The following is a 57,279-nucleotide window of genomic DNA, read 5'->3' as shown; positions in this document are numbered from 1 at the left end:
TCATCGGCCCCAATGGCGCTGGCAAGACCTCCATGCTGAACTGCATCTCGGGTCGCTACACGCCGAGCGAGGGGCGAGTGGTCTTCGACGGCGCCGACGTGACGAAACTGAAGCCCAACCGCCGGGCAGAGATCGGCATCGGCCGCACCTTCCAGAATCTCGCGCTGTTCAGCCACATGAGCGTTCTGGACAACATCATGGTGGGCCGCCACCACCTCTTGAAGAACAACTTCTTCACCGGCGCGCTCTACTGGATCGGCGGTGCGCAGAAGGAAGAGCTGGAGCATCGTCGCAAGGTGGAGGAAGTTATCGACTTCCTTGACATCCAGCATGTGCGCAAGGCCACCGCCGGCACCCTCTCCTACGGCCTGCGCAAGCGCGTGGAACTTGCCCGCGCGGTGGCGCTGGAGCCCAAGCTCATCCTTCTCGACGAGCCCATGGCGGGCATGAACCTCGAGGAGAAGGAGGACATGGCCCGCTACATCGTCGATCTCAACGAGGAATGGGGCATGACGATCATCATGATCGAGCATGACATGGGCGTGGTGATGGACATTTCCCACAGGGTGATGGTGCTCGACTTCGGTCGCAAGCTGGTGGAAGGCGAGCCCTCCGCCGTGCTGGCCGATCCGCACGTTCGCAAGGCCTACCTCGGCGAGGAGGATCTTGAGATCGAAGAGGCGGCGCCCGCCGCCGTGTCCGCATGATGCGGCAAGGCTGAGGCGCACCATGGCTCCCGTTCCCGCCTATCCGGACGTTACGGTCCACGACACCCTGCCGAAGCTGCTGCGGCTCCACGCGAAGGCGCATGCCGACGAGACGTGGCTGCGCGAGAAGGACCTCGGCATCTGGATTTCCTACACCTGGGGCGAGGTCGCGACCCGCGTGCGCGACATGACCCTGGGCCTCGGCACGCTCGGTGTTGCCCGTGGCGACGTGGTCGGCCTCATCGGCGACAATCGCCCGGAATGGCTGATGGGCGAGATCGCAGCCCACGCGGTGGGCGGCCTCTCCCTCGGCATCTATCGCGACGCGCTCGCCGACGAGGTGGCCTATCTCGTCACCTATGCAGACGTTGCGGTGATCTTCGCCGAGGACGAGGAGCAGGTCGACAAGCTGCTCTCGCTGGAAGAGAAAATTCCCACCGTCCGGCACATCGTCTATTCCGACCCGCGCGGTATCCGGAAATACGACGACCCGCGCCTGATCTCGCTGAAGGAGCTTGAGGCGCGGGGTGCCGAAGTGGCCGCCCGCGATCCCGGCGCCTATGACCGCCTCGTGGACGCCGGCGAGGGCGAGGATGTCGCCATCCTCTGCACCACGTCGGGCACCACCTCCCACCCCAAGCTCGCCATGCTCACGGGCGGCGCGCTGCTGAGGCACTGCCGCGCCTATCTTGAGATGGACCCAAGGCTCGCCACGGACGAATACGTCAGTGTTCTGCAGATGCCGTGGATCATGGAGCAGATCTACGCCTTCGGTCAGGCGCTCATCTCCCGCATGAAGGTAAACTTCGTGGAGGAGCAGGAAACCCTGATGGCCGACATGCGGGAGATCGGCCCCTCCTTCGTGCTGTTCGCCCCCCGCGTGTGGGAGCAGATCGCTGCCGACGTACGCTCGCGCATGATGGATTCCTCCGCTTTGAAGCGGGCCATGTTCGACCTTGGCATGAAGCTCGGCCTCAAGGCGCTGGACGAGGGCCGCCGCTCCCCGCTCGCCGACTTCATCCTGTTCCGCGCGTTGCGCGACCGCCTCGGCTTCTCGCACCTGAAATCCGCCTGCACCGGTGGCGCCGCGCTCGGACCCGACACCTTCCGCTTCTTCCTCGCGCTGGGCGTGCCCATGCGCCAGCTCTACGGCCAGACCGAGCTGCTCGGCGCCTATACGCTGCACACGGAGAAGGACGTCGATTTCGATACAGTGGGCGTGCCGTTCGAGGGCGTCGAAATCCGCATCGACGACCCCGATCCCAACGGCCTCGGCGAGGTGGTCACCCGCCACGGCAACATGTTCACCGGCTATTTCCGCAACGACGAAGAGACCAAGAAGTCCTTCGCCGAAGAGGGCTGGATGCGCACGGGCGATGCCGGCTATTTCAACAAGAAGGGCCATCTCGTCGTCATCGACCGCATTCGTGACATGGCGAAGACCTCGCACAACGATCGCTTCTCGCCGCAATACATCGAGAACAAGCTGAAGTTCTCGCCCTACGTGGCCGAGGCCGTGGTGCTGGGCGACGGGCGCGACAGCCTCGCCGCGCTCATCTGCATCCGCTTCTCCATCGTCTCGAAATGGGCGGAGAAGAACCGCATCGCCTTCACCACCTATACCGATCTTTCCGCCAAGCCCGAAGTCATCGCGCTTCTGAGGAAGGAAGTGGAGGCGGTGAACCGCACGCTGGCGGAGAAGCAGCGCATCGGCCGTTTCCTCCTGCTTTACAAGGAACTGGACGCCGACGACGGCGAGCTGACCCGCACCCGCAAGGTGCGCCGCGGCGTCATCAACGAGCGCTACGGCACGATCATCGACGCCATGTACGAGGGCCAGAAGGTGATCGACGTGGATACCACCATCACCTTCCAGGACGGCACCCGCCAGCGCATCAAGACCAAGATCGACGTCATCGACCTCGGCGCCCCGCCGCCGGTGAAGGACGACGGCAAAAGGAGGGCCGCGTGATGGCTCGACGGCACGACAGCCGGCCTGCCCCCTCTCCCCTCGCGGGAGAGGGATGGGGTGAGGGGGTGTTGGCGCTAAGTGCGCCGACTGTTCTCTTCCCGGCAGCCTCACCCCTCACCCCCGACCCCTCCCCCGCAAGGGGAGAGGGGAGGCGTCCTGCACCCGTCATGGGGAGCCTCTGATGCAATCCCAGCTCCTGCTTCAACTCATCATCAACGGGCTCATCATCGGCACGCTCTATGGCGTGGTCGGCATGTGCTTCGTGCTCATCTACAAGGCCTCGCAGGTGGTGAACTTCGCCCAGGGCGAGTTCCTGCTCATCGGCGCCTGGACCTGCTGGTGGCTGCTCACGGCGTGGAACATCCCTTTCTTCTGGGGCTTCCTCATCGCGGTCTGCTTCATGATGGTGTTCGGCATCGCCGTGCAGATGGTGGTGCTGCGGCCACTCATTGGCGAGCCCATCATCTCCGTCATCATGGTGACGATCGGCCTCTCCATCTTCTTCCAGGCGCTGATGAAGTGGATGTTCGGCACTTTTGCCCAGCCGTTCCCGCCCATCTTCCCGGTGGCGCAGGTGAACATCCTGGGTCTGCAGGTACAGACGGCCTATCTCATGTCCACCGCCGTCAGCCTCGCGATCATGGCCGGCTTCGCCTGGTTCTTTAAGTATTCGCGCCTCGGCCTCGCCATGCGGGCGACCGCCTTCTCCCAGCAGGTGGCGCAGTCGCTCGGCATCTCGGTGCGCCAGGTGTTCGCCCTGTCCTGGGGCATCTCGGCGGCGGTCTCGGCGGTGGCGGGCGTTGTGGTGGGCATCGTCAACGGCGTGTCGTCGGCCCTCTCCTACTTCGGCATCAAGGTGTTCCCGGCGGTGATCCTCGGCGGCCTCGACAGCGTGTTCGGCGCGGTGGTGGGCGGCCTGATCGTTGGGCTTCTTGAAAACCTCGGCCAGTACGTGGACAGCCAGTATCTGAAGTGGGGCAATCTCTACGAGATCATCCCCTTCTACGCCCTGATCATCATCCTGATGATCAAGCCCTACGGGCTGTTCGGCACCCGCGACATCGAGAGGGTCTGAGGCCATGGCGCTCACCACCATGCGGCCGTGCGGCGACTACCGCACCAGCTACCGGGCCGACCAGACCATCTTCCAGACGCGGCTGACGCTGATCTTCGTCATCCTCGCCATCGTGGCCCTGTGCTGCGCGCCGCTGTTCGCCTCGCGCTACGCGCTCTCCCTGATGATCCAGATCGGCTATCTCGGCATCGCCGCTTTGGGGTTGAACATCCTGGTCGGCTTCTCCGGCCAGATCTCCATCGGCCATGCCGTGTTCTTCGGCTTCGGCGGCTTCGCCTCGGCCTTTCTCGCCGACAAGGGCGTGCCGGTGCCGCTCGCCATCGTGCTGGCCGGGCTGTGGACCACGGTGGTGGGCCTCATCTTCGGCCTGCCGGCGGCGCGGGTGAAAGGGCTCTACCTCGCCATCGCGACGCTCGCCGCCCAGTTCATCCTGCAGGACTTCTTCGTGCGCGCCGAGTGGTTCACCGGCGGCACCCACGGCGCCATGGCCGCGCCCTTCACCCTGTTCGGCTTCGACCTGTCCGGCGATGACAAGTATTTCTACGTGGTGCTGTTCTTCGTGGTCATCGGCTACGTGGGCGCGACCAATCTCATGCGCTCGCGCGACGGACGGGCGCTGATTGCGGTGCGCGACCATTATCTCTCCGCCGAGATGATGGGCGTGAACCTCACCAAGTACCGCACCATGGCGTTCGGCATCTCGTCCTTCTATGCCGGCATCGGCGGGGCGCTCTACGCGCACTATGTGGGCTTCATGTCGGTGGAGGGGCTCGACATCCTGTTCTCCATCCAGTTCCTCGGCATGATCATCATCGGCGGGCTTGGTTCCATCATGGGCACGCTCATGGGCACCGTGTTCATGGTGCTGCTGCCGGAGGCCACCGGCTGGCTCGCCTCCGCCCTGTCGGGCAGCGTCATCGACCAGGTGCTGCACCTCAAGGACGGCATCACCTACATGCGCGAGATGCTGATCGGCGCCACCATCATCCTGTTCCTGATCTTCGAGCCGGACGGGCTCGCCCACCGCTGGCGCCTTATCAAGGCCTATTGGAAGCTCTACCCCTTCTCCTACTGACGCGTTGCAGTCCCCGACGAAACCCGAGCCGAGGCGGCGCAGACCGTCCGGTGCAAGAGGCAACCCAAGGAGCCACAGATGAAGCGATTGACCCTTTCCCTCGTCTCGGCGCTGGCGCTCGCCGCCGCGACGCCTGCGCTCGCGCAGTCGATCAACATCGGCCATCTCGCCGATTATTCCGGCGGCACCTCCGACGTGGGACAGCCCTACGGACAGGGCATCCAGGACACCATCGCCTGGATCAACGCCAACGGCGGCGTCAACGGCAAGAAGATCAATTCCGACTTCAACGAATATGGCTACCAGGTGCCGCGCGCTCTGGCCGCCTTCAAGAAGTGGGTGGGCTCCGACAAGGTGGTCGCCATCCAGGGCTGGGGCACCGCCGACACCGAGGCCCTCGTGGGCATGGTGACCAAGGAGGAGATTCCCTATTATTCGGGCTCCTACTCGGCGTCCCTGACCGATCCCAAGGGCAAGGTGAACGCCAAGAGCGAGCGCGCCGCCCCGTTCAACTTCTTCTACGGCCCGTCCTATTCGGACGCCGCCCGCGCCATGGTGCAGTGGGCCGCCGACGACTGGAAGAAGAAGGGCAAGACCGGCAAGCCCAAGTGGGTGCACATGGGCGCCAACCATCCCTATCCCAACTCGCCCAAGGAAGCGGCGGCCGAATACGCCAAGGAACTGGGCTTCGAGGTGCTCGATCCCATCACCTTCGCCCTGACCCCGGGTGACTACACGCCCCAGTGCCTGACGCTGAAGCAGTCCGGCGCCAACTACGCCTATCTCGGCAACACCGCCGGCTCCAACATCTCGGTGCTGAAGGCGTGCAAGACCGCGGGCGTGGACGTGCAGTTCCTCGGCAACGTGTGGGGCATGGACGAGAACGCCATGAAGGCGGCGGGCGAGGCGGCCAACGGCGTCGTCTTCCCGGTCCGCACCGCGGTGACCTGGAGCGGCTCGGCGCCCGGCCTCGCCACCGCCAAGGAAATTTCCAAGATGTCGGATGCCTCGGGCGCGGCCTACCGCCCGGTGCACTATCTCGCCGCCATGTGCACCGCGCTCTACATGAAGGAGGCCATGGAGTGGGCGGACAAGAACGGCGGCGTGACCGGCGTGAAGATCCGCGACGGCATGTACCAGAAGAAGGACTGGGTGCCGAAGGGCATGGACGGCGTGTGCAATCCCTCCACCTGGACCACCAGCGACCACCGTCCCACCACCCGCGTGGACCTCTACCGCTCGGTGGTGAGCGGCCCGACCGATGCGTCCGTCTCGGATCTCGTGAAGTCGGGCACCATCAAGCTGGAAAAGGTCGCCACCATCGACCTGCCCCGCAAGACCGAGCTGCAGGGCTGGTGAGGTCACGGAGGCAGGTTCGCCTGCCTCCCGTTTGATCGACGTCATGCCCCGGCTTGTCCGGGGCATCCACTCATCCGCCGCAGCGGTGATCGTCCTTCGGGGACGGCCCTGCCACAGAGGTGGATCCCCCGGACAAGCCGGGGGATGACGGTCTGGCAAGAAACCGGAGACCGCCATGGCCGAGGCCGCACTGAAGTTCGAACCCGCCGCCGAGACCGCGCCGCCGCTGCTGTCGGTGGACAATATCGAGGTGGTGTACAACGACGTCATCCTCGTCCTGCGCGGCCTGTCGCTGAAGGTTCCGAAGGGCCAGATCGTCGCCTTGCTGGGCTCCAACGGCGCCGGCAAGTCCACCACGCTGAAGGCGATCTCCGGCCTGCTCAAGACCGAGGACGGCGAGATCACCCGCGGCGACGTCACCTTCATGGGCGAGCGCATCAACGGCATCGAGCCGGACCGGATCGTCCGCCGCGGCATCTTCCAGGTGATGGAGGGGCGCCGCATCATCGCCGACATGACCTGCCTCGAAAACCTCCGCCTCGGCGCCTACACCCGGCGCGACAACGAGGTGAAGAGCGACATCGAGCGCGTCTACGACTATTTCCCCCGCCTCAGGGAGCGCACCGGCCTTGCCGGCTATCTCTCCGGCGGCGAGCAGCAGATGCTGGCCATCGGCCGCGCCATCATGTCCCGCCCGAAGCTCATCCTCATGGACGAGCCCTCCATGGGCCTGTCGCCGCTTCTGGTGAAGGAGGTGTTCTCCATCATCAAGAAGCTCAACCAGGACCTCGGGGTCACCATTCTGCTGGTGGAGCAGAACGCCCGCGTGGCGCTCTCGGTGGCCGACTACGGCTACATCATGGAGCAGGGCAAGATCGTCCTCGATGGCAGCGCCGAAATGCTCGCGACCAACGAGGACGTGAAGGAATTCTACCTCGGCCAGGGCGGCGGCGAGGAGCGCAAGAGCTTCAAGAACCTGAAGAGCTTCAAGCGCCGCAAGAGATGGCTGTAGCGCACGCTAGCGAACACTGGCTGGGAGCTGTCGGGTCAGTGGAACACTGTTGTCTCGCAGCATTCTCGTGCCGCTGTCATCGCCCGGCTCGTCCGGGCGATCCACTCTGCGGCCAGGCTGGCGCTTAGCTTCGAAGAGCGCCGACACCGATGAGTGGATGCCCCGGACGAGCCGGGGCATGACGGCCCATGGAACATCATCTTTGCTCCCCGGCCAGCTTCTGACATGAGCCCGACCATGACCGATCCGAACCGCCACTACGACGCCAGCGAGACCCGCGATCCTCAGGCGCGCGAGCAGGCGCTGCTGCAGGCGCTGTCCGCCCAGGTGGCCCACGCCAAGGCGAAGGCGCCCTATTTCGCCGCGCTGTTCAAGGACGTGGACCCGGCCGCCATCACCACGCGGGCGGCACTGGCGCAGCTGCCGGTCACCCGCAAGTCGGACCTTCTGGAAATCCAGCCGAAGAGCTACCCCTTCGGCGGCCTCAACGCGACGCCGCCGGGCAAGCTCGCACGCATCTTCATGTCGCCCGGCCCCATCTACGACGTGGAGGGCCACGGCCCCGATTTCTGGCGCTTCGCGCGCGGGCTGTTCGCCGCCGGCTTCCGCGCCGGGGACATCGTGCACAATTCCTTCTCCTATCACCTGACCCCCGCGGGTTCGATGGTCGAGAGCGGCGCCCACGCGCTGGGCTGCGCCGTGGTCCCGGCCGGCGTCGGCCAGACCGACCTGCAATTGCGCGCCATCGCCGACATCCGTCCGCAGGGTTATGGCGGCACGCCCTCCTTCCTGAAAATCCTCGTGGACAAGGCGCGCGAGACCGGCACCGACATCTCCTCCCTCACCAAGGCATTGGTGTCGGGCGAGGCGTTCCTGCCGGCCCACCGGGCCGAGCTGAAGGCCGCCGGCATCATCGCCCGCCAGTGCTACGGCACGGCCGATCTCGGCCTCGTCGCCTATGAGAGCGAGGCCGAGGATGGGATGATCGTGGACGAGGGTTGCCTTGTCGAAATTCTCCGCCCCGGCACCGGCGATCCGGTGGAGGCTGTGGGCGAGGTCGGCGAGGTGGTCGTCACCCTGTTCGAGCCGGACTATCCCCTCGTGCGCTTCGCCACCGGCGACCTTTCGGCCGTCATGCCGGGAACGAGCCCCTGCGGGCGCACCAATATCCGCCTCAAGGGCTGGATGGGCCGCGCCGACCAGACCACGAAGATCCGCGGCATGTTCGTGCATCCCGTGCAGGTGCAGGCGGCGGTGCGGAAGCATCCGGCCGTCGCGAAGGCCCGCCTCGTGGTGGATCGCGCGGGCGACCAGGACGACATGGCGCTGGAGATCGAGGTGGCCGACGCCGCCGCGCTCTCGCAGGATGCCCTGCTGGAAGACATCCGCTCCGCCACCAAGCTGCGCGGCCGGCTCGTGATGCTCTCGCCCGGCACGCTGCCCCCCGACGCCAAGACCATCGAGGACCGCCGGCCGGTGTGAAGCTCAGAGCGAAACGCACTCACCCCGACTCCCGTCATGGCCCGGCTTGTCCGGGCCATCCACCCGTCCGCCCCACCGGTTCACGGCCTCCGGGCACTCGCCTCGCGGTGCGGTGGAGCCCCCGGACGAGCCGGTGGATGACAGCCTGACAAGACCTTGAGACGGCGCAAGCCCACCACATATTTGGGAAGATTGCCCCCTCTGCCTTCTTAAATTCCTCTCAGAAAAGCCGTTTCTTTTCATATCGTTATGGACACTTCTTCCCGGCGCGGCCACAGTGGCGCGCATCGGGCGGGGTCGCGGGCGCGGCGCCGGCCGGAGGATTTCGGGAGGAAGGCCATGCTCACGCGCCGCCGCCTGCTGGCGCTCTCGGGCGCCGCGCTCTCCGGCGCTGCCGTCGCGGGTATCGGGTGGCACTCTCCCGTAAGTGCGGCCTCGCCGCCCATCCGTCTCGGCATTCTGCAGTTCGGCTCGGCCGCCTGGGAAATCGCTGCCATGGGTGCGCTGGGGCTCGATGCCGCCAACGGCATCACGCTCGATGTCACCCGCTATGCCAACAACGATGCCGGGCGCGTCGCCTTCATGGCGGGCGCGGCGGACGCCATCCTCAGCGACCTGCTCTGGGCGGCGCGGGTGAAGGCGGACGGCCGCGATCTCGTCTACATCCCGTTCTCCTCCTCCGAAGGGGCGGTGATGGTGCCGAACGGCTCCCCCATCCGCTCCGTCGCCGACCTCGCCGGCAAGAGGCTGGGCGTCGCCGGCGGCCCGTTGGACAAGAGCTGGCTGATGCTGAAGGCGACCGCGCAGGAAAAGGCGGGGCTGGACCTGCAGACCGCCGCGCAGCCGGTGTTCGCCGCCCCGCCCCTGCTCGCCGCCGAGCTGGAGGGCGGCAAGCTCGATGCCGCGCTGATCTACTGGACCTTCGCCGCCCGCCTCGAACCCAAGGGCTTCCGGCAGATGCTGACCGTCGAGGCCATGGTGAAGGGCTTCGGCCTCGCCCATGAGCCGACGCTGGTGGGCTACGTGTTCGACGGCGCCTTCGCCCGCGCGAACCCGGGCACGGTCGCCGCCTTCACCGCCGCCTCGCGCGCCACCAAGACGGCGCTGGCTGACCCCGATCCCGCCCGCTCCGGGCCCGGCTGGGCGGCGGCGCGGGCGCAGATGCAGGCGGGCGACGAAGCGACATTCGAGGCGCTCCGGCGCGGCTTCCTCGCGGGCATTCCGCGCCTGTCGCTTGCGGAAGAGCAAACGCTCGCCGCGCAGCTTTATGCGGTGCTGGTCAAGCTCGGCGGCGCGAAGCTGGTGGGCAGCGCCACGCGCCTGCCGGCGAACCTCTATTTCCAGGCGCCGGCGGCGCGATGAAGCTGCTGTCCTCGGGCACCGCGGCGCGGGCAGCCTCGCTCGTCCTGCTGCTGCTGGCCTGGGAGATCGCGGCGACGGCCGCACACAGCCGTTCCCTGCCGGCACCGCACGCGGTGTTCGCCTTTATCGCGCGGGAGGCGAGCGGGGGCGATCTCGTCTCCAACATCGCCATCACGCTGGCGCGGGTCGTCGTTTCCTTCCTCGTGGCCATGGCGCTCGGCTGCGCCATCGGCGTCGCGCTGGGCCGTTCGCGCAAGCTGGACACCGCCTTCGATACCTGGGTGATCGTGCTCCTCAACACGCCTGCCCTCGTCATCACCGTGCTCTGCTACATCTGGCTGGGGCTGACCGAGGCCGCTGCCGTGCTCGCCGTGGCGCTCAACAAGATCCCGACCGTTGCCGTGCTGATGCGCGAGGGGGCGCGTGCGCTGTCGCCGGAGCTCGACGAGATGGCGAGCGCCTTCCGCCTGTCATCCCTCGACCGGCTGCGCCATGTGGTGATCCCCCAGCTTCAGCCGCACATCGCTGGAGCGGCCCGCTCGGGTCTCGCGCTGGTGTGGAAGATCGTGCTGGTGGTGGAGCTGCTCGGTCGCCCCAACGGCGTCGGCTACGCCATTTCCGTCTATTTCCAGCTGTTCGACGTGACCGCCGTGCTCGGCTATTCGCTGGCCTTCATGGCGGTCATGCTGGCCATCGAATACGGCATGCTGCAGCCCTATGAAGCCTATGTCCGACGCTGGCGCCTCACCGCTCATTGAGGCGGTCATCCGCGCCAAGACCTATCGACGGCCGGACGGCGCCGCGATGGAGGCCGTGCGCGGCGTCACGCTCGCTGTGAGGCGCGGCGAATTCGTCTGCCTGATTGGCCCCTCGGGCTGCGGGAAGACGACGACATTACGGATTCTCGCCGGGCTCGACCGCGTCTTCGAGGGTGAGGTGACGCCAGACCCTGCGACACTCTCTATCGGCGTCGCTTTCCAGGAGCCCCGGCTTCTGCCGTGGCGCACGGTGGAGGAGAACATCCGCCTCGTGCTGCCGAAAGCGCGCCGGACCATGGACCTCGCTTCGCTGATCGACCGATTCGGCCTTACGGCCCATGCGGCGCGCTATCCCGGGGAGCTGTCGCTGGGCCTCGCGCGGCGCGTCTCGCTGGCCCGTGCCATGGCGCTGGAGCCGGACCTCCTCGTGCTCGACGAGCCCTTCGTCTCCCTGGACACCCAAGCGGCGGCCGACCTGCGCCGCTACGTGGCGCTGGCGGCGGATGGCGGCACCAGCGTGCTCATGGTCACCCACAATGTGCGCGAGGCGCTGGAGCTGGCCGATCGCGTGGTAATGCTGGCGCCGCGGCCGACCCACGTCATCGAGGAGGTGTGTCTCGCGGTGCCCCGCGCGATGCGCGATGGTCCGTGGATCGAGGCCGAGCGCGCGGCGCTGGCGGCGCGTTTTCCCCTGTTGCGGGAGGGTTGAGATGCAACGTCCCGGAGCCAGCCGCTGGCAAGGGCTCGTCCTTTTTGCGCTGGCATGCGTCGCCACGCCTGCTGCAGCGCAACCTCAACCGGAACCACTCGCGGTGCGCGAGATCGCCCCCGGTGTGTTTGTCCATCAGGCACCCTATGCCCTTGCTTTGCCGAAGAATTTCGGCTTCGTCGGCAATGCCGGCTTCGTCGTGGGCAGGGATGCGGTGGCGGTGATCGACACCGGCGGCAGCAAGGCGGCGGGGGAGGCGCTGAAGGCGGCCATCGGCGCGCGCACGGCGCTGCCGGTCCGCTACGTCATCAACACCCACATGCACCCCGACCATGTGCTCGGCGATGCCGCGTTCGTGGGACCGGGCGTGACCTTCATCGGCCATCACAACCTGCCGGAGGCGCTCTCGGCGCGCGCCGCCTCCTACCTGTCCGCCACCGTGCGGCTGCTCGGGCCAGAGGCGGCCGAGGGCACGCGGGTGATTCTGCCCGACGAGACCGTGGACACCGTGCGCACCATCGATCTCGGAGCCCGGCCGCTGCGCCTGGAGGCATGGCGCACGGCCCACACGGCCACCGACCTGACGGTGTTCGACGAGACGACCGGCACCTGGTTTCTCGGAGACCTCCTGTTCCTGGGGCATGTCCCCGCCCTCGACGGAAAGGCGCTCGGCTGGATCGCGATCCTGGAGGAGATGAAGCGCCGCCCGGCGGCCCGCGTGGTGCCGGGCCACGGTCCCGCCTCCGCCCCCTGGCCCGAGGCGGCGGCGCCCACCGAGCGCTATCTCAACCGCCTTGTCGCCGACGTGCGGGCCAGCGTGAAGGCCGGCGGCACCATGGCGGAGGCGGCCCGCACGGCCGGTCGTGAGGAAGCGCCGCATTGGCAGCTGTTCGACGATTTCAACGCGCGGAACGCGACGTCCGCCTATCACGAGCTGGAGTGGGAATAGCGCCGCCGGCGTGCAGAACGCCAATATTGCTGCATCGCAATATTACCTTCCGCAACTTCGCGCATGCAGTATAAATCGCGGCGTCAACGGGACATTTGGCGTATTGCCTTGGGCGAAAACATTGCTTACGTTCCTCACAGCTTCGGCTTCAACAACTCCGTGCGGGGAACGCGGGGTTGGTTCGCAGGCCTGCGGGACGCTCTTGTCACCGCAAGGCTTCAGGGCATCACGCCGGTCGTGACACGCTGCCGAAGTAGATGGAGTCCCCCAAGGCGAAAAACAAACGCTCAGTGCGTTGACGCTCCACATGCGCGTGGACGCGGACCCGCATCCATCGGAGGAAGCCCGGATGAGACGTCTTTTGGTTTTGACCGCCACGGCGGCGGCAACCGCATTTTTCGGCGCGCCCGCCAGCGCGAATGACAGCGTTATGAAGCTGACCCAGGACCCCAATCAGTGGGTTCTGCAGACCGGCGACTACGCCAACACCCGCCATTCCAAGCTCAAGCAGATCACTGCCGACAACGTGAACAAGCTCCAGGTCGCCTGGACCTTCTCCACCGGCGTGCTGCGCGGCCATGAGGGCTCCCCGCTGGTCGTGGGCGACGTCATGTACGTCCACACGCCCTTCCCGAACATCGTCTATGCCCTCGACCTCAACAACGACGGCAAGATCATCTGGAAGTACGAGCCGAAGCAGGATCCCGCCGTTATCCCGGTGATGTGCTGCGATACGGTGAACCGCGGCCTCGCCTATGCCGACGGCAAGGTGTTCCTGCATCAGGCCGACACCAAGGTCGTGGCGCTCGACGCCAAGACCGGCAAGGTGGCCTGGTCCGTGGTGAACGGCGATCCCAAGAAGGGCGAGACCAACACCGCCACCGTGATGCCGGTGAAGGACAAGGTTCTCGTGGGCATCTCCGGCGGCGAGTTCGGCGTGCAGTGCCACGTCACCGCCTACGACATAGCCACCGGCAAGCAGGCGTGGCGCGCCTACTCCGTCGGCCCGGACAGCCAGCTTCTCTTCGACGAGAAGACCACCGCGCTCGGCAAGCCCGTGGGCAAGGATTCGTCCCTCGCCTCCTGGCAGGGCGACCAGTGGAAGACCGGCGGCGGCTGCACCTGGGGCTGGTATTCCTACGACCCGCAGCTGAACCTGATCTATTACGGATCGGGCAACCCCTCGACCTGGAACCCCAAGCAGCGCCCGGGCGACAACAAGTGGTCCATGACCATTTTCGCCCGTGACGCCGACACCGGCGTCGCCAAGTGGGTCTATCAGATGACGCCCCACGACGAGTGGGACTTCGACGGCATCAACGAGATGATCCTCGCCGACCAGCAGATCGGCGGCCAGAACCGCCAGACGCTGGTGCATTTCGACCGCAACGGCTTCGGCTACACGCTGGACCGCAAGACCGGCGAACTGCTCGTGGCCGAGAAGTTCGACCCGGCGGTCAACTGGGCTTCCAAAGTGGACATGGACAAGAACAGCCCGACCTATGGTCGTCCGCTGGTCGTGGCCAAGTATTCCACCGAGCAGAACGGCGAGGATGTGAACTCCACGGGCATCTGCCCGGCGGCCCTCGGCACCAAGGACCAGCAGCCCGCCGCCTACTCGCCTGACACCGGCCTGTTCTACGTGCCCACCAACCACGTGTGCATGGACTACGAGCCGTTCAAGGTCAGCTACACCCCCGGCCAGCCCTATGTGGGTGCCACGCTCTCCATGTTCCCGGCTCCTGGCAGCCATGGCGGCATGGGCAACTTCATCGCGTGGGATGCCAAGAAGGGCAAGATCGTGTGGTCCAACCCGGAGCAGTTCTCCGTGTGGTCCGGCGCGCTCTCCACCGCCGGCGGCGTGGTGTTCTACGGCACCCTCGAAGGCTACCTGAAGGCGGTCGATGCCAAGACGGGCAAGGAACTCTACAAGTTCAAGACCCCGTCCGGCATCATCGGCAACGTCATGACCTACACCCACAAGGGCAAGCAGTATGTGGCTGTGCTCTCGGGTGTCGGCGGCTGGGCCGGCATCGGCCTCGCGGCGGGCCTCAACGACCCGAACGCCGGCCTCGGCGCGGTGGGCGGCTACGCGGCCCTCAGCAACTACACCGCCCTCGGCGGTCAGCTGACGGTCTTCGCCATCCCGCAATGATCGGGCGGCGTTAAGGCCAGGCGCATCCCGCATGCGCATTCGGGCCGGCCTGGGGAGACCCCCGCCGGCCCGATCCTTTTCCAAGGGGCAGGAGCGCTTTGCCGGTCAACGCCGGAACGCGGACCTGTGCCCGAATCCCGGGGAGCGGAGCCGATCGGAAGGCCGTTCACCCGGGACCATTCCCTTCGGCACCGGCCGTGTCCGCGCAACGGGCCGCCGGCTCAAGGCTCTACTCGCGAAACCGTAGACGGGCCGGTTGCCATGGCAGCGCCGTCTTCGCCCTTCGTCCGTCGTTTTGGAGAGATCGTGTGGTTTCTTTCGTCCCCCCGACCCGCGCCGGCGCCTGCTTCCTGGCCGCGTTCTCGTTCGCCCTTGCCAGCACCGCCTCGCTCGCCGAGACCACCAAGCCTGCGGATCCGAAACCCGTGAAGGAGGAAGGTGGCCGCTATTTCGACGTCGCCGGCGCGCCCACCTACAACATCAAGCCCGACGGGCAGGTGGACTGGCTGACCTATTCCGGCTACCGCCGCTACCACGCCGAATGCCACGTCTGTCATGGCCCCGACGGCATGGGCTCCACCTATGCGCCTTCGCTGGTGGATTCGCTCAAGACCATGAACTTCGACCAGTTCAGCGAAGTGGTCGTGGGCGGTCGCCAGAATCTCGGCGGCGGCAATGACCGGGTGATGCCCTCGTTCGGCCTGAACAAGAACGTCATGTGCTACCTGGACGACCTCTACGTCTATCTGCGCGCCCGCTCCGACGACGCGATCGGCCGTGTCCGACCCGCCAAGCGTGACGAGAAGTCGAAGGAGATCACCGATGCCGAGAAGGCCTGCCTCGGCGAGTAGGGAACGGTTCGCGCCCTTGCTGGCGTCGCTCGCGACGGCAGCTCTCGCCGCCATCCTGCTGCTGAGCCCCTCCGGGGCCGGCGGACAGCAGATCCCCGATCAGGTTTCGGCGGACGCCCTCCGGGTGTGCGCCGATCCCGCCAACATGCCGTTCTCGAACGCGGCGGGCGAGGGCTTCGAAAACAAGATCGCGGCCATCGTCGCGGACGAGCTCAAGGTGCCCGTGCGCAATTACCTGATGCCGCAGGGTCCCGGCTTCGTGCGCAACACGCTCGGCCGCCGCCTGTGCGACGTCATCATCGGCTACGTCGCCGGTGCCGATCTCGTGCTGCACACCAATCCCTACTACGAATCGGTGTTCGTGCTGGTGGTGAAGGCCGGGGGCCCGCTCGACGGCGTGACCCAGCTGTCAGATCCGAAGCTGAAGAACGCGAAGCTCGGCGTCATCGCCGCGACCCCGCCCGCCGACCACCTCCTGGAACTCGGGCTCATCGGCAACGCCCACACCTATTCGCTGCTCGTGGACCGGCGCTATGCCTCTCCGGCCGAGGAGATGCTGGCGAGCCTTGATGCCGGCGAGATCGACGGCGGCCTGCTCTGGGGTCCGACCGCCGGCTATTTCGCCGCGCGGTCCGCTACGCCGCTCAAGGTGATTCCGCTGGTGAAGGAGGCTGCGCGGCCGGCGCTGGCCTACCGGATCACCATGGGCGTGCGCCCCACGGACCACATCTGGAAACAGACGCTCAACACCATCCTGCGCAAGCGCGCCGACGACATCCAGAAGGTGCTCGTCGCCTATCATGTCCCGCTGCTGGACGAGGACGGACAGCCGATCCCGCCGCCCGCTGGGACGCCGGGCCAATGAGCCGGAGCACGCAGAACGTGGGCGGGAGCTGCCGTTTGGCTCTTGCGATCCTCGGCGCGCTCGCGCTGATCACGCCGCCCGCCCTTGCCCAGCCCGCTGCGGCACCCGCCGCATCTCCTGCCTCGGCCGCTGCTGCACCCGCCGAACCCGAGGGCTACCGGCTGGAAGCCTATCGTGCGCCGGTGCCGGCGACGCTCAGCGGCGCCCGCGTGCTTGATGCCGTCGCTGCGGCGGCGCTGTGGCGCAAGGGCGGGGTCGCCTTCGTAGACGTGCTGCCACGCCCACCAAAACCTGCCGGCCTCCCGGCGGGAACCGTGTGGCGCGACCAGCCCCATTCCACCATTCCCGGTGCCGTCTGGCTGCCCAATGTCGGCTTCGGCGCGCTCAACGCGGAAACCGACGGCTATTTCCGCGCCGGCCTTTCCGCCGTCACGCGCGGCGATGTGAATGCGCCGCTGGTGATTTTCTGCCAGCGTGATTGCTGGATGTCGTGGAACGCCGCCAAGCGCGCCCTCGCCTACGGCTACACGGACGTTTTCTGGTTTCCGACCGGCGTGGACGGCTGGGGCGACGCCGGACTGCCGCTGGAAGCGGTGGAGCCACGCCCCTAGGGCCTTTTCGAGCGAAGCGGATACCGGTTCGCGAGACGAAAATGCGCTTCAGGGCGAACCGGGTGAGCCCGCGCCGCCGACACGCGTGGCACGGACGAGAAGGCCGAAACGGCCATGATGGACTTTTGGGAGGCAACGCCATGAAGCGCTCAAACCTGCGCTCTTCCGCCCACACCGCGGGCGCTGTGCTCGCAGCCCTGCTCGCGGCAACGCCGCTCGCCGGGATGCTGGCCAGCCCCGCCGCCGCCCAGTCGGCGCAGGCCGACCCCGACAGGCCGGAGGCGACCTGGGCGGCCATTCGCGGCGACATCTTCCCTTCGGCCAAGATCGCCGACGCCGGCAATGCGGTGCGGATCGACGCACCGGGCCGGGCGGAGGACGCCGCCCTCGTGCCGCTCACCCTCGCCCTCGAGCTGCCCAAGGACGATCCACGCACGCTGAAGGCGGTGACGCTCATCATCGACGAGAACCCCGCCCCCGTGGCCGGCCGATTCGCCTTCGGCGACGGCATCCGCAATTTCTCCCTCTCCGTGCGGGTGCGTGTGAATTCCTACAGCTGGGTGCGCGCGGTGGCCGAAACCAGCGACGGCGCCCTGATCATGACGAAGGCCTATGTGAAGGCGGCGGGCGGCTGCTCCGCCCCGGCCACCAAGGACACGGCGGAGAGCATCGCCAGGCTCGGCGAGATCCGCTTCCGCTCCTTCGCCGAGGCCGGACGGCCGGAGGCGCAGGTGCAGATCCGCCATCCCAATTTCTCCGGCCTGCAGATGGACGAGGCGACGCGCGGCTACACGCCGGCCTGGTTCGTGCGGGAGGTTCAGGTGAAGCAGGGGGCCAAGCTCATCTTCGCCATGGAGGGCGGCATCTCCATCAGCGAGGACCCGACCTTCCGCTTCAGCTTCACCCCCTCCGCCGCGCCGGTCTCGGTCCGCGCCGAGGATACGGAAGGGAAGGTCTTCGCCCGCACCTTCCCGGGCAACGGGAGCTGATTCGCACGCGCCGCCTTGCCGACGCCGCATCCCTGCTCTAGCTCCGCCGGAACGGATGCGGAGGATCAGGTGGCTTACGGTCTCATCGGCGGGGCGGGCATGGGTTTTGCGCTGGGGGGGCCGCTCGGCGCCCTGCTCGGGGCCTTGGCGGGGCATGTGCTCGACCGCGTGCTGCTGGCCCCCGCGCCCAAGCCGGCCGCCTTCTCCATCGCCCTCATCGCGCTGTCCGCCAAGATGGCAAAGGCCGACGGCGTGGTGGTGCCGGCGGAGGTGGAGGCCTTCCGCGAGGTGTTCGACATCCCGCCCGAGGATCTCGATGCGGTGGCGCGCCTCTACAATCTCGCCAAGCAGGACACGGCCGGCTTCGAGGCTTACGCGCGTCAGGTCGCGGACATGTTCGCCGACGCGCCGGACACGCGGGAAGACCTGCTCGACGCCCTCTTCCACGTCGCCAAGGCGGACCACGCGCTGCACGAGAAGGAGCTCGTCTTCCTCGCCGAGGTGGGCCGCATCCTCGGCTTCGAGGGTCCGGCCTATGACCGCATCGAGGCGCGTCATGTGCGCCGGCCGGGCGATCCCTACGCCGTGCTCGATCTCGATCCGGACGCCGGAGACGACGAGGTGAAGGCCCATTGGCGCGCGCTCGTGTCCGCCCACCACCCCGACCGTCTCGCCGGCCGCGGCCTGCCGCCCGCCGCCATCAAGCTCGCCAACGACCGCGTGGCGGCGCTCAATGCGGCCTATTCGGCCATCGCGCGGCAGAGGGGGCTGTGATGGACGCGCCAGCCCTTCTCGCGTCCGATACCGCGCTGGTGGACGCTCTCGTCCCCTCCCCCAATTTCGGCGTGCGCAAGGCCGCCGTGGACATGCTGGTGCTGCACTACACCGGCATGGAGAGCGCCGATGCCGCCATCGAGCTGCTGCGCACGCCGGCGGCGGAGGTCTCCTGCCATTATGTGGTGCGCGAGGACGGCAGCATCGTGCAGATGGTGGCGGAAGGCGCGCGCGCGTGGCACGCGGGCCTGTCGTCCTGGGAAGGCATCACCGATACCAATTCACGCTCCATCGGCATCGAGATCGTCAACGGCGGCCACGATTTCGGCCTGCCGCCCTTTCCGGAGGCGCAGATCACGCGGGTGATCGCCCTCTCGCGGGACATCATCGCCCGCCATGGCATCCGCGCTGATCGGGTGGTCGCCCATTCGGACATCGCCCCGGCGCGCAAGCGCGATCCGGGCGAGCGCTTTCCGTGGGCTGCGCTCCATGCCGCCGGGGTCGGCCATCTGGTGCCGGAAGCGCACATCACCGGTGGGCGCTTCTTCATGCTGGGGGATTCAGGAGAGCCGGTGGCCGCGCTCAAGGCGATGCTGGCCTATTACGGCTACGGCATCGGCCTCGAGGATACCTATGATGCGGTTACGGCCGAGGTGGTGGCCGCCTTCCAGCGCCATTTTCGCCCCTCGCAGGTGGACGGTGTGGCGGATGCCTCCACCCTGCTCACCCTGCGCAACCTGATCGCGACCCGGCCGGAAAGCGCGATCCCGGTCGCCTGAGGCGACGCGGGATATGCCTCCGCTCACGTGCCGCGCGGGCTTGAGCGGGCGCACGGCGCCAGCTGGTCAGGCGATGCCGGTGAGCAGCAGATCGTGGATGTGCAGCACGCCAACCGGCGCCCTGTCCTCCACCACCAGAAGCGCGGTGATCTTGCGCGCGTTGAGAATGTTGAGCGCCTCGGAGGCGAGCTGATCCGGCCGCACCGTCTTAGGCGCGGGGGTCATAATCTCGTCCACCGTGCGGGCGGCGAGGTCGTTGGCCATGTGACGCCGCAGGTCGCCATCGGTGACGATGCCGGCGAGGGCTCCGTCCTCGCCCACCACGCCGACGCAGCCAAGGCCCTTGGCGCTCATCTCCACCAGCGCCGCGCCCATCTGCGTCCCGCTGCGCACCAGCGGCACGGCCTCGCCCGCACGCATCACGTCGCGCACGAACTTCAGGCTGGCGCCGAGCTTGCCGCCCGGATGCAGCTGGCGGAAATCGAGCGCGGTGAAGCCGCGGCTCTGCAGCAGCGCCACCGCCAGCGCATCGCCCAGCGCCAGCTGCATCAGGGTGGAGGTGGTGGGGGCGAGCCCGTGCGGGCAGGCCTCCGGCGCCACCGGCAGGGTCAGGACCACGCTCGCCGAGGAAGCGAGCGCGCTGGTCGCATTGGAGGTAAAGGCGATGAGCGGCACGTCGAAGCGGCGCGAATACTCCACGAGGTCGCGCAGCTCCACCGTCTCGCCGGACCACGACAAAGCGACGATGACGTCGTCGGTGGTGATCATGCCAAGGTCGCCGTGGCTCGCCTCGGCGGGGTGGACATAATGGGCCGGCGTGCCTGTTGAGGCGAGCGTCGCGGCGATCTTGCGCGCGACGTGCCCGCTCTTGCCCATGCCGGTGATGATGACCCGGCCGTGGGAATTCTGGATGGTCGCCACCGCCACGTCGAAGGCGGCGCCGAGCGGCCCGGCCATGGCCTTGGACAGGGCTTCGAGCCCGGCCTTCTCGGCATCGAGGGTCGCGAGCGCGGAGACCACGGACGCGGGATGGACATGGGGGACGGGCGCCATCTCGCCAGAGCCGTCGGGAGCGCTGTCGGAAGGAGCCTTGTTCGCGGGAGAACGCATCATCGTCGATGATTAGCACCGTTCCGCGCCGAAGGGGAGCGGCCGGGCGCGGGCGGTATTTCGCTGGCTGACGACCGGCCCTCAGCCCTCGTACTTCTCGAGAAACGCCTCGATGGGCAGGTTGCGGAAGTCCGGCAAAGCGGCGCGGAGCTGCGCGTGGGTCCAGTCCCACCAGCCGAGCGCCTGCAGGCGGGCGGCGATCTCCTCCGGGAACCGCCATTTCACGATGCGCGCGGGCACGCCGGCGACGATGGCGTAGGCCGGCACATCCTTTGACACCACCGCACCCGCCGCCACCACCGCCCCGGTGCCGATGCTGCGGCCGGCCAGCACCACCGCGCCATGGCCGATCCAGACGTCGTGGCCCATGGTCAGCTGCTGGTCGCGCCGCCACTGGAAGAAATCCGTCTCGTCCTCCTCGCCCGGGAAATAGGCGGAGGCGCGATAGAGGAAGTGGGATTGGGACGCCCGCCAGGTGGGGTGATTGCCCGGATTAAGCCGGGTCATTGCGGCGATCGAGCAGAACTTGCCGATGCGCGCATAGGCGATGTCGGAATCGTTCACCACGTAGGAGTAATCGCCCATCTCCACTTCGAGCAGCTTGGTGCGCGGGCCGACCTCGGTGTAGCGGCCGAGGGTGGAGGCGCGCACCTGTGCGGTGGGATCGATGAGCGGCGTCTCGCCGAGCTGCTTCACTGGGTGGCCCCCAGCGGGAAGCGGCGCAGCAGCCGGAATCGGGGCGCGCCCGGCTCCTGCACATAGAGCGCGAGATCGGTGACGAGGGCCGGAACGTCCGCCCCGCTGGCGGCGAAGGCGGCGGCCAGTGCGTTGAGTGCGTGTCCCCGCTCCAGCTCCGGAAGCGGGCCGGTGAGCGTCATGTGGAAGCGGAATTCGTCGAGGACATAAGGATAGCCATAGGCTTCCAGATAGCCGATCTGGCGGGCCGAGAGCCGTTCGGGCCGGCGCCGGGCGATCTCGGCGGCGGAGAGCGGCGCGCGCAGACCGTCCAGCTCCAGCACGGCCGAGCGGGCGAGATCCTCCAGCTTCGGTGCCGGCACCGCCGGCACCAGCGCCACGAAAGGTCCGATGGCGCGGACCTCCAGCGGCGGCATCTCGAACGCATGATGGCCGGCGGCGCACCGAGCCATGAGCTGTGCCAGATCGTCTTCGGCCACGCCGTCCGCGAGCCGGAATGGCGCCTTCAGCGTGCCGTGGAAGCCATAGCGGCGTGGCTCGGCCGTCGCCTGTTGCCAGGCCTCCGCGTCGAATCCAGCGATGTCGGGAGCGGCCGGCGCGTCGCCGGTCTCCGCATCATAGCCCAGCACCGCCGAGCCGAACCGCCACAGGGCACCGTCGGACGGCGGCGCGACATAGACGGCGTAGCGGCGCTGAGCGGTCACGGGCGGGCTCCTGAGGATCAGCGCAGGAAGGGATTGTGGGCTTTTTCGTCGCCGATGCTCGTGACAGGACCATGACCGGGCAGGCAGACCATGGTGTCGCCGAGCGGCAGCAGCTTTTCCCTGATGCCCTTGATGAGCAGGTCGGGATCGCCATAGGGGAAGTCGGTCCGCCCCACCGAGCCGCGGAACAGGGTGTCGCCGACGATGGCGAGACCCACCGGGCGATGCACGAACACCATGTGGCCCGGCGTATGCCCCGGCACGTGCAGCACCTCGAGCGACACGTCTCCGACGGTCACCGTGTCGCCCTCGTTCAGATAGAGGTCCGGCGTCACCGACCGGGCGCCCTCGATGCCGTACTTCTGGGCCATGCGGGGAATGTCGTCGATGATGAACTGGTCCTCGGCGCCCGGGCCCTCCACCTTCACGCCGAGGCTCTCGGCCAGTTCGGCGGCGCCGGCGGCGTGGTCTACGTGGCCGTGGGTGAGCAGGATCTTCTCAATCGTCGCGCCGGTCTCGGTGATGGCGGCGCGGATGCGGTCGAGATCGCCGCCGGGGTCGATCACCGCGCCCTTCATGGTCTTGGTGCACCACAGGATGGAGCAGTTCTGCTCGAACGGCGTCACCGGCACGACGGCAATCTGGATGGGCTGCATGAAAGGTCCGTTCTGAGGTGTCGTCCGCCGGTCACTGGGAGATGGCGCGGGCCATCTCCACCAGCCGGCGCACCATGTGCGAGGTGGGATCGGCGAGCGCGTCCACCACGGTGAAGTGGTTGGCGCCCGGCACGTCGAAGGCCTGCGCGGCCACGCCCCCGGCACGCCAGCTGGCGGCGAGGTCATGGGCCTGACGCAGGAATTCCGCGCTCTCCGCGCCGCCGACGAAGGCATCGAAGCTGCGTCCCGCAGGCACCGGCCAGAACGCCGGGGAGAGGCGGCGGGCCTCTTCCGCGTCGAGGCGCAGCGCCTTGTTGATGGAGGTGGGTATCAGCGGCTCCAGCTCATAGACGCCCGAGATACCGAGCCCCGACGGGATAAGATCGTCAGGCGTGTCCACGTCGATTTCGCGCCAGGAGGTGGCGGTGAGTGCCGCCGCGAGATGGCCACCGGCGGAGTGGCCGCACACCACCAGCGGACGCCCGACGAGGCGGTAGAGGGTGATGGCCGCCGCCCGCGCCTGGGCGAGGATGGTGCCCACCGGCACCAGCGGCGCGAGGTCGTAGCCGGCGAACGCCATGGCCACCCCGTGGGCGAGGCAGCCGGCAGCGGCAAAGGTGAAATCGCGCGGGTGCAGGGACTGGAAGTAACCGCCGTGGATGAACAGCACCACCGGCGCCTGCCGGTCGGTGCCGGGCCAGATGATGTCGAGGATCTGCCGCGGCCCCGAGCCATAGGGCGCGCCGAGGTCGGCCGCCACGGCCGCGCCGCGCATGACGGCCGAGCTGTGCGCCCAGCGCTCGAAGATGGCGGGATGGTCCGGCACGCGGGCGCGGTTGTTGTATTCGACCTCGTGGTCCATCGGCCCTCCCCTGACCCTTTCAATCCCCGTGGCTCAATCCTCGTCGCCGTGTGCGCTGCGGATGCGCCGCACCACGGACCAGACACCCAGCAGCGCCAGCGGCACCGCGGCGGCCGTCACCAGCCCGACGTCGAGGTGGATGCCCAGCGTCTTCACGTCGACACCGCTCTCGTGGATGCCTTCGGCGAGATGGTGCACGAGGCTGACGACATAATAGGAAATCGCCGCGACGGACAGGCCCTCGACCGTGCGCTGAAGGCGCAGCTGAAGGCGGGTGCGCTCGTTCATCGAGGTCAGCAGGTCGCGATTCTGCTGCTCCAGCTCCACGTCCACGCGGGTGCGCAGCAGGTCGGCGGCATTGGCGAGCTTCTGGGCGATCTTCTCCTGCCGCTCCTCCAGCGTGAAGCAGGTGCGCATGGCCGGCGCCATGCGGCGGTCGAGGAATTGCTGCCAGGTGGGAAAGCCCGGCACCGACATCTCGCGGATGGTGGCGAGGCGCAGGCGCACGATCTCCATGTAGGCGCGGCTGGCGCCGAACCGAAACAGCGAGGCGGTGGCCCCCGCCTCAAGCTCGGCCGCGAGCGCCACCAGCTCATCCAGCAGGCGGTTGTTGTCGCTGAGGCCCTTGGCAGACATCATCTCGGTGGCGGAGCCGGCCAGTCGCTGCTCGATCCGCGCCACCTCGGGGGCGAGGCGCTGCGCCTCCGGCAGGCCGAGAAGGGCGAGCGTGCGGTAGGTCTCGATCTCCAGCACCCGCTGCACCAATGCGCCGCACGCATCGGCGCCGAGGCCACGGTCGCGCACCAGGATGCGGACGAACCCGGACGGATCGGCCACGAAGTCGGTGGCGATCTCGGCGAAGCCGTCGTTCACGTCGGACCGTGCGAGGCTCGATCGGTCGAATACTTTCTCGAGGAAGAAGTCCTCGGCGGTGTCGCGCAGGAGGTGGAGGTCCACGGCCACCAGCAGCGGGCCGGGCTGCGCCAGCTCGCCAAAGGGGCTGGCCAGCGTCACCGCTGGCGGCTGGAACGGCAGCGCACCGGGCTGAAGGTCAACGGATGGCAGGTCCCAGGTGTAGGTGCAGAATTCGGCATGGCTCTCCCAGCGCAGCTCGGCGCCGCCGAAGGAGACATGGTGATACTTCGCCCCCGGTGCCGGGGCCGGAAGTCCGCGCGCGACGCACAGGGCGGCGAGCGCGGCGCGATCGGCCTGGGCGCCCGCGGCATCCAGCAGGAAGGCCGCATGCAGCATGCGGCGCGGCGCCGAGACCGGCACGAAGGGCCGCGCATGCAGCTCCCTGAGGACAGCCGCGCGCAGCGGGTGGGCGCTCAGCGCCCGCCCTTCGCCGATGACGAGATCCGCCTCGCCTTTTGTCATGATGGCGCCCCCTGCCGTTTTCTCCGTGCTTGCACGGCAGAGCCGCCCGATCAAGCGTGCGGCGCCCGTCCTGTGGTCGCAGCGGACCGGCAGAGGCGCACCTGCTCCTGCGTCAGCGAGGGGCTGGCCTCACCGGCAGACGCGCACCGGACCCCACGGGCCGGGGCGCCACCAGCAGTAGCGCGGCCCCCAATAGGGGCGCCAATAGTTGGGGCGGCAGCCGCCCCAGGGGCCGCGATGCCAGCCGATGCCGCATCCGCCGGCGACCGTCTGGACTGTCCCGAGCCGGTCGAGGGGCTGCGGCGCCGGGAAGGCGGCGGCCGCACCCATGCCGAGCCCGAGGAAGCCGGCGGCGGCAGCGGCGATCAGGATCTGTTTGCGCATGAAGACTCTCCAAATGCCGAGAGCGGGGCGGCGCAAGACGCCGCCGTTTCCTGACGCGAGAGGCAGGACGGCGGACCGGCCGCCGTCCGGAAAATGCTTCAGCGGCGCTTCAGTTGCAAACGCGCACAGCGCCGTAGGGCCCCGCCCGCCACCAGCAGCGCGGCACGGGCGCCACCACCACCGGAGCCGGCGCGACCACGACCGGACGCGGCGCCACGACAACCGCGCCCGGGGCCACATAGACGGCGCCGTTGGGACGGCAGCCGCCCCACGGACCACGATGGAAGCCGATGCCGCAGCCGCCGGCGACGGTCTGCACGGTCGCGACATCAAGGGCCCGCGGCGCCGGGAAGGCGGCGGCAGGCGCGGCCAGCGCGCCGAGCGCCGGCGCGACAAGGGCGAGAAGGGTCAGCGCGCGCATCATTCCTCCTCCTCGAAGATCCACAGCTCGGAGGTGTTGGGCTGCTGGCCGTTGTCATGCACCCCGAGGAAGGTGGGGATGCGGTTGCGCTGGGCGGGGGTCAGCGAGGCCACGAAGGGCTTGGCCGCCTCGACAAAGCTCGCCAGCGCCTTGCCGCGCGCCTGCTCGGCGGCGGCCACGTTGGCGAGCACGTCGAGCACGGTGGCCGGAGGCGGCGCGGAGAGGCGCTTTTCGCGGCGCTCGATGGCGCCCTTCACCGCGTCGCGGATGGAGGCTTCCACCGGCGGCCAGAGCTTCTCCTGGTCGGGGGTCAGACGCAGCACGGTCTTCAGCGCGGCCAAGCGGGCGTCCAGCACGGCCGCCGCGTCTTCGGCGGTGTAGGGCGCGGCGTCGGGGGGAGCGGCGGGCGCCGGCTGGGCGGCCGCGATGCCGCTCGCGAACACCGTGCCGAGGGCGACGGCGGTCGCCGAGGCGAGGGCGAACTGACGGAAAGAGCGCATGTCGTTTGCTCCCTGTGCGGTCCGGCGGAGTGCCGGCCGGTCTGTCCGGGATCGTGCCGGACGCGATGCTCATCCGGTGCCGCGCCGATTCGCGGGGCGTGGTCACGGTGCCATTTTGGTACCATTCCTTCGCGGGCGGGGGTAAAGATTTCGTGGAGCCGGCGAAGAACTCATCACGTCAAATACTTCGCTAAAGGTGCCTCAACACCCGGGCCGGCGGTGCCGAGAGGGCCTTGAGCGTGCCCAGCAGCCCCACCACCAGCGTCACGGCCAGCGCCGCCCCCACCGCGCCGAAGGCGGCAAGCGGCGCGAAGGTGAAGGGGATTTCCATCACCTGCGTGACCACGCCCCAGGCCGCCGCCGTTCCCGCCGCGGTCGCGACGACGGCGGTGGCGAAGCCGAGCCCGGCGTACTCGAGGCCATAGGCGAGGGTCAGCCGCCCACGGGTGGCGCCCAGGGTCTTGAGGATCACCGCATCATAGATCCGCCGCTCCCGCCCGGCGGCGAGCGCACCCGCCAGAACGAGCACCGACGTGATGAGCGTGACGAGGCTCGCCGCGCGGATGCCGAGGGAGAGGTTGTCCAGCATCTTCTGCGCCTCCTCCAGCGTCTCTTTCACCCGCACGGTGGTGATGGCGGGAAAGCGCGCGGCCATGGCTTTGAGCAGCGCGATCTCCCGCGCCGTGTCGCCCCCATCGGGAAAGGCGAGGGTCGCCAGCACCGTATAGGGCGCGCCGGCGAAGGTCGCGGGCGAGAACACCATGACGAAATTGATGCCGAGCCGCTCCCACTTCACCTGCCGCAGATTGGCGATGCGGGCGGTGACGCTGCGACCGAGCACGCTCACCGTCACCGTGTCCCCGAGCGCGAGCCCGAGGCCTGCGGCGAGCTCGCTGTCGAAGGAGACGAGGGGCTCGGTTTCCTCGCCCGTCCACCACCGGCCGGCGACCACGGTGGAGCCGTCGGGAACCGCGGCAGACGAGGAGATGCCGCGGTCGCTTTGCAGAACCCAGGCGGCGTCGGGACGCGGCTTCACCTCCTCGGCGGGCGTGTCCTTCACATGGGTGATGCGGCCGCGCAGCATGGGCACCGACTTCACCACCGCCCCCGGTGCCTGTTCGGCGAGGAAGGCGCGGAAGTCCGCCTCCTCGCTGTTGGGCACGTCCACGAAGAAGAAGCTGGGCGCGCTCTCGCGCACGGGACCGTTCAGCTCGCGGTTGAGGCTGGCGTCGATCAGCGAGATGCCCACCAGCAGCGACAGCCCAAGCCCGAGCGAGAGCACCACCGACGGCGTCAGCGCGCCCGGCCGGTGGATGTTGCCGAGAGCGAGGCGCGCCGCCGCCCCGCGCGGGCGCGGCGCCCGCCGGGCCAGAGCCATCAGGCCGGAGGCGACCAGACGCAGCAGGACGAACACGGCGGCGGCGGCGGCGAGGAAGATGGCGGCGGCCCTTTTGTCGTCGGAGGTGAGAAGGGCGAGCACCACGAGCGCCGCTCCGAGGCCGCCGACCAGCAGCAGATAGGGCAGCGCGATGCGCCGCCGCATCTCGCCGATGCCATCCCTGAACAGCGCCGAGACCCGCGCCTCCTGCGCCCGCGCCAGCGGGATGACCGAGAACACGCCCGCCACCAGCAGCCCATAGAGCGCCGCCCGCATCAGCGCCGCCCCGTCGAGGGTCGGGTTCAGCGGGAACGGCACCAGCGCGCCGATGGCGGCGGCGGCGCCGAAGGGCAGCGCCGCGCCCAGCATCAGGCCGAGCACGATGCCGCAAGCGGCGATGAGGCCGATCTCCGCCCCATAGGTCAGAAACACGTCGCGGCGCGTCGCGCCCACGGCCTTGAGGGTGGCGATCACCTCCAGCTTGCCGGCGAGATGGCTCGACACCGCATTGGCGACGCCCACCCCGCCCACCAGCAGCGCGGTGAGCGCCACAAGGGTGAGGAACTGGCTGATGCGCCCGACATTGCGGGCAAGCTGAGGCGTCGCGCCGTCGCGGGTGCGCACCTCGAAGCCGGCGCGGCCCATGGGCTCGCGCACCTCCTCCATCACCGCCTTGAGCTCTTGCGGCGAAGCATCATCCAGCAGCAGGCGATAGCTCCAGCGCACGAGGCTGCCGGGCTGGATGAGGCCCGTGGCCGGCAGCGCCGCCTGGGAGATGAGGAGGCGGGCACCGAGGCCGACACCGGAGGACAGCTTGTCCGGCTCGCTCGTGAGCGCGGCGCGGACCTCGAACGTGGCATCGCCCACGCGGATGCGCTCGCCGACCTTCAACCCCAGCCGGCCCAGCAGGACGGGATCGGCGACGGCGCCGTACACGCCGCCGTTCTCCCGCAGGGCGTCGGCCACGGACAGGGGCGGATCGAGCCCGACCGTGCCGACGAGAGGATAGGTGCCGTCGACGGCCTTGAGTTCGGCGAGGGTGGCATCGCCCGCCTCGGTCCTGGCCATGGCGCGCAGCAGGGCAACGGAGCCCAGCGTGCCGTGGCGGTCGAGGCTGGCGCGCTCCTCGTCCGTCATCTCCCGCTGCACGACGCTGAAGCCGGCGTCACCGCCGAGGATGGCGCGGCCCTCCCGCTCCAGCCCCTGGGTGAGCGCGCCGGCGAAGGAGCCGATGCCGGCGATGGCGGCGACGCCCAGCACCAGGCAGCCGAGGAAGATGCCGAAGCCGCGCCGCGCCCCGCGCAGCTCCCGGAGAGCGAGGCGCAGCGGCACGGGAAGCCGCGAGGAGGAAAGGCTCATCGGGCGGCCACCTCAAGAGCCATCTTCGTATCCTCCTCGATCACCCCCGAGCGCAGGCGCAGCACCCGGCTGCACCGGCGGGCGAGCGCTGCATCGTGGGTGACGAGCACCAGCGTCGTGCCGCGCGCGCGGTGGACGGAGAAGATGAGGTCCATCACCTGCCGGCCGGTGGCCTCGTCCAGATTGCCGGTGGGCTCGTCCGCCACGAGAATGGGCGGCTCCGGCGCAAGCGCGCGGGCCAGCGCCACGCGCTGCTGCTCGCCACCGGAAAGCTGGCCCGGATAATGCTGTGCCCGGTCGGCGAGGCCCACGTTGGCCAGCTCCTGCCGGGCGCGCTCGAAGGCGTCGGCGCGGCCCGCGAGTTCCAGCGGCACCGCCACGTTTTCCAGCGCGGTCATGGTGGGGATGAGGTGGAAGGACTGGAAGACAATGCCCACATGCCGGCCACGGAAGCGCGCCAGCCGGTCCTCGCCGAGGCGGGTGATGTCCGTGCCGGCGACGCTCACCTGCCCCGCATCCACCCGTTCCAGCCCGGCCATCACCATGAGCAGCGTCGATTTGCCGGAGCCGGACGGACCGACGAGGCCCACGGCCTCGCCTGCCCCGATCTCGACAGAGATGTCCTTCAGGACATGAACCCGGGCCGCCCCCGCCCCGAGGGAAAGGTCCACATGCTTCAGCGCGATGGTGCGAAGCGGAGAGGAAATATCATCCATGCGTGGGTTTGCCGTGCGTCCGGAGCTGCGTTGGGTCGGGCAGGAACGAAGGAAGCACCTGCCGGGTGCGTCATGGGAACGGGCATTTAAGGCGGTGGCGGGGCTGATCGCCGCTTTCCTCGTCTTCACGTTCGCGTCAGGGGCGGAGGCGGCGACCCTGCGCATCGTCGCCTTCGGGGACAGCCTGACGGCCGGCTATGGCATCGCGCGCTCCGCCGCATTCCCCGCCCGCCTCGAAGCCGCGCTCAGGGCGAAGGGGCTGGACGTGAAGGTGGAGAATGCCGGCGTCTCCGGCGAGACGGCGAGCCAGGGCCTCGCCCGCCTCGACTGGTCGGTGCCGCAGGGCACGAACGCAGTGATCGTCGAACTCGGCGCCAACGACATGCTGCGCGGGCTCGACCCGGCGGTGACGCGCAAGGCGCTCACCGAGATCGTCCAGCGGCTGCGCAAGCGCGGCATCACCGTGCTCCTCGCCGGCATGAAGGCCGCGCCCAACATGGGCCAGCCCTATCGCGAGGCGTTCGACAGGATATTCCCGGACATCGCCGCCGCCGAGGGCGTGCTGCTCTATCCCTTCTTCCTGGAAGGCGTTGCTGGCGACCGCGCGCTGAACCTGCCGGACGGGCTCCACCCAACTCCCGAAGGCGTCGACCGCATTGTCTCCGGCATCCTGCCCACGGCGGAGCAATTGGTGGCGCGTGCGCGGGAGGCGAAGGCGCAGTAGCACCGAAGGAATCTGCTCAATTATCGGGCGATATTTTCCTGACCGCGCAACACTTGACTATTTCGCGATCACCCATCTAGATTTCGCCGCTTTTCAGCGGGTCTGCCCCGCCAGTCCAGTTGCGTCCCAGCGTATTTTTCAATGACAGCAGTGAGAAACGATAATGGTCCGGGAATTTGAGTATCAGGGAGAGACCTTTCGCGTCACCGCCCATGGCATCCATGGCCACGAAGAGATCTTCATCGTTCATATCGAGGATGGTGGCGTGGAGGGCGGCGAAATTTCCATCGACCGCATGACCGAGGAGAACGACACCAGCGCGCCCCTCGAAGACATCCTGGTGATGCTCTGCGACAAGCTCATTCCCCAGAGCGACATCAAGGTGCAGGATTCCAGCGCCCCGTTCGCCTGGCGGGAGGGCAACGTGGTGTTCGAGGTCCACGACGGTCTGCAGAGCCACGACTGACGCCTTGGGGCATGGCCGCCCAATCTTTATTGCGGGAAAAAGCAAACGGCCGCCCCGGTTTCCGGAGCGGCCGTTTCACATGAAACACGGTTAACGGTTCCTGAAGCGCCGCCCTCGCCTGCCCCGGCGCGGTGTGCGCCGGGCGTCCGGATCAGGCCGGAGAGGCGGGAGCGGGAAGCCCCGGACGCGCCGGGGCCTGCCTCACTTCTTCTTGGCGGGCGCAGCAGGCGCCGGCGCGGCCGCGGGAGCGGCTTCCACCACGGTCTTCCTCGGCGGCAGCAGCTGGAGGGTCTGCACGGCCTGGCCGGCGAACTGGTTGAGCAGCGCATTCTGCTCCGCCACCGAGGTCTTCACCTGCGCCACCGTCCGGCAGTAGGACGCGATGAGCGCGTTGGCGACATCCGCCGGCCGCGCCTTCGGGTTCTGCTGGTAGAGGGTGGTCGCCGCCGAGGCGATGGCCGCGCCCTGCATGGGGGGCTTCACGCCGGTGAGCAGCTTCGCCGCCCCCGCCGAGAGGTCGGCCGGCACCGCCTTGCCGTCATCGGCCGGGCAGGCGAGCTTGTCGGCGAGGCTGGCGGGCTCCTTCAGCACGAGGCCGGGGCCGACCGGCAGCGCCCAGGCGATGGGCTGGCTGTCCACCGGGCCGGACACGGTGCGGCGGGACACTTCCATGGCCGCCTGGAGGGTGAAGCGGCGCAGCTCCGCCGTCTTCTGCCAGTCGGGCGCTTTGCTCTTGGCCACCACCGGGCAATAGGCGGCGGTGAGGGCATCCACGATCGTGCCGGAGCCGGACGAGCCGGAGGCGGCCTTGTAGGTGTCCACCATCATGGGAATGGAGCGCTGGCCGCCCGCCATCATGGCCGAGAGCGCGGCCACCGCCTTCGCATCGGGACCATCCGAGCCGGGGGCGCCGCCCACGTCGGGACAGGTGAAGGCGGAGGCGGCCTGCGTGCCGTAGTCCGGCACCTTGGCCGTGGCGCGCCAGGCGGCGACCATGGAGGCGTTCACGTTCGGCGGGGCGGTATTGCCCCACGAGGTGCGCACGTAGTTGGCGAGGTCGGCGATCTGCTGGTCATCCAGCCGTCCGGCGAAGGAGGGCATGGCGCCGTAGGTGCCGCCAGGGGGCAGGCCGCCGAGCACGGCCATGATGATGTTGTAGGGCTCCGCCGCGACCACGGCCGGATTGCCCGCAAGCGCGGGGATGGTGTCGCCGCGACCCGCGCCCTTGTCCATGTGGCAGACGGCGCAATTGTCGATGTAGAGCTTGGAGGCCCGCGCATAGACGTCAGCCGAAAGCGGCGACGCCTTCTGCACCGCCGGCTTGTCGGCCGGGGGCGGGGCATCGAACAGATAGGTGACGAGGGCGGCGCGGTCGTCCGCGGTGAGCTTGCTCAGGGAATCGTGGATCACCTCGGCCATGGGGCCGAACACCGACGTCTTGCCCGGCGCGGAGCCGGAGGCGAAGAAGCTGGCAAGGGTCTCCGGCGTCCAGGTCTTCTTGAGCGAGGCGGTGTCGATGTCCGGTGCCCAGAAGCCGTCGATGTCGGCGCCCAGGAAGGCGGCCTTGGCCTTGGTCGCGCCCATCAGGTTGCGCGGGGTGTGGCAATCGCCGCAATGGCCAAGCGCGTTGACGAGATAGGCGCCGCGATTCCACGCATCGCTCTTGCCCGCGGTCGGGTGGAAGCGACCCTGATCGAAGAACAATTCGCGCCACGCCAGCATGCCGAGGCGGATGTTGAAGGGGAATTCCAGCTGGTTGTCCGGCGGGGTGTTGGGGACCGGCGGAATGGCGCGGACATAGGCCCACAGGGCCTTCATGTCGTCGTCGGTGATCTGCGTGTACGCGTCGAACGGCATGGCCGGATAGAGATAGGCGCCGTCCCTGCGGATGCCGTTGCGCACGGCGTTCACGAACTCATCGTAGGTCCACTTGCCGATGCCGGTGGTGCGGTCGGACGTGATGTTGGGCGAGTAGATGGCGCCAAAAGGCGTATTGAGCGCGAGGCCCCCGGCGAAAGGCTTGGACTTGTCGCCCGTATGGCAGGGCATGCAGTCCGCCGCCTTGGCGATGTATTCGCCGCGCGCGACCAGCGCCGGATCGGCCGAGGGGTCGGGAGCAAACTGCGCCAGGGCCGGCGACGCGGCGCCGAGAAAGGTGGCGGCGGCAAGCGCCGCAAGCCGGCGCGTGTAACGGGACACCCTGACCATTTCATCCCCCATGTTCATCCCCCATGAGATTCGCTTCGGCGTACCTTAGACATTTTTCAGGAAGGCGACATTGATCGAAAATCGTCCAGCGCGATTGAACGAAACTCCGGCGGAGTGGATATAGCTCAAGCCCCCGCCGGCGACGGCGGACGCCTGCCGGGAACCGCCGACGATGACCAAGCCCGCCTTGCCCCTACGTTCCCTGAACGTGGAGGATCTCTCTCCCTCCGACGCCGCCGCCGAGCACGCGGCCCTCGCCGAGGAGATCAAGGGCCACGACGCGGCCTATTATCGTGAGGACGCGCCCCTCGTCTCCGATGCCGAATATGACGCCCTGCGGCGCCGATACGAGGCCATCGAAGCGCGCTTTCCCGGCCTCGTGGGCGAGGACAGCCTTTCGGCCAAGGTGGGCGCGGCGCCCTCGGAAAAATTCGGCAAGGTGGTGCATGGCGTGCCCATGCTCTCGCTGCAGAACGCCTTTTCCGATGATGAGGTCGAGGAGTTCGTGGCGCGGGTGAAGCGCTTCCTCGGTCTCGGTGCTGAGGAGGTGGTGGCGTTCACCTCGGAGCCGAAGATCGACGGGCTCTCCTGCTCGCTCCGCTATGTGGAGGGGCGTCTCGAGGTCGCCGCCACCCGCGGCGACGGATCGGAAGGCGAGGATGTCACCGCCAATGTGCGCACCATCGCCGACATCCCCAACCGGCTCCATGGCGCCGGCGTGCCTGATATCATCGACGTGCGTGGCGAGATCTACATGGCGAAGGCCGATTTCGAGGCGCTGAACGCCCGGCAGGCGGCGGCCGAGGAGAAAGTGTTCGCCAATCCGCGCAACGCCGCCGCCGGCTCCCTGCGTCAGCTCGACCCCGCCATCACCGCGTCCCGGCCGCTGAAATTCTTCGCCTATGCCTGGGGCGAGGCGACGCCGCTGCCGGCCGAGACCCAGCACGGCATGGTGGAGGCTTTCGCCCGCTGGGGCTTTGCCACCAACCCGCTCATGGTGCGCGTGACCAGTGCGGCGGAGCTGATCGCCCATTACCGCTCCATCGAGGCGCAGCGGGCGAGCCTGCCCTATGACATCGACGGTGTGGTCTACAAGGTGGACCGGCTCGATTTGCAGCGCCGCCTCGGCTTCGTCTCCCGCTCGCCGCGCTGGGCCATCGCCCACAAGTTTCCGGCCGAGCAGGCGACCACCGTGCTGGAGGCCATCGACATCCAGGTGGGTCGCACCGGCGCCCTCACCCCGGTGGCGAAGCTGATGCCGGTGACGGTGGGCGGCGTGGTGGTGGCCAATGCCACCCTGCACAACGAGGACGAGATCGCCCGCAAGGACATCCGCGTCGGCGACACGGTGGTGGTGCAGCGCGCCGGCGACGTGATCCCGCAGGTGGTGCGCGTCATCACCGAGAAGCGGCCGGCGGAATCGAAGCCATACGAATTCCCCACGCTCTGCCCCGCCTGCGGCTCCCATGCGGTGCGCGAGGTGGACACCAAGACCGGCAAGGTGGACGCGGTGCGCCGCTGCACCGGCGGCCTCATCTGCCCGGCGCAGATGGTGGAGCGGCTGCGCCACTTCGTGTCGCGCAACGCCTTCGACATCGAGGGATTGGGCGAGAAGCAGGTGCGCGCCTTCTACGACTGGGGGCTGATCGCCTCGCCGGCCGACATCTTCACGCTGGAAGCGCGCAACAAGGAGGGCCTCCGGCGGCTGGAAAACCGGGAGGGCTGGGGCAAGACCTCGGCGGCCAACCTGTTCGTCGCCATCCAGTCCCGCCGCAACGTGGCGGTGGACCGCTTCGTCTTCGCCCTTGGCATCCGCCATGTGGGCGAGACCAACGCCAAGCGCCTCATGCGCCATTACGGAACGGTGGAAGCACTGGAGGCCGGCGCGCTGGCCGCCGTCATCCCCGGCGAGGAGCACCCCAAGGGCAATGACGCCTGGCAGGAGATGCTGGCCATCGACGGTGTGGGCGACGTGGTGGCGGAAGCCGTCATCGAGTTCTTCCACGAGCCGCGCAACCGCGAGGTGGTCGCGGCCCTGCTGGCGGAAGTGACGCCTGCACCCATGGAGCGCGTGGCCGCCGAAAGCCCGGTGGCGGGCCAGACCGTGGTGTTCACCGGGTCGCTGGAGAAGATGACCCGCGACGAAGCCAAGGCCATGGCCGAGCGGCTGGGGGCGAAGGTGGCGGGCTCCGTTTCCGCCAAGACCGATCTCGTGGTCGCCGGGCCCGGCGCTGGCTCCAAGCTGGAGAAGGCGCAGGCGCTGGGGGTGAAGGTCATCACCGAGGACGAGTGGTTCGAGCTGGTGGGGTGAGGGAGGAAGTTCTTGACGCCCCGCCCCTGAACCCCCATTCCTCCCCGACCAGCCGGCCGGGCGGCCGCGGCATTTCGGTGTCGAGGAAAGTCCGGGCTCCACGCAGACACGGTGCCGGATAACGTCCGGCGGGGGCGACCCCAGGGAAAGTGCCACAGAAATCAAACCACCCATGCGTGCATGGGCCAGGGTGAAACGGTGGGGTAAGAGCCCACCGCGCGACCGGCAACGGGAGCGGCACGGCAAACCCCACCGGGAGCAAAGTCGAATAGGGACGGCACGGGCAACCACCCCTGTCTACGGGGCGCCGTCCGGGTTGACTGCTAGAGGCGCCGGGCAACCGGCGTCCCAGAGGAATGGTCGCCACGCGGGCGGAAACGCCCGCCGTACAGAACCCGGCTTACAGGCCGGCTGGTGTTTTCCCGACCGGCCCCCGTCACTGCTACATGCCGCGCGGCGGCTCCAGGCGCACGAAGCGGCGGCGGAACCAATCCTCCAGCATGGCCGTCTCGAACGGGAAGCGCCCCGCATTCCGGGCGGAGGGATTCATCATGTAATTGATGTCGGTCACCGTCTCGGTAGCGGCGAAGACGACCTTGCCCTTTTCGCGCAGCGTGTAGCGCATCTTGAACCGCGGTGGAGTGATGTCGCGCAGGATGCGGACCTCACCCCAGCCGCCCCGGCGCCAGGGCTCGTATTCCCCGGCGAGTTCGATGTCGAGAACCTCCAGGGCAAGGGTCTGGTCCGGCTTGAGATCGCGCGCGCCGAGCCGCGCGAAGAGGCTCGCAAAGCTCGCGATGATGCTCTCGCGCTCGGCGGGGAGGCGGAAATCGCCGTCCGAATAGCGCTCGGGGTGGACAAAACGCACCGAGATGCCCGCCGCCGCCGGGGCCGCGGGCAGAAGGATGGCGAGCGCCGCGAGGAGCACAATCATCGGCGTCTTCATGGCCTCACCTCCTGCGGCGGGCCGGGACGTGCCTCACACGTCCACGCTGGCCCTGAGCGCATTCTCCTGGATGAACTCGCGGCGAGGCTCCACCGTGTCGCCCATCAGGCGGCTGAAGAGGTCGTCGGCGGCGTCGACTTCCTTCACGCGCACCTGGAGGAGGGAGCGGGCGTTGATGTCCAGCGTCGTCTCCCACAGCTGCTCGGGGTTCATCTCGCCGAGGCCTTTGTAGCGCTGCAGCGAGAGGCCCTTGCGGCCGGAATCGGTGACGGCGTCGAACAGGTCCACGGCGCCGAACAGAACCTGCTCGTCGCTGCGGCGCTTCAGGGTCGCGGCGGCGGCGAACACGCCGTCGAGGTCGCGGGCGAGGGTGTCGAGCCGGCGCGCCTCGGGGGAGGCGATGAAGGCATGGTCGAGCCGCGCCACCTCGGCGACGCCGCGCACCGTGCGGGAGAAGACATAGCCGGTCTCGTCGCAGAGGCCGGTCCAGCCGCGCTCGGTCTCGTCCGCCAGCGCATCGAGGCGGCGGGCCACCTCGGCCGCGGCGGCGGAGCCGGTGGCTGCGTCTTCCAGCGCAGCGGGGGCGAAGGCGCCCGCCAGCGCCGCCTGCTCGGCCACCGCACGGTTGTAGCGGGGATGGAGCGCGGAAAGGGCGCTGCGCAGCTGGCGCGACACGTCCACCACATGAGCGAGGTCGGCACCGGTGCGCACCTCGCCGGAGGCGAGATGGAGCGAGGCTTCCTCGAGGCCGGTGGTGATGAGGTAGTCCTCCAGCGCCTTCTCGTCCTTGAGGTAGGTCTCGGACTTGCCGCGCGCCACCTTGTAGAGCGGCGGCTGTGCGATGAAGAGGTGGCCCGCGTCCACGATCTCCGGCATCTGCCGGAAGAAGAAGGTGAGCAGCAGGGTGCGGATATGGGCGCCGTCCACGTCGGCGTCCGTCATGATGATGATCTTGTGGTAGCGCAGCTTCTCGAGATTGAAGTCGTCCCGGCCGATGCCGGTGCCGAGCGCGGTGATGAGCGTGCCAATCTGCTCGGACGACAGCATCTTGTCGAAGCGGGCGCGCTCCACGTTGAGGATCTTGCCGCGCAGCGGCAGCACGGCCTGGAAGGCGCGGTCGCGGCCCTGCTTGGCGGAGCCGCCGGCCGAGTCACCCTCGACGATGAAGATCTCGGACTTGGCCGGGTCCTTCTCCTGGCAGTCGGCGAGCTTGCCGGGGAGCGAGGCCACGTCCAGCGGGCTCTTGCGGCGGGTGAGGTCGCGCGCCTTGCGGGCGGCTTCGCGGGCGGCGGCGGCTTCCACCACCTTGCCGATCACGCTCTTCGCCTCGACCGGATTCTCCTCGAACCAGTTGGCGAGTGCCTCGCCCACGAGGTTCTCCACCACCGGACGGACCTCGGAGGACACGAGCTTGTCCTTGGTCTGGGAAGAGAACTTCGGGTCAGGCACCTTCACCGAGAGCACGGCGGTCAGGCCCTCGCGGCAATCCTCGCCGGTGGGGTCGACCTTCTCCTTCTTGGAGATGCCGGAGGTGTTGGCGTAGCCCAGCACCTGCCGCGTCAGCGCGGCGGCAAAGCCCGTGAAGTGGGTGCCGCGGTCACGCTGGGGGATGTTGTTAGTGAAGCACAGCACGTTCTCGTGGTAGCCATCGTTCCACGAGAGCGCGGCCTCCACCGTGATGCCGTCCTTCTCGGCGCGGATCACCACGGGCTTGGCGATGAGGGCGGTCTTGTTGCGGTCGAGATACTTCACGAAGGCCTCGACGCCGCCCTCGTAATGCAGTTCCTCGCGCTTCGGCTCGGGGCCACGCGCGTCGGTGAGCACGATCAGCACGCCGGAATTGAGGAAGGCCAGCTCGCGCAGGCGGTGCTCCAGCGTCGCGTAGTCGAACTCGATGCGGGTGAAGGTCTGCGGGCTCGGCGTGAAGGTCACCTTGGTGCCGCGCTTGCCGGCCGGCGCCGGCCCCACCACCTTCAGCGGCGCCTCGGCGTCGCCGTGGCGGAAGCGCATGAAGTGCTCCTTGCCGTCGCGCCAGATGGTGAGGTCCAGCGTGGTGGACAAGGCGTTGACCACCGAGACGCCCACGCCGTGGAGGCCGCCGGAGACCTTGTAGGAATTCTGGTTGAACTTACCGCCCGCGTGCAGCTGGGTCATGATGACCTCGGCGGCGGAGACGCCCTCCTCCGGATGGAGGTCGGTGGGGATGCCGCGGCCGTCGTCGGTCACGGTCACGGAGCCGTCAGCCTCCAGCGTGACGGTGACTTCCTTCGCCCAGCCGGCCAGGGCCTCGTCGATGGCGTTGTCCACCACCTCGTAGACCATGTGGTGCAGGCCCGAGCCGTCGTCCGTGTCACCGATGTACATGCCGGGACGCTTGCGGACCGCATCGAGGCCCTTGAGCACCTGGATGGACTGGGCGCCGTAGTCGTCGGGGGACGCGGCGGGCACGGGTTCGACCATGGAAACTTCCGATTCGGTTCTGGTGCGTGTTGCAAATCTAGCGCAAAGCGGCGGCTATTTGGTGGCGGTCGCGCTTGTTTTCCTGCGTTTTCCAAGGCTCGACGGCCATTTAGGGGCCATTCAGCCGGCGCGGTAGCGTGCAAATCCATCCGCGCGCAACCTGCAGGCGGGGCATTCGCCGCAGCCGTAGCCCCAGGCGTGGCGGTGGCCGCGGTCGCCGAGATAGCAGGTGTGGGTCTCCTCGACGATGAGATCCACCAGCAGACGCCCGCCCAGATGCTCGGCGAGGCGCCAGGTCTCGGCCTTGTCGATCCACATGAGCGGCGTGTGGAGGACGAAGCGCTTCTCCATGCCGAGGTTGAGCGCCACCTGCATGGCCTTGATGGTGTCGTCCCGGCAGTCGGGATAGCCGGAGAAGTCCGTCTCGCACATGCCGCCGACGATGTGCCGCAGTCCCCGGCGATAGGCGAGGGCGGCGGCGAAGGTGAGGAACACGAGGTTGCGGCCGGGCACGAAGGTGTTCGGCAGGCCGCTCGTTTCCATGTGTAGGGCGACGTCCCGGGTGAGCGCCGTGTCCGAGATCTGGCCGAGTACCGGCAGGTCCAGCACATGGTCGTCGCCGAGCCGCGCGGCCCAGAGCGGGTTGAGGGCGCGGAAGGCGGCGCGCAGCACGGGGCGACGCTCCAGCTCCACCGCGTGGCGCTGGCCGTAGTCGAAGCCCAGCGTCTCCACCCGGCCGAAGCGCTCCAGCGCATAGGCGAGGCAGGTGGCGGAATCCTGCCCGCCGGAGAAGAGGACGAGCGCGCCCTCCTCCCGATGCAACGCGGCCTCAGCCATGGGCGGCCAATCCCTTGACCGGCTTCAAGGTCATTCGCCGGGGGCCTTGGCCTCGATGGCGAGGGCGTGCAGGCCGCGCGCGATCTCGCCCTGAAGCAGGCCGTTGACGATGCGGTGGCGCTCCACCCGGCTCTTGCCGGTGAAGCTCGGCGAGACGACCCGCACCCTGAGGTGGGTGATGCCGCCGTCGCCGCGGTTGGCGCCCTTGTGGTCGTGCATCACGCCGGCATGGCCCGCGTGCTTGTGGCTCTCGTCCTCCAGTTCGAGGGCGAGGGGGGTAAGGCCGGCCTCAAGGGTCTGGCGGATGGAGGCAAGAGACGTTTCGGTCATGATGAAAAAGCTTCTGTGCAATGGATATGGACCAAAGGGGCGGCCGGTTATGGCGCTCCCGCGTGAGCGGCATTATATGGGGCTTGTCGCGGCCTGCCACCCTCGGCCGTGACGAGGCCGGCTCAGCCGTCTCACCGCCCCGACCCATTGCCCCGAACGCATCCCCTGCTACCCCCGTGGACCTGCGCTTTCTAAACGCGCTGCACCGCAATTCCTTGCCGCGTCGCGGAACGGCGCCCATAATCGACCAGCCATGAAACTCGACTCCCCCCTTTTCGACCGCATCCGGGTCAAGCCCGCCGACGAACGGCCCCGTAGCCGGATGTCGCTGACGGGCTGCCAATGGCCGGGCTGCACGGCGGAGGGCTCGCACAAGGCGCCCAAGGGGCGGCATCAGGAAGGCCAGTACTGGTCGTACTGTCTCGACCATGTGAAGGCCTACAACCAGTCCTACAACTATTTCTCGGGCATGACCGACGATGCGGTGTATGCTTACCAGAAGGATGCGCTGACCGGCCATCGCCCCACCTGGAAGATGGGCATGAAGGGCGCCGGCGGCCGCCGGGCGGGCGCGGAAGCCACCGACGGCATGCGCGACCCCTTCGGATTCACGGCCGAGATGGGCGCCACCTTTCAGGCCGACCGGCCGGAGCCCAACGGCAAGATCGTGCGCACCGCGGAGCGGCGGGCGCTGGAGGTGATGGGCCTCGAAATGTCGGCCAGCCCGGTCGAGATCAAGGCCCGCTACAAGGAACTGGTGAAGCTGCACCACCCCGACGCGAACGGCGGCGACCGTTCCTCGGAGGATCGCCTGCGCAGCGTCATCCAGGCCTACAACAGCCTCAAGCAGGCAGGATTCTGCTGAGCGGTCCTCAGGATCGCCGGCGACGCGGAGGCGGCCCAAAAGACCGCGCCGTGATGGACATGGGACACGAAAAGGGGCGCGCGGGGCGCGCCGACGGAGGAGTTATGAGCGGTTTGGAGACCACTGCCCCGATGCCGGACATGAAGGTGTCGGTTCGCCAGACGTTCGGCATCGATATCGACATGGAGGTCCCGGCCTACTCCGAAGCCGACCCGCATGTGCCGGAGCTGGACCCGGACTATCTGTTCGATCGGCCGACCACCCTCGCTATCCTCGCCGGCTTCGCCCGCAACCGCCGGGTGATGGTCACCGGCTTCCACGGCACCGGCAAGTCCACGCACATCGAGCAGGTGGCGGCGCGGCTGAACTGGCCGTGCGTGCGCATCAACCTCGACAGCCACATCTCGCGCATCGACCTGATCGGCAAGGACGCGATCGTGGTGAAGGATGGCCTGCAGGTCACCGAATTCCGCGACGGCATCCTGCCCTGGGCCTACCAGAACAACGTCGCCCTCGTGTTCGACGAATATGACGCCGGCCGCCCGGACGTCATGTTCGTGATCCAGCGCGTGCTGGAGTCTTCCGGCCGCCTGACCCTGCTGGACCAGAGCCGGGTGATCCGCCCCCACGGCGCCTTCCGGCTGTTCGCCACCGCCAACACCATCGGCCTCGGCGACACCACCGGCCTCTATCACGGCACCCAGCAGATCAACCAGGCGCAGATGGACCGCTGGTCCATCGTGACCACGCTGAACTATCTCGCCCACGACAAGGAAGTGGACATCGTCCTTGCCAAGGCGAAGCACTTCCAGAACGCGGAAGGCCGCGACACGGTGAACCGCATGGTCCGCCTCGCCGACCTCACCCGGCAGGCGTTCATGAATGGCGATCTCTCCACCGTCATGAGCCCGCGCACGGTCATCACCTGGGCCGAGAACGCGGACATCTTCCGCGACATCGCATTCTCGCTGCGCGTGACGTTCCTCAACAAGTGCGACGAGCTGGAGCGTCCGCTGGTGGCGGAGTTCTACCAGCGCTGCTTCGGCCAGGAGCTGGCCGAGAGCACCGTCAACGTCGCCTTGTCCTGAACGGGTGCGGCTCAGCCGCGCCTCGCATTGAACAGGCTGCGCCATGGCGCAGCCTGTCGCCCCGCAAGAAGCGCCGCTTGACGGCGCAAGAGCCGAAGAAGCACGCGCCATGGCCACCAACCGCACCACCGGCAAGGCCCCCAAGGAAGCGCCGTCCGAGCCGTTCAAGCGCGCCGTCACCGGCTGCTTCAAGGCCATCGCCGGCGTCTCCGAGTTCGAGGTGTCCTTCGCCTCCGAGCGCCCCGCGCTGGGGCCGGACCGGGTGCGCCTGCCCGAGCCGCCGCGCCGCTTCTCGCTCCAGGATGCGGCCATCGTGCGCGGCCATGCGGACTCGCTCGCCTTGCGTCGCGCCTGTCATGATCCCGGCGTCCATCGCAAGATGCTGCCCCAGGGCGAGGTCGCGCGCGGCGTGTTCGAGGCGGTGGAGCAGGCGCGGGTGGAGGCCATCGGCGGCAACCGCATGCCGGGCGTGAAGCGCAACCTCGCGGCCATGCTGCAGGATCGCTACCACCGCGCCAATTATGCCGACATCACCGAGCGCTCCGAGGCCCCCATCGCCGATGCGGTGGCCCTGATGGTGCGCGAGCGCCTGACCGGCGAGCCGCCGCCGCCCGATGCCCGCCGCGTGGTGGACCTCTGGCGTCCCTTCATCGAGGAGCGGGCGGCCGGCGACCTCGCGCGGCTCATCGACAGCATCGAGAACCAGAAGAAGTTCGGCGAGGTGGCCCGCGATCTCCTCGCCTCCCTCGACATGGGCGAGGAAAGCGGCCTCGACACCGAGCAGGAGCCCGAGGAGGCCGAGAACGAGGGCGGCGCCGACGAGCAGGGCGGGGAGAACGGCGAAAGCCGCGAGGACGACAGCCAGCAGGGCGCGACCGAGATGGAGGCCGAGCTTTCCGAGGAGGAGATGCCCGACTCTGCCGCCCAGAGCGAGGCCGCGCCCCCCGCCGACGTGCCGGACGGCACCGAGATGGGCGACAGCGAGGAGCCGGCCGAGCCGTGGTCGCCCCGCCCGCCGGTGACGCACGACAATCGCGGGCCGGAATACCACGCCTTCACCACCAAGTTCGACGAGGAGACCTCCGCCGAAGACCTGTGCGATCCGGAGGAACTGACGCGGCTGCGGTCCTATCTCGACAAGCAGCTCGCCAATCTCCAGGGCGTCGTGGCGCGCCTCGCCAATCGCCTTCAGCGCAAGCTGCTGGCGCAGCAGAACCGCGCCTGGGAATTCGACCTGGAAGAGGGGGTGCTCGATCCCGCGCGCCTGCCGCGCGTCATCATGGACCCCATGGCGGCGCTCTCCTTCAAGCGCGAGCGCGACACCGACTTCCGCGACACGGTGGTGACGCTGCTCATCGACAATTCGGGCTCCATGCGCGGCCGGCCCATCACCGTGGCCGCCACCTGCGCCGACATCCTCGCCCGCACGCTGGAGCGCTGCGGCGTGAAGGTGGAGGTGCTGGGCTTCACCACCCGCGCCTGGAAGGGCGGCCAGTCCCGCGAGGCCTGGCTCGCCGCCGGCAAGCCCGCCGCCCCCGGCCGCCTCAACGACCTCAGGCACATCATCTACAAATCGGCCGACGCCCCGTGGCGCCGGGCGCGCCGCAACCTCGGCCTGATGATGCGCGAGGGCCTGCTCAAGGAGAATATCGACGGGGAGGCGCTGGACTGGGCGCACAAGCGCCTGCTCGCCCGCACCGAGGCCCGGCGCATCCTGATGATGATCTCCGACGGCGCACCGGTGGATGATTCCACTCTCTCGGTGAACGCCGGCAATTATCTGGAGCGGCACCTGCGCCACATTATCACCGAGATCGAGACGCGCTCGCCGGTGGAGCTGATCGCCATCGGCATCGGTCACGACGTGACGCGCTATTACCGCCGCGCCGTCACCATCGTGGATGCCGAGGAGCTGGGCGGGGTGATGACCGAAAAGCTCGCCGAGCTGTTCGAGGAGACGCCCGGAGGTGCCGGCCGGGGAAGCGCTGGCCGGGCGCCGGGGCGCGGCGGCCGACTGCATTGAGGCGTCGCCTGCGTTTCGCAGCCTTTGTCGCCGCCGGGCTGCTCGGCGGCGCATTCCTGTTCAATCTCGCCTTCTCCAAGCCGGGCGCGCTGCCGCCCGAGCCGGTCGCGATCACGGTCACGGCGCAGCCTGTCGCCGCCTTCAAGCGGGGGGACGAACTTGCGCAGTTCGGTCCGCTGCGCTTCCTCGGCGGTCTGGTGCTGACCTCCCCCTTCCCCGGCTTCGGCGGCATCTCCGGCTTCGCGCTGGAGCAGGACGGGCATTTCCTCGCCATCACCGATGCCGGCCTGTTCCTTTCCGGCCGCCTGGCGACGGAGAATGACCGCCCCACCGGGCTCGCCGACGTCAAGGCCGCAGCGCTGCTCGATACCGAGGGGCGGGTGCAGGCGGACAACGCGCGCGAGGATGTGGAATCCGTCACACTGGCGCCCGATGCCGCCTATGTGGCGATGGAGACCATCAACGAGATCTGGCGCTATCCGCGCGATCCTCTCGGCAAGCCGGGCAAGCTGGTGCCGGCTCCGGCCATCAAGGGGCTGCGTCGCAACACCGGCCTCGAAAGCCTTGCCTACATGCCCTCCGGCCCGCTCAAGGGCGCGCTCGTCGCCATCGGCGAGGAGGGAGCGAGGAAGGCCGATGATCTGCCCGGCTTCATCATCGGCGGGGCGGCGCCCGGCACCTTCACCGTCGCCAAGAGCGGCCCGTTCGACGCCACCGACCTCGCCTTGGGGCCGGACGGTAATTTCTACCTCCTGGAGCGCCATTACACGCCGCTGGACGGCGTGAGCATGCAGATCCGCCGCTTCCCCGCCGGCGAGGTGAAGCCCGGCGTGCGCATCACCGGAGAGGTGCTGGGCCGCTTCGACATGGGCTATGAGATCGATAATATGGAAGGCCTCGGCGTCACCCGTGCCGCCTCGGGCGAGATCCTGCTGACGCTCATCTCCGACGACAATTTCAGCCCCCTCCAGCGCACCATCCTGCTGCGCTTCGCGGTATCGGGGGACTGAGGCTCCCCTGTTCCGCGGACCAGCGACGGCGCAGCCGGAGCGCCGAGCCGGGGTCCAGCGCAAGACGCCCGCGCAGCGGACAATCGCCCCGGGGTGCCGGCCCGCCTTTCACCCCGCCTTCCGCCTCGCCTTGTGCCGGGCTAGGCTCCCGCCGTCGCAACGGAATCCGCCTGCCGCATGTGGTCCCGCCTCTACTGGCTCGCCGTCGGCGGCCCCCTTGCCGCCGGCCTTCTGGTGATGGGGGCCGATCCTGCGCCGCTCGTTGACCTGCGCAACGGCCTGTTCGACCTCTACCAGCGCGCCGCGCCCCGCGCGTATGACCCTGACCTGCCGGTGCGGGTGGTGGACGTGGATGACGCCTCCCTCGCCCGCGTGGGTCAGTGGCCCTGGCCGCGCACAACGGTGGCGGAGCTGACGCAGAAGCTCACGAGCCTCGGTGCGGCGGCGGTGGCGTTCGACATGGTGTTCTCCGAACCCGACCGGCTCGATCCCGCCGCCGTCGTGAAGCTCCTGCCGGCGGAGGCCCGCGCCCCGGCCGAGGCGGCGCTGGCCGGGCGCGACAGTTCCGACCGGCAGCTCGCCACGACGCTGGCCGCCACACCCTCCGTGCTCGGCGCCATCCTCACCCACGGAAAGGGCGCCGCCTATCCGGAGAAATGGGGCATGGCCAGCGCGGGCGATGACCCCCGCGCCTTCGTGCCGCGCTTTTCCGGAGCCGTCGCGCCCTTGCCGGAGCTGGCGGCAGCCGCGCAGGGCATCGGCGCGTTGAACTGGTTGCCCGACCGCGATCAGGTGGTGCGCCGCGTGCCCATCCTCCTCGGCCTCGACGGCAAGCTGGTGCCGAGCCTGTCGGCGGAGGCGCTCCGGGTGGCGCAGGGCGCGTCCACCTATGTGGTGCGTGCCTCCAACGCCAGCGGCGACCAGGCGTTCGGCACGAAGACAGGCATCACGGCGGTGAAGATCGGCGCCCTCGACGTGCCCACCGATGCCTCGGGCGAGGTGCGGGTGCGCTTCACCCCCACCGATCCCCGCCGCTTCCTCTCGGCCGCCGATGTGCTGGACGGCAAGGTCGCGCCCGCCGAAGTGGAGGGGCGCATCCTCCTCGTCGGCTCCAGCGCGCCGGGGCTGATGGACACGCGGGCGACGCCCCTCGATGCCGCCGTGCCCGGCGTGGAAGTCCAGGCGCAGCTCATCGAGCACATCGTCGCCGGCGCGCGCCTCGTGCGGCCGGACTGGGCGCGCGGGGCGGAGATCGTGCTGACCGGCCTCCTCGGCCTCCTGCTGGCGCTGGCCCTGCCCCGGGTTTCGGCGCCCGTGGCCGGGGCGCTCGGACTCGTGGTGGTGGCGGCGCTGGGCGCGGGGGCGTGGCTGGCCTTCACCCGCTTCGATCTGCTGCTCGATCCCATGGGGCCGGGGGCGGCGGTGCTCGCAATCTACGGCATGGGCGTGCTCGCCCTCTATCGCGACGAGCAGCGGCAGAAGAAGTGGGTGCGCTCTGTGTTCGGCCGCTTCGTCTCGCCCAAGGTGGTGGAGCGCCTCGCCGAAAACCCGGAACGCCTCGTGCTGGGCGGCGAGACCCGCGAGATCACCATCCTGTTCTGCGACCTGCGCGACTTCACCTCCTTGTCGGAGACCATGGACGCCCAGGCCCTCACCCGCTTCATGAACGCCTATCTCACGCCCATGACGGAGGTGGTGCTCGCCCACGGCGGCACCATCGACAAATATATCGGCGACGCCATCATGGCCTTCTGGAACGCGCCGGTGGACGATGCCGCCCACGCCCGCAACGCCGCGCTGTGCGCGCTCGCCATGTCGGCGCGGCTGGAGGCGCTGAACGCGGAGTGGCTCCGGGCGGCGGAGGCGGAGGGGCGGCCGTGGCACCCCGTGCGCTGCGGCATCGGGCTCGCCACCGGCCCCTGCTGCGTGGGCAATCTCGGCTCGGCGCAGCGGCTCGAATATTCCTGCCTCGGCGACGACGTGAACCTCGCCTCCCGCATCGAGGGCGCCACCAAGTCCATGCGGGTGGACATCCTCGTCTCCGAGGCGACGCGCGAGGCGGCGGGCGACCTCGCCTTCCTCGAAGCCGATCTCCTCATGCTCAAGGGCAAGTCGAAGGCGAGCCAGCTTTACCTCCTCGCGGGCGCCCCCGACTTTTCCCGGTCGGACGACTTCTCCCGGCTGGAGGAGCGGCACGGCGCGCTGATGGCCGCCTACGGCGCCGGCCGCTTCGGGGAGGCGGCGGCGCTCGCGGAGGCGCTCGCGGCGAGCGCGCCGCCCCGGCTCTCCCGCTTCTATGGCCTGTATGCCGAGAGGTGCCGGGGTGCGGCGGACCCGGCGGCCGCGCCTGCTGCTTCCGGCTGAGCCCGCCGGCCGGCAATCGTTACCCCTTGCCAACACGCTAGACCGCCTGCAGAAAAGCCGTGATGAACGGCACGGATCGAGCCTCCCCCCACGGTGGAACGGCCCCGGCGACGCGGGAGGCGCTCCCGCGCGATGTGCTCACCTATCTGTGGCGGGCCGAGCCCGCCGCCCACGTCAAGCTCTTCGCCCTCGTCCTGCTGCTGCTGCCGTTCAACTACGCCTCGCTGGAACTGCCTCGCCTCATCGTCAACGGCGTCACCGATTCCATCGGCGGGACGGTGCCCAAGCTGTTCGACTTCGATCTCGCCTGGCCGGACTTCCTGGGCGGCGGGGTCATCATCGACCTGACCGGTTACGAGGTCTCGGCCTTCGGGCTCCTCGCCGGCCTCGCGGCGCTGCTGTTCGCGCTGCAACTCATCCAGCAGCACATCTCGCGCCTCATCGAAATGGCGAAGGCACGCCTCGGCGAGCGCATCCTGGTGGAGCTGCGCCGCCAGCTGTTCGACGTGATCCAGCGCCTGCGCCCCGAGGCGCCGATGAAGAGCAAGGCGATGGAAGTGGGCAACATGCTGCGGTTCGAGGTGGGGCCGATCTCCCCCTTCGCCGGCATGGCTTTCGCCCAGCCGCTCAAGTCCGCCGGCCTCATCGGGTCGGCGACGCTGCTCATCTTCACCCAGAACGCGGCGCTGGGCGGCTGCGCCCTCGGCATCCTCGCGCTCAATTACGTGCTGCTCGGCATCCAGCGGCGCGACAATGCCACCAAGCTGCAGATCTACCAGCGCGAGGCGGTGGCGCTCGGCAAGAGGGTGATGTCGGGCATCGAGCGCCTGCCCCTCGTCCACGGCTTCGCCACCAGCCCGTGGGAGCGGGCGGCGGTGGACGGCCGGCTCGCCGTGGTGTCCGAGGCGAGCCTCGACCTCAAGCGGCAGAATTTCGTCGACCGGGTGCTGAACCTGCTGATGTCGGACGTGCCGACGCTGGTCTTCTATTCGGTCGGCGGCTGGCTGGCGCTGACGGGGGCCATCAACATCGGCCAGCTGGTGGCGGTGGTCGCGGCCTATGGCCAGATCCCCGAGCCGCTGAAAGAGCTGATCGAGTGGGACGAGAAGCGGGTAGTGGCGCAGGTGCGCTACGATTTCGCCCGCTATTATCTCGAGACGCAGGAAGTCTGGCCCAAGGGCTCGCAGGATGACACGGGCTGGGAGGGCGTGGCCTTCGACGGCGGTCTGAAGATCGCCGACCTCGGCGTTGTCGACCCGGCCGGCAGCATCCTTCTCGATGGCGTGAGCCTCGACGTGCCGGCGGGCACGGCGGTGGCGCTCAAGGGGCCGGATGCCGGCGGCAAGCATGCGGTGGCGCGCGTCTGCGGCCGGGCCATCTCGCTCTTCAGCGGCTCGGTGCGCATCGGCGGGCACGACCTCTCCAGCGTGCCCGAATCCGTCATCGGCCGGCATGTCGCCTATGCGGGCGGCGACCCCATCGTCCTCAACACCTCTTTGCGCGAGAACATGCTGTGCGCGCTGGAGCGCCACCCCGGCCGGCCGGCCGCGGGCGCCACCGAGCCCGAGCCCGAGCCCTCCGACCTCGCCGACGCCGCCCAGCTCGACCGGTCGATCCTGTCCGCCCTTGCCCTCGCCGGGCTCGGCGACCTCGTGGTAAGGCTCGGCCTCGAACGCCGGCTCGACCCGGAGGCGAGCCCGGCGCTGGCCGAACGCATCGTGACCGCCCGCGCCGCCGTCACCGATGCCATCTCCCGCCGCCAGCAGGAGACGGGCCGCGTACTGATCGAGCCGTTCCGGTTCGCCGCCTTCAACCGCTTCATGACGCTGGCGGAGAACATCCTGTTCGCCGCCCCGCTGAACGACACCCGCGGCGCCGCCTCGCTCCTGTCCGATCCCGGGCTGATGCCTGAGCTGGAGCGGCTCGGGATCGCCTACGATTTGGCGGGGCTCGGCCTTCGCGCCCTGCGCACCCTCGCCGAGCTCGCCGGCGGGGCGGAGGCCATCGCCGATATCGACACCAAGGGCCTGCTGCGCGCCGAGGAGATGACCGCAGCGCGCGCCCTGCTCGCCCATGCAGGCACCGGCGCTGGCGACGCGCTGGCGCCGGACGAGCGCGCGCTGCTGCTGCGCGTCGCCGGTCGCTATTGCGAGCCGCGCCACCGCTTCGGCCTCATCGACGAGGAGTGGCAGCAGCGGGCACTCGCCACGCGCGCGCAGCTCGCCCACCTGAAGGCGGTGTCCGGCACCCCGCTCGCGCGCTATCAGCCGGACAGCTACTGCCGGGCGCTGACCGTGCGCGACAATCTGCTGTTCGGCCGCATCGCCGCCGACCGCGCGGGCGCCGCCGCCGTCGTGGACGAGGTGGTGCGCGCGTGCCTGACGCAGGACGGCTTCATCGCCCAGGTGCAGCGGCTGAGCCTGGATGTGGCGCTGGGCGAAGGCGGCCTGCCGCTCTCGGCCGCCGAACGCGGCAAGCTGACCCTCGCCCGCTGCCTCCTGGCGGCGCCCGACCTGCTCATCATCGACGACGCTCTGGTTCCGCTGGCGCCGTCCGAGCAGAGCCGGCTGATCGAGAGCGTGCTCGCCAGCCGGGCGGGAGCCACGACGCTGGTCGTGCTCGATGCCGCCGAGCCGCTCGACCTGTTCACACAGGTGATCGTGCTGGCCCACGGGCAGGTCGAGCGCATCGAGGGGGCGGAACTCGCCGCCACGGGGACGTAGGGGAGCGACAAGGATCAGGTCATGAGCATTGAAGACGAGGCGCGCGTCCTCTCCCGCATCCCCATGTTCCGCGATCTGGAGCCGAGCCAGCTCCGGCTGCTCGCCTTCTCCGCGACGCGGCTCGACGTGGCGCCGGGCGACGTACTGTTCCATCAGGGCGAGGCGCCCGATGCCACCTATGTCATTCTCGACGGCACCGCCGTCATCGAGGTGACGGCGGGCGGCGCCACCCACGAGATCACCCGCCTCTCCAAGGATACCGTGGTGGGCGAGATGGGCGTGCTCACCGGCGAGGCGCGCAGCGCCACGGTGCGCGCGGGCGAGGCCATGAGCGTGCTGCGCATGGATTCGGACCTCTTCCTTTCGCTGCTGGACAAGACGCCCTCCCTCGCTCGGTCCGTGCTGCGTGACCTGGCGCTGCGGCTTCAGGAGACGACGCGCGCCCTGGTGAAGGCGCGCGGCTGATCCCGACGGCCGACCAGCAAACCCCTGAGCCGGATCATGTTTTCACCGCCGCGCCGACGCTCTGGCCGCTTGCATCCCGCAAGGTAAGGCGCCACCATGGCGCACCAATCAGAAGGTCCATGGGGGTCGCGCATATGAGAATGATGAAAGCCGCAATCGGTCTCGCCCTGGCGCTGAGCCTTGCCGCCTGTTTCGAGGGCAAGCCCGGCCCGGCCGGCCCCGCGGGTGCGGCAGGCGCGCAAGGTCCGGCCGGTGTCGCCGGTCCCGCTGGTCCTGCGGGTGCGGCAGGCCCCGCCGGTCCCGCTGGCCCGGCCGGTCCGCAGGGCGCCCAGGGTCCGGCCGGCCCGGCCGGAGCCGCCGGTGCGGCGGGCGCGGCCAACATCACGCTGCGCGCCGCGGCCTGCCCGGAGGCCGGCTGCCTTGCCTCGTGCGAGACCGGCGAAAGCGTGATCGGCGGCTATTGCGTGAACACCGATCGCGGCCTGCAGCACATCGCGGTGTTCTCGGCGCGCGGCGACAAGACCGAGGTGGAATGTCTGCATCCGGTGAAGCAGGTGGTGGCGGTCTGCCTCAAGCCCTAGGCGGCAGTCTCGCCCGCCGAGAGTGAGAGGGCGCTTTGCCGGGCGGATTGATTCAATCCGCCCGAATTGCGCTCTAGCCGCGGCGGCGCAGGATCTTGAGCCGCCCCAGCAGCTCGGCCACCGCCTCCTGCGGCAGGTGGCCGATCTCGCGGGCGAGCAGGTTGGCAAGCTCGGTCGCCTGCGGCGACAGATCGGCGGTGTCCACCACCACTCGCGGCTGCGACAGTTCGGCGAGGCGCTGGAGATCCTCCGCCTCGTCCCAGATCACATTGAAATAGGCGATGATGCGCTGGGTCAGCGCCCAGGTCGGCTTGCCGCGCTTGCCGGTCTCCAGCGCCGAGAGATAGGTGGGCGTGACGCCGATGGCCCGCGCCATTTCCGTGAGGGTCACGCCGCGCTCGGCGCGCAGGTCGCGCACCCGGCGTCCGAAGGGCGTCATGCCGAGGTCCTTGTGGCTTCCGGTCTTTTCGTGGGCCGCGGGAAGGCTTGGAGGCCGGCCCGCGCGCCCGATCCGGATAGCCCCATCGGCGCCTGCGAGTCCATGACGAACCCTGCCCGGCAAACGAAAACGGCGACGCAGAGCGCCGCCGTCGTCATTGATCGGTCTGTCGGGGGATGTCAGGCCCAGTTGCTGTCGTCGCCGCCGTCGTCCCAGCCGGCCTCATCGCCGATGTCGTCATAGCCGGTGTCTTCCGGGCCGGCCTCGGTCTCGCCGGCGTCCTGCTGGCTGGCGCCGTTCCAGAAATTGTCGGTGCCGGCATTCTGGCCGCCCAGCGCCGCCTGCGCATCCTGTCCGAGGTTGCCGGTGCCGGGGGTCTCCGGCTTGCCGAGTTCCGCCGCAGCAGCCTGGGCCACCGCGCCACCACCGCCGGTCATCATGTTCTTGATGCCGTCATAGAGGAGCGCGCCACCGGCGACGCCCGCTGCCGTGGCGAGCGCACCCTGGAGGAACCCGCCGCCGCTGCGCTGGGGCGCGGCCTGCTGGGCCCAAGGCCCGCCTTGCGGGGAGTACCCGCCTTGCTGGGAGTAGCCGCCCTGCTGGCCATAACCCTGCTGCGGATACCCGCCCTGCTGGGCGTATCCCTGCTGGCCGTAGCCCGTCGGAAGCCCCATGGGCTGACCGGGCTGCTGGCCGGCGGGCTGGCCCCAAGCCTGACCAGCGACCTGACCGGAGGGCTGGCTGGCATACTGGCCGCCATCGCGCGCGCCAGCGGACGGAACGGACGAGCGCCCGCCGCCGAACAGGCCGCCGAGGAAACCGCCGGAGCCCGACTGGCGCTGCTGCGCCTCGGCCGCGCGGGCCTCGGCATCGGCGAGCTGGGCTTCCAGATCCTGGATGTGACCATAGGCCTGCTGCAAGGCGTGCTCCTGCACCAGCACGCTCTGGGCAAGGGCATAGGTCGCGTGGGGTGCCTCGGCGACGCGGCGCGCGATGAGCGCCTCGGCCTCCGCATCGCGCGGCTGGCTGGCAACACTGCGCATGCGATCGAACAGGCCGTCGATCAGGGCACGTTCCTCGGGGGTCATTTCCGCCTCCGGTAAGAGATGGCGGGGATATGAGCAGGCCACCGTGGCCGGGAAAGGGCCTCCCGGATGAAATTTTTGTAACGCGCGGGGCGCGGCCCGATCACTCCGCCGCGTCGGCCGGGGTGCCACTCTCTACCGCGCTCGTCCCGCCGCCGATGCCGAAGCGCTTCTCCACATAGGCTTCCACCAACTGGCGGAATTCCTCCTGGATGTTGGCGCCGCGCAGGGTCACGGCCTTCTTTCCGTCGATGAAGACGGGGGCGGAGGGGGTCTCGCCGGTCCCGGGAAGCGAGATGCCGATATCGGCATGCTTGCTCTCGCCCGGCCCGTTCACGATGCAGCCCATGACCGCCACATTGAGCGTCTCGACGCCGGGATATTGCGCCTTCCACACCGGCATCCGGGTGCGGATCATGTCCTGCACGCTCTGCGCCAGCTCCTGGAACACCGTGGAGGTGGTGCGCCCGCAGCCGGGGCAGGCGGCCACCAGCGGCACGAAGGTGCGCAGCCCCATGGTCTGCAGGATTTCCTGCGCCACCTGCACCTCGCGGGTGCGGTCGCCGTTGGGCTCGGGGGTCAGCGACACGCGGATGGTATCGCCGATGCCCTGCTGGAGCACCACGCCCATGGCGGCGGTGGAGGCGACGATGCCCTTCGATCCCATGCCCGCCTCGGTAAGGCCGAGGTGCAGGGCATAGTCCGAGCGGCGCGCCAGCTCGGAATAGACCGCGATCAGATCCTGCACCGCCGAGACCTTGGCGGAGAGGATGATGCGGTTGCGGCCGAGGCCGATCTCCTCCGCCAGCGCCGCAGACAGCAGCGCCGAGCGCACCAGCGCCTCGCGGGTGACCGCCCGCGCCTCGGCGGGCTGCGGCAGGGCCGCGTTCTCGTCCATGAGGCGGGTCAGCAATTCGCCGTCCAGCGAGCCCCAGTTGGCGCCGATGCGCACCGGCTTGTCGTGCCGGATGGCGGTCTCGACGATGGCGGCGAACTGCCGGTCCTTCTTGTCGCCGAAGCCGACATTGCCGGGATTGATGCGGTATTTCGCCAGCGCTTCCGCACAGGCCGGGTGATCGGCCAGCAGCTTGTGGCCGATGTAATGGAAATCGCCCACCAGCGGCACGTCGATGCCCATCGCCAGCAGCTTCTCGTGGATATGCGGGACGGCGGCGGCCGCCTCGTCGCGGTCCACGGTGATGCGCACGATCTCGGATCCGGCGCGGGCCAGCGCCGCCACCTGCCGCACTGTACCGGCGATGTCGGCCGTGTCGGTGTTGGTCATGGACTGGACCACCACCGGCGCCCCGCCGCCGACCATCACCCGGCCGACCGGGACGCCCACAGTCACATGCCGCCGGGCCGGGCCGGCCTCAAGCAGATCGACGGGAACCACGGGCGCGGCGCTGGAGAGGGTGTCGGCGCTGGTCATGGGTCAGGTCCTCGAACGACGGGCGATCCGTGGGTGTACGGCGCCGGGGCAGGCGTGGACCGCGAGGCAAGCGGAGGATGCGGTCGGGCTTCGAGTAGGCCGGGGGCTGGAAAGAATCAACCGCCGGCCGTTTCGGGGGTGACCGGCGGGAGCGCGGCTGCCGCCTCGCGGCAATGGGCGCATGAGCCCGCCACCTCCAGCACACGCTGTCGCGGCTCAAATCCCGCAGCCCGCGCCGCCCAGGCGAGATCGCGGCCGATGGCATGGGAGCCCACCTCCCGCGTCAGGCCGCAGTGCTCGCAGATGAGGAAGACCACAACGTCGGTATCATCGTGGGTATGGGCGCAAGCGAGATAGGCGTTGCGGCTCTCGATTCGGTGGGCCAGCCCCTCCGCCACAAGGAAATCCAGCACCCGATAGACCGACATGGGCGGCGCCGGGTCGCCGGCGTCGGACAGCTTCTGCACGATCTCGTAGGCGCCCAGTGGCACATGGCTCTCCGCCAGCGCCTTCATGACGTTGCGCCGCAGGGGCGTCATGCGCAGGCCCTTGCGCGCGCAGCACTCCTCCACGCGCGACATGGCGCCTGCCACGCATTGGCCGTGGTCGTGGTCCTTGGTATGGGCGTCGGTGCGGGTCACCCTGCAAATCTAGTGGATGTCCCCCGTTTCCGCCACGGGTCGGGCGAACGAAGGGAAGGGGAAGACCGGCCCGCCGCATTGCACCGCACCGGACGGCGTTGCAATCTGCCGTCGGCAGGCGTCCTCGGGGATGCCTGCGCGTGACAGCAGCGTCACACCGTTCCGCTACACCGTGCCGCCGGTCCCACAGGGGCCGTGCCGCTTTTTCGGGGATAAGCCATGCTCAAGGGGAAGGTCGCCGTCGTCACCGGGTCCACCAGCGGAATCGGCCTCGCCTATGCGCGGGCCTTCGCCAAGGAAGGCGCGAACGTCGTCATCAACGGCCTCGGCGACGCCGCCGCCATCGAGAAGGAGCGCGCCGCCATCGAGAGCGATTTCGGCGTGAAGGCGCTCTATTCGGCGGCCAACATGCTGAAGGCGGACGAGATCGAAGGCATGGTGAAGCTCGCCGAGACCGAGCTCGGCGCCTGCGACATCCTGGTCAACAACGCCGGCATCCAGCACGTGGCGCCGATCGAGGAATTCCCGATCGACACCTGGAACATGATCATCGCCATCAACCTGTCGGCGGCCTTCTTCGCCATGCGCGCGGCCATTCCCGGCATGAAGGCGAAGAAGTGGGGCCGCATCATCAACACTGCCTCGGCCCATGCGCTGGTGGCCTCGCCCTTCAAGTCCGCCTACGTCTCGGCCAAGCACGGCATCGCCGGCCTCACCAAGACCGCCGCGCTCGAGACCGCGACCTTCGGCATCACCTGCAACGCCATCTGCCCCGGCTACGTCTGGACGCCCCTGGTGGAGAAGCAGATCCCGGATACCGCCAAGGCGCGCGGCATGACCGAGGAAGAGGTGAAGAAGAACGTGCTTCTCGCCGCCCAGCCCACGAAGGAATTCGTGACGGTGGAGGAAGTGGCGGCGCTTGCGGTGTTCCTGTGCTCCGACAACGCCCGGTCCATCACCGGCTCCATGCAGCAGATCGACGGCGGCTGGGTGGCGGAGTGACGCCGGGGCTGGTGCCGTGACCCGGCGCGACGGCGTCAAGCCGCTTAGCCTCGCGCTCCAGGGGGGAGGCGCCCACGGCGCCTTCACCTGGGGTGTGCTGGATCGCCTGCTGCAGGACGAGCGCATCGCCATCGCCGGCATCACCGGCACCAGCGCGGGCGCGATGAACGCGGTGGTGCTTGCGGCCGGCCTCGCCAAGGGCGACCCCGGGGAGGCGCGCCACGCCCTCTCCCAGTTCTGGAAGGACGTGTCGCGGGACGGGCGCATGTCGCCCATCCAGCGGTCGGCGTTCGACCGGCTCATGGGCAACTGGTCGCTGGCCAACAACCCCGTCTATCTCGCCTTTGAGGTGGCCTCGCGCTTCCTGTCGCCCTACGACTTCAATCCGCTGAACATCAATCCGCTGCGCGAGATTCTTGAGGCCCATGTGGACTTCGAGGCCATCCGCACGTCGCAGGTGAAGGTGTTCATCTCCGCCACCAACGTCCATACCGGCCGTGCCCGCATCTTCGGGCATGAGGAGATGACGGCGGACGCGGTGATGGCCTCCGCCTGCCTGCCCTTCCTGTTCCAGGCGGTGGAGATCGACGGCGTGCCCTATTGGGACGGCGGCTACATGGGCAACCCGCCGCTCTTCCCGCTCTACGAGATGGCGGACGCTGACGACATCCTGCTGGTCCAGATCAACCCGGTGGTGCGCGACACGACGCCCCGCACCGCCAGCGAAATCCAGAACCGGATCAACGAGATCACCTTCAACGCCTCGCTGCTTGCGCAGCTGAGGGCGATCGACAATGCGGCGAAGCTGATCGAGCAGGGGCTCATCAGCCGCTGGACCCTGGGCGGCTCTCCCTTCCGCAGGGTGCGGCTGCACCGCATCGGCGGCGAGCATCAATTGGCGGCGCTCGACGCCACCTCCAAGCTCAACGCGGAATGGTCCTTCCTCCAGCATCTGCGCGACCTCGGCCGGGCAGCGGCAGAAAGCTTCCTCACCGAGCATTTCGACGATTTGGGCCGCCGCTCGACGCTCGATCTCAGGCTGGAACTGGCAGATTGAGGCAGGCCCGCCGGAGCGGACCTGCCAGGTTCATCAGCCGCGAGAATCCTTTTTGGCCTGCGCCACCGCCACGAACTTGGTGACGCGCCCGGCCTCGCCGGAGGCGGAGCCGATGCGCTGAAGGCGCGTGCGCTCCTTCGGATTCATCCCCGTGTTGGGGCGCGGCAGGTTGGCGGGGCGCTTGGCGCGCTTGGAATCCCGCTTCAGCTCCAGCGCCTTGTGGGCATTTTCCACCAGCTCTACCCGGGCCGCCTGGGTGCGGCGGCGGGTCTGCTCGCGGCGGGCGCGGGTAAGAGCATCGGTGAGCACGGAGGCCTTCTGGCGGTTGCCCGAATCGGCCTTGTCGAACGTCACCTCGCCACGCCCGCCCTTGCCGCGCAACGCGCGCCGCTGGTTGTTGGCGATGGTGAGGGCGCGATCCCGGCGCTCGCGCAATTGGGCAACGAGGTCGTTGACCTCGCCGTCGCCGAGGGCGGTCACCACGGGCTGGCGGGACTTTTCCACCAGCTCCACTTCCGATTCCGTGAGAAGGCGGCGTTCCGTCTTGCGGGGATGGGCCATGGGGCGGATCTCCT

At 68.9% G+C, this 57,279-nt stretch carries 52 protein-coding genes and 1 other RNA gene (1 of these 53 running past the window's edge); 32 read left to right on the top strand and 21 right to left on the bottom strand.

Annotated features, from left to right (window positions below; translation table 11 throughout):
• The 18 genes from J2126_RS11970 to J2126_RS11885 form a co-directional block, all read left to right on the top strand.
• Positions 1-707 carry the 3' portion of an ABC transporter ATP-binding protein gene (locus J2126_RS11970; protein WP_209487152.1) on the top strand. It extends 142 nt beyond the left edge of the window, so the window shows 707 of its 849 coding nt (coding positions 143-849); the start codon falls outside the window, past its left edge; its stop codon occupies positions 705-707.
• 22 nt (positions 708-729) lie between these two features.
• Positions 730-2,679: a long-chain fatty acid--CoA ligase gene (locus J2126_RS11965; protein ID WP_209487151.1), complete on the top strand. Its 1,950-nt coding sequence runs from the start codon at positions 730-732 to the stop codon at positions 2,677-2,679.
• A gap of 181 nt (positions 2,680-2,860) precedes the next feature.
• Positions 2,861-3,754 carry a branched-chain amino acid ABC transporter permease gene (locus J2126_RS11960; protein WP_209487149.1) on the top strand — a complete coding sequence of 298 codons (894 nt, stop codon included), beginning with the start codon at positions 2,861-2,863 and terminating at the stop codon, positions 3,752-3,754.
• Between the two features lie 4 nt (positions 3,755-3,758).
• Positions 3,759-4,829 (top strand): branched-chain amino acid ABC transporter permease, encoded by a 1,071-nt coding sequence (locus J2126_RS11955; protein WP_209487147.1) that lies wholly within the window; start codon positions 3,759-3,761, stop codon positions 4,827-4,829.
• Positions 4,830-4,907: 78 nt separating this feature from the next.
• The gene (locus J2126_RS11950; protein WP_209487145.1) at positions 4,908-6,188 is read left to right on the top strand and encodes an ABC transporter substrate-binding protein; all 1,281 of its coding nucleotides are present in this window, start codon (positions 4,908-4,910) and stop codon (positions 6,186-6,188) included.
• A 175-nt stretch (positions 6,189-6,363) separates the two neighbouring features.
• On the top strand, positions 6,364-7,200 hold the full coding sequence (locus tag J2126_RS11945) for an ABC transporter ATP-binding protein (protein ID WP_209487143.1): 837 nt from the start codon (positions 6,364-6,366) through the stop codon (positions 7,198-7,200).
• Positions 7,201-7,437: 237 nt separating this feature from the next.
• Entirely contained in the window at positions 7,438-8,682 is a 1,245-nt protein-coding gene (locus tag J2126_RS11940) for a phenylacetate--CoA ligase family protein (protein WP_209487141.1), read from the top strand.
• Positions 8,683-9,021: 339 nt separating this feature from the next.
• A complete protein-coding gene (locus J2126_RS11935) occupies positions 9,022-10,044 on the top strand; it encodes an ABC transporter substrate-binding protein (RefSeq protein ID WP_209487139.1) in 1,023 nt (340 codons plus the stop codon).
• Positions 10,041-10,802, top strand: a complete 762-nt coding sequence (locus tag J2126_RS11930; protein ID WP_209487137.1) for an ABC transporter permease — start codon at positions 10,041-10,043, stop codon at positions 10,800-10,802. Before J2126_RS11935 ends, J2126_RS11930 begins: the two co-directional genes overlap by 4 nt.
• Entirely contained in the window at positions 10,771-11,511 is a 741-nt protein-coding gene (locus tag J2126_RS11925; RefSeq protein ID WP_209487135.1) for an ABC transporter ATP-binding protein, read from the top strand. The genes J2126_RS11930 and J2126_RS11925 overlap by 32 nt, the downstream gene beginning before the upstream one ends.
• 103 nt (positions 11,512-11,614) lie before the next feature.
• Positions 11,615-12,460 (top strand): quinoprotein relay system zinc metallohydrolase 2, encoded by an 846-nt coding sequence (locus J2126_RS11920; protein WP_348634290.1) that lies wholly within the window; start codon positions 11,615-11,617, stop codon positions 12,458-12,460.
• Positions 12,461-12,809: 349 nt separating this feature from the next.
• Positions 12,810-14,615, top strand: a complete 1,806-nt coding sequence (gene xoxF5 / locus J2126_RS11915) for a lanthanide-dependent methanol dehydrogenase XoxF5 (RefSeq protein ID WP_209487132.1) — start codon at positions 12,810-12,812, stop codon at positions 14,613-14,615.
• Between the two features lie 350 nt (positions 14,616-14,965).
• Positions 14,966-15,466: a c-type cytochrome, methanol metabolism-related gene (locus J2126_RS11910; protein WP_245327878.1), complete on the top strand. Its 501-nt coding sequence runs from the start codon at positions 14,966-14,968 to the stop codon at positions 15,464-15,466.
• Positions 15,438-16,331 carry a substrate-binding domain-containing protein gene (locus J2126_RS11905; protein WP_209487128.1) on the top strand — a complete coding sequence of 298 codons (894 nt, stop codon included), beginning with the start codon at positions 15,438-15,440 and terminating at the stop codon, positions 16,329-16,331. Before J2126_RS11910 ends, J2126_RS11905 begins: the two co-directional genes overlap by 29 nt.
• Positions 16,332-16,366: 35 nt before the next feature.
• The gene (locus J2126_RS11900; RefSeq protein WP_245327289.1) at positions 16,367-16,942 is read left to right on the top strand and encodes a PQQ-dependent catabolism-associated CXXCW motif protein; all 576 of its coding nucleotides are present in this window, start codon (positions 16,367-16,369) and stop codon (positions 16,940-16,942) included.
• A gap of 140 nt (positions 16,943-17,082) precedes the next feature.
• Positions 17,083-17,931 carry a quinoprotein dehydrogenase-associated SoxYZ-like carrier gene (locus J2126_RS11895; RefSeq protein WP_209487120.1) on the top strand — a complete coding sequence of 283 codons (849 nt, stop codon included), beginning with the start codon at positions 17,083-17,085 and terminating at the stop codon, positions 17,929-17,931.
• A 69-nt stretch (positions 17,932-18,000) separates the two neighbouring features.
• Positions 18,001-18,705, top strand: a complete 705-nt coding sequence (locus J2126_RS11890) for a molecular chaperone DjiA (protein WP_348634289.1) — start codon at positions 18,001-18,003, stop codon at positions 18,703-18,705.
• Positions 18,705-19,484, top strand: coding sequence for an N-acetylmuramoyl-L-alanine amidase (locus J2126_RS11885; protein WP_209487118.1), 780 nt, complete (start codon positions 18,705-18,707; stop codon positions 19,482-19,484). The genes J2126_RS11890 and J2126_RS11885 overlap by 1 nt, the downstream gene beginning before the upstream one ends.
• A 66-nt stretch (positions 19,485-19,550) precedes the next feature.
• Here the strand turns inward: J2126_RS11885 and J2126_RS11880 are convergent, their stop codons facing one another.
• The 11 genes from J2126_RS11880 to J2126_RS11830 all read right to left on the bottom strand — a co-directional run bounded on the left by J2126_RS11880 (position 19,551) and on the right by J2126_RS11830 (position 29,647).
• Positions 19,551-20,537, bottom strand: coding sequence for a KpsF/GutQ family sugar-phosphate isomerase (locus tag J2126_RS11880; RefSeq protein ID WP_209490097.1), 987 nt, complete (start codon positions 20,535-20,537; stop codon positions 19,551-19,553).
• 138 nt (positions 20,538-20,675) lie between these two features.
• A complete protein-coding gene (locus tag J2126_RS11875; RefSeq protein ID WP_209487117.1) occupies positions 20,676-21,290 on the bottom strand; it encodes a chloramphenicol acetyltransferase in 615 nt (204 codons plus the stop codon).
• Entirely contained in the window at positions 21,287-21,994 is a 708-nt protein-coding gene (locus J2126_RS11870; RefSeq protein WP_209487115.1) for a DUF1045 domain-containing protein, read from the bottom strand. Before J2126_RS11870 ends, J2126_RS11875 begins: the two co-directional genes overlap by 4 nt.
• Positions 21,995-22,011: 17 nt before the next feature.
• Complete coding sequence (locus tag J2126_RS11865; protein WP_245327288.1) at positions 22,012-22,650, bottom strand: MBL fold metallo-hydrolase; 639 nt, start codon at positions 22,648-22,650, stop codon at positions 22,012-22,014.
• Between the two features lie 31 nt (positions 22,651-22,681).
• Positions 22,682-23,512: an alpha/beta hydrolase gene (locus tag J2126_RS11860; protein WP_209487113.1), complete on the bottom strand. Its 831-nt coding sequence runs from the start codon at positions 23,510-23,512 to the stop codon at positions 22,682-22,684.
• A gap of 33 nt (positions 23,513-23,545) precedes the next feature.
• Positions 23,546-24,889, bottom strand: coding sequence for a DUF3422 family protein (locus tag J2126_RS11855; RefSeq protein WP_209487111.1), 1,344 nt, complete (start codon positions 24,887-24,889; stop codon positions 23,546-23,548).
• Positions 24,890-25,018: 129 nt separating this feature from the next.
• Entirely contained in the window at positions 25,019-25,273 is a 255-nt protein-coding gene (locus J2126_RS11850) for a GCG_CRPN prefix-to-repeats domain-containing protein (RefSeq protein WP_209487109.1), read from the bottom strand.
• A 109-nt stretch (positions 25,274-25,382) separates the two neighbouring features.
• On the bottom strand, positions 25,383-25,694 hold the full coding sequence (locus J2126_RS11845) for a GCG_CRPN prefix-to-repeats domain-containing protein (RefSeq protein WP_209487107.1): 312 nt from the start codon (positions 25,692-25,694) through the stop codon (positions 25,383-25,385).
• Positions 25,694-26,194, bottom strand: coding sequence for a Spy/CpxP family protein refolding chaperone (locus J2126_RS11840; protein ID WP_209487105.1), 501 nt, complete (start codon positions 26,192-26,194; stop codon positions 25,694-25,696). The genes J2126_RS11845 and J2126_RS11840 overlap by 1 nt, the downstream gene beginning before the upstream one ends.
• A gap of 190 nt (positions 26,195-26,384) precedes the next feature.
• Positions 26,385-28,931 (bottom strand): ABC transporter permease, encoded by a 2,547-nt coding sequence (locus tag J2126_RS11835; RefSeq protein WP_209487103.1) that lies wholly within the window; start codon positions 28,929-28,931, stop codon positions 26,385-26,387.
• A complete protein-coding gene (locus J2126_RS11830; protein ID WP_209487101.1) occupies positions 28,928-29,647 on the bottom strand; it encodes an ABC transporter ATP-binding protein in 720 nt (239 codons plus the stop codon). Before J2126_RS11830 ends, J2126_RS11835 begins: the two co-directional genes overlap by 4 nt.
• Between J2126_RS11830 and J2126_RS11825 the strand changes: the two genes are divergently transcribed.
• Both J2126_RS11825 and J2126_RS11820 read left to right on the top strand, forming a co-directional pair.
• A complete protein-coding gene (locus J2126_RS11825; protein ID WP_209487100.1) occupies positions 29,646-30,371 on the top strand; it encodes an arylesterase in 726 nt (241 codons plus the stop codon). The genes J2126_RS11830 and J2126_RS11825 overlap by 2 nt on opposite strands.
• Before the next feature lie 163 nt (positions 30,372-30,534).
• The gene (locus J2126_RS11820) at positions 30,535-30,837 is read left to right on the top strand and encodes a hypothetical protein (protein WP_209487098.1); all 303 of its coding nucleotides are present in this window, start codon (positions 30,535-30,537) and stop codon (positions 30,835-30,837) included.
• A gap of 201 nt (positions 30,838-31,038) precedes the next feature.
• Here J2126_RS11820 and J2126_RS11815 read toward each other — a convergent pair whose 3' ends face one another.
• Positions 31,039-33,045 carry a c-type cytochrome gene (locus J2126_RS11815; RefSeq protein ID WP_209487096.1) on the bottom strand — a complete coding sequence of 669 codons (2,007 nt, stop codon included), beginning with the start codon at positions 33,043-33,045 and terminating at the stop codon, positions 31,039-31,041.
• A gap of 172 nt (positions 33,046-33,217) precedes the next feature.
• On the opposite strand from J2126_RS11815, the gene ligA reads away from it, so the two are divergent.
• Together ligA and rnpB are read left to right on the top strand one after the other, a co-directional pair.
• Entirely contained in the window at positions 33,218-35,356 is a 2,139-nt protein-coding gene (gene ligA, locus J2126_RS11810; protein WP_209487094.1) for an NAD-dependent DNA ligase LigA, read from the top strand.
• 48 nt (positions 35,357-35,404) lie between these two features.
• An RNA gene (gene rnpB / locus J2126_RS11805) (RNase P RNA component class A) lies at positions 35,405-35,775 on the top strand.
• Between the two features lie 23 nt (positions 35,776-35,798).
• Here the strand turns inward: rnpB and J2126_RS11800 are convergent.
• From J2126_RS11800 to J2126_RS11785, 4 genes are all read right to left on the bottom strand, one after another.
• The gene (locus J2126_RS11800) at positions 35,799-36,302 is read right to left on the bottom strand and encodes a DUF3016 domain-containing protein (protein ID WP_209487088.1); all 504 of its coding nucleotides are present in this window, start codon (positions 36,300-36,302) and stop codon (positions 35,799-35,801) included.
• Between the two features lie 33 nt (positions 36,303-36,335).
• Positions 36,336-38,762 carry a DNA topoisomerase (ATP-hydrolyzing) subunit B gene (gene gyrB / locus J2126_RS11795; RefSeq protein WP_209487086.1) on the bottom strand — a complete coding sequence of 809 codons (2,427 nt, stop codon included), beginning with the start codon at positions 38,760-38,762 and terminating at the stop codon, positions 36,336-36,338.
• A gap of 120 nt (positions 38,763-38,882) precedes the next feature.
• Complete coding sequence (queC, locus tag J2126_RS11790; protein ID WP_209487084.1) at positions 38,883-39,599, bottom strand: 7-cyano-7-deazaguanine synthase QueC; 717 nt, start codon at positions 39,597-39,599, stop codon at positions 38,883-38,885.
• Between the two features lie 30 nt (positions 39,600-39,629).
• On the bottom strand, positions 39,630-39,929 hold the full coding sequence (locus J2126_RS11785) for a BolA family protein (RefSeq protein ID WP_209487082.1): 300 nt from the start codon (positions 39,927-39,929) through the stop codon (positions 39,630-39,632).
• A 253-nt stretch (positions 39,930-40,182) separates the two neighbouring features.
• Between J2126_RS11785 and J2126_RS11780 the strand changes: the two genes are divergently transcribed.
• From J2126_RS11780 to J2126_RS11745, 8 genes are all read left to right on the top strand, one after another.
• Complete coding sequence (locus J2126_RS11780; RefSeq protein WP_209487080.1) at positions 40,183-40,794, top strand: J domain-containing protein; 612 nt, start codon at positions 40,183-40,185, stop codon at positions 40,792-40,794.
• A gap of 104 nt (positions 40,795-40,898) precedes the next feature.
• On the top strand, positions 40,899-41,882 hold the full coding sequence (gene cobS / locus J2126_RS11775; protein ID WP_245327287.1) for a cobaltochelatase subunit CobS: 984 nt from the start codon (positions 40,899-40,901) through the stop codon (positions 41,880-41,882).
• Between the two features lie 109 nt (positions 41,883-41,991).
• Positions 41,992-43,905 (top strand): cobaltochelatase subunit CobT, encoded by a 1,914-nt coding sequence (gene cobT / locus J2126_RS11770; RefSeq protein ID WP_209487078.1) that lies wholly within the window; start codon positions 41,992-41,994, stop codon positions 43,903-43,905.
• The gene (locus tag J2126_RS11765) at positions 43,902-44,915 is read left to right on the top strand and encodes an esterase-like activity of phytase family protein (protein WP_209487076.1); all 1,014 of its coding nucleotides are present in this window, start codon (positions 43,902-43,904) and stop codon (positions 44,913-44,915) included. Before cobT ends, J2126_RS11765 begins: the two co-directional genes overlap by 4 nt.
• A 177-nt stretch (positions 44,916-45,092) precedes the next feature.
• Entirely contained in the window at positions 45,093-47,279 is a 2,187-nt protein-coding gene (locus J2126_RS11760) for a CHASE2 domain-containing protein (RefSeq protein WP_209487074.1), read from the top strand.
• Between the two features lie 62 nt (positions 47,280-47,341).
• Positions 47,342-50,002, top strand: coding sequence for an ABC transporter ATP-binding protein (locus J2126_RS11755; protein ID WP_209487072.1), 2,661 nt, complete (start codon positions 47,342-47,344; stop codon positions 50,000-50,002).
• A gap of 21 nt (positions 50,003-50,023) precedes the next feature.
• Positions 50,024-50,467 carry a Crp/Fnr family transcriptional regulator gene (locus tag J2126_RS11750; RefSeq protein WP_209487070.1) on the top strand — a complete coding sequence of 148 codons (444 nt, stop codon included), beginning with the start codon at positions 50,024-50,026 and terminating at the stop codon, positions 50,465-50,467.
• Positions 50,468-50,607: 140 nt separating this feature from the next.
• On the top strand, positions 50,608-51,048 hold the full coding sequence (locus J2126_RS11745; RefSeq protein ID WP_245327286.1) for a hypothetical protein: 441 nt from the start codon (positions 50,608-50,610) through the stop codon (positions 51,046-51,048).
• A 73-nt stretch (positions 51,049-51,121) separates the two neighbouring features.
• On the opposite strand, the gene J2126_RS11740 is transcribed toward J2126_RS11745, so the two are convergent.
• The 4 genes from J2126_RS11740 to J2126_RS11725 form a co-directional block, all read right to left on the bottom strand.
• Positions 51,122-51,487, bottom strand: coding sequence for a helix-turn-helix domain-containing protein (locus tag J2126_RS11740; RefSeq protein WP_209487067.1), 366 nt, complete (start codon positions 51,485-51,487; stop codon positions 51,122-51,124).
• Between the two features lie 179 nt (positions 51,488-51,666).
• On the bottom strand, positions 51,667-52,575 hold the full coding sequence (locus J2126_RS11735; RefSeq protein ID WP_209487065.1) for a DUF2076 domain-containing protein: 909 nt from the start codon (positions 52,573-52,575) through the stop codon (positions 51,667-51,669).
• Positions 52,576-52,675: 100 nt separating this feature from the next.
• Positions 52,676-54,004, bottom strand: coding sequence for a flavodoxin-dependent (E)-4-hydroxy-3-methylbut-2-enyl-diphosphate synthase (gene ispG, locus J2126_RS11730; protein ID WP_245327285.1), 1,329 nt, complete (start codon positions 54,002-54,004; stop codon positions 52,676-52,678).
• A gap of 116 nt (positions 54,005-54,120) precedes the next feature.
• Positions 54,121-54,585: a Fur family transcriptional regulator gene (locus J2126_RS11725; RefSeq protein WP_209490089.1), complete on the bottom strand. Its 465-nt coding sequence runs from the start codon at positions 54,583-54,585 to the stop codon at positions 54,121-54,123.
• A gap of 279 nt (positions 54,586-54,864) precedes the next feature.
• Here J2126_RS11725 and J2126_RS11720 point away from each other — a divergent pair, with 279 nt between their 5' ends.
• Entirely contained in the window at positions 54,865-55,647 is a 783-nt protein-coding gene (locus J2126_RS11720) for a 3-hydroxybutyrate dehydrogenase (RefSeq protein WP_209487063.1), read from the top strand.
• Between the two features lie 16 nt (positions 55,648-55,663).
• Entirely contained in the window at positions 55,664-56,704 is a 1,041-nt protein-coding gene (locus J2126_RS11715) for a patatin-like phospholipase family protein (RefSeq protein WP_209487057.1), read from the top strand.
• Between the two features lie 33 nt (positions 56,705-56,737).
• Here J2126_RS11715 and J2126_RS11710 read toward each other — a convergent pair whose 3' ends face one another.
• Positions 56,738-57,265, bottom strand: a complete 528-nt coding sequence (locus J2126_RS11710) for a hypothetical protein (protein WP_209487055.1) — start codon at positions 57,263-57,265, stop codon at positions 56,738-56,740.
• Between the last annotated feature and the right edge of the window lie 14 nt (positions 57,266-57,279).

The sequence above is a fragment of the Xanthobacter flavus genome (genome assembly GCF_017875275.1).
In the GTDB taxonomy this organism is placed as follows: Bacteria; Pseudomonadota; Alphaproteobacteria; order Rhizobiales; family Xanthobacteraceae; genus Xanthobacter; species Xanthobacter flavus_A.
Note: the sequence above shows the minus strand (reverse complement) of the source record. Positions and strands in the feature narration are given on the sequence as shown.

Coding starts and splice junctions, on each gene's coding strand:
- J2126_RS11720 (WP_209487063.1), top strand. CDS start 54,865: ATGCTCAAGGGGAAGGTCGCCGTCGTCACCGGGTCCACCAGCGGAATC.
- J2126_RS11740 (WP_209487067.1), bottom strand. CDS start 51,487: ATGACGCCCTTCGGACGCCGGGTGCGCGACCTGCGCGCCGAGCGCGGC.
- J2126_RS11945 (WP_209487143.1), top strand. CDS start 6,364: ATGGCCGAGGCCGCACTGAAGTTCGAACCCGCCGCCGAGACCGCGCCG.
- J2126_RS11780 (WP_209487080.1), top strand. CDS start 40,183: ATGAAACTCGACTCCCCCCTTTTCGACCGCATCCGGGTCAAGCCCGCC.
- cobS (WP_245327287.1), top strand. CDS start 40,899: ATGAGCGGTTTGGAGACCACTGCCCCGATGCCGGACATGAAGGTGTCG.
- queC (WP_209487084.1), bottom strand. CDS start 39,599: ATGGCTGAGGCCGCGTTGCATCGGGAGGAGGGCGCGCTCGTCCTCTTC.
- J2126_RS11845 (WP_209487107.1), bottom strand. CDS start 25,694: ATGCGCGCGCTGACCCTTCTCGCCCTTGTCGCGCCGGCGCTCGGCGCG.
- J2126_RS11940 (WP_209487141.1), top strand. CDS start 7,438: ATGACCGATCCGAACCGCCACTACGACGCCAGCGAGACCCGCGATCCT.
- J2126_RS11965 (WP_209487151.1), top strand. CDS start 730: ATGGCTCCCGTTCCCGCCTATCCGGACGTTACGGTCCACGACACCCTG.
- J2126_RS11905 (WP_209487128.1), top strand. CDS start 15,438: ATGCCGAGAAGGCCTGCCTCGGCGAGTAGGGAACGGTTCGCGCCCTTG.
- J2126_RS11800 (WP_209487088.1), bottom strand. CDS start 36,302: ATGAAGACGCCGATGATTGTGCTCCTCGCGGCGCTCGCCATCCTTCTG.
- J2126_RS11955 (WP_209487147.1), top strand. CDS start 3,759: ATGGCGCTCACCACCATGCGGCCGTGCGGCGACTACCGCACCAGCTAC.
- J2126_RS11850 (WP_209487109.1), bottom strand. CDS start 25,273: ATGCGCAAACAGATCCTGATCGCCGCTGCCGCCGCCGGCTTCCTCGGG.
- gyrB (WP_209487086.1), bottom strand. CDS start 38,762: ATGGTCGAACCCGTGCCCGCCGCGTCCCCCGACGACTACGGCGCCCAG.
- J2126_RS11735 (WP_209487065.1), bottom strand. CDS start 52,575: ATGACCCCCGAGGAACGTGCCCTGATCGACGGCCTGTTCGATCGCATG.
- J2126_RS11950 (WP_209487145.1), top strand. CDS start 4,908: ATGAAGCGATTGACCCTTTCCCTCGTCTCGGCGCTGGCGCTCGCCGCC.
- J2126_RS11825 (WP_209487100.1), top strand. CDS start 29,646: ATGCGTGGGTTTGCCGTGCGTCCGGAGCTGCGTTGGGTCGGGCAGGAA.
- cobT (WP_209487078.1), top strand. CDS start 41,992: ATGGCCACCAACCGCACCACCGGCAAGGCCCCCAAGGAAGCGCCGTCC.
- J2126_RS11820 (WP_209487098.1), top strand. CDS start 30,535: ATGGTCCGGGAATTTGAGTATCAGGGAGAGACCTTTCGCGTCACCGCC.
- J2126_RS11830 (WP_209487101.1), bottom strand. CDS start 29,647: ATGGATGATATTTCCTCTCCGCTTCGCACCATCGCGCTGAAGCATGTG.
- J2126_RS11880 (WP_209490097.1), bottom strand. CDS start 20,537: ATGGCGCCCGTCCCCCATGTCCATCCCGCGTCCGTGGTCTCCGCGCTC.
- J2126_RS11935 (WP_209487139.1), top strand. CDS start 9,022: ATGCTCACGCGCCGCCGCCTGCTGGCGCTCTCGGGCGCCGCGCTCTCC.
- J2126_RS11885 (WP_209487118.1), top strand. CDS start 18,705: ATGGACGCGCCAGCCCTTCTCGCGTCCGATACCGCGCTGGTGGACGCT.
- J2126_RS11895 (WP_209487120.1), top strand. CDS start 17,083: ATGAAGCGCTCAAACCTGCGCTCTTCCGCCCACACCGCGGGCGCTGTG.
- J2126_RS11745 (WP_245327286.1), top strand. CDS start 50,608: ATGATGAAAGCCGCAATCGGTCTCGCCCTGGCGCTGAGCCTTGCCGCC.
- J2126_RS11930 (WP_209487137.1), top strand. CDS start 10,041: ATGAAGCTGCTGTCCTCGGGCACCGCGGCGCGGGCAGCCTCGCTCGTC.
- J2126_RS11725 (WP_209490089.1), bottom strand. CDS start 54,585: ATGTCGCGCGTGGAGGAGTGCTGCGCGCGCAAGGGCCTGCGCATGACG.
- J2126_RS11960 (WP_209487149.1), top strand. CDS start 2,861: ATGCAATCCCAGCTCCTGCTTCAACTCATCATCAACGGGCTCATCATC.
- J2126_RS11865 (WP_245327288.1), bottom strand. CDS start 22,650: ATGCAGCCCATCCAGATTGCCGTCGTGCCGGTGACGCCGTTCGAGCAG.
- J2126_RS11710 (WP_209487055.1), bottom strand. CDS start 57,265: ATGGCCCATCCCCGCAAGACGGAACGCCGCCTTCTCACGGAATCGGAA.
- J2126_RS11925 (WP_209487135.1), top strand. CDS start 10,771: ATGTCCGACGCTGGCGCCTCACCGCTCATTGAGGCGGTCATCCGCGCC.
- J2126_RS11860 (WP_209487113.1), bottom strand. CDS start 23,512: ATGGACCACGAGGTCGAATACAACAACCGCGCCCGCGTGCCGGACCAT.
- J2126_RS11835 (WP_209487103.1), bottom strand. CDS start 28,931: ATGAGCCTTTCCTCCTCGCGGCTTCCCGTGCCGCTGCGCCTCGCTCTC.
- ispG (WP_245327285.1), bottom strand. CDS start 54,004: ATGACCAGCGCCGACACCCTCTCCAGCGCCGCGCCCGTGGTTCCCGTC.
- J2126_RS11755 (WP_209487072.1), top strand. CDS start 47,342: ATGAACGGCACGGATCGAGCCTCCCCCCACGGTGGAACGGCCCCGGCG.
- xoxF5 (WP_209487132.1), top strand. CDS start 12,810: ATGAGACGTCTTTTGGTTTTGACCGCCACGGCGGCGGCAACCGCATTT.
- J2126_RS11750 (WP_209487070.1), top strand. CDS start 50,024: ATGAGCATTGAAGACGAGGCGCGCGTCCTCTCCCGCATCCCCATGTTC.
- J2126_RS11840 (WP_209487105.1), bottom strand. CDS start 26,194: ATGCGCTCTTTCCGTCAGTTCGCCCTCGCCTCGGCGACCGCCGTCGCC.
- ligA (WP_209487094.1), top strand. CDS start 33,218: ATGACCAAGCCCGCCTTGCCCCTACGTTCCCTGAACGTGGAGGATCTC.
- J2126_RS11815 (WP_209487096.1), bottom strand. CDS start 33,045: ATGGTCAGGGTGTCCCGTTACACGCGCCGGCTTGCGGCGCTTGCCGCC.
- J2126_RS11855 (WP_209487111.1), bottom strand. CDS start 24,889: ATGACAAAAGGCGAGGCGGATCTCGTCATCGGCGAAGGGCGGGCGCTG.
- J2126_RS11785 (WP_209487082.1), bottom strand. CDS start 39,929: ATGACCGAAACGTCTCTTGCCTCCATCCGCCAGACCCTTGAGGCCGGC.
- J2126_RS11760 (WP_209487074.1), top strand. CDS start 45,093: ATGTGGTCCCGCCTCTACTGGCTCGCCGTCGGCGGCCCCCTTGCCGCC.